This is a genomic window from Brevibacterium sp. UCMA 11752 (genome assembly GCF_021532235.1).
Classification (GTDB): domain Bacteria; phylum Actinomycetota; class Actinomycetes; order Actinomycetales; family Brevibacteriaceae; genus Brevibacterium; species Brevibacterium antiquum.
In genome coordinates, this window is sequence record NZ_JACBOS010000003.1 from 2,534,112 (window position 1) to 2,591,782 (window position 57,671).

Annotated in this window: 49 protein-coding genes (2 of these 49 cut by a window edge); 35 read left to right on the forward strand and 14 right to left on the reverse strand. The window is 62.8% G+C overall.

What is annotated here, in order from left to right; genetic code table 11:
* The 4 genes in view from HU144_RS11255 to murD are tightly spaced (at most 1 nt apart) and all read left to right on the forward strand, a layout consistent with a single transcriptional unit that may run on beyond the window.
* Positions 1–720: the end of a UDP-N-acetylmuramoyl-L-alanyl-D-glutamate--2,6-diaminopimelate ligase gene (locus tag HU144_RS11255; protein ID WP_235351415.1), read on the forward strand. The gene continues 843 nt to the left of window position 1, outside the view; only the last 720 of its 1,563 coding nucleotides appear in the window; the start codon falls outside the window, past its left edge; its stop codon occupies positions 718–720.
* Position 721: 1 nt separating this feature from the next.
* On the forward strand, positions 722–2,188 hold the full coding sequence (locus HU144_RS11260) for a UDP-N-acetylmuramoyl-tripeptide--D-alanyl-D-alanine ligase (protein WP_198396407.1): 1,467 nt from the start codon (positions 722–724) through the stop codon (positions 2,186–2,188).
* Positions 2,185–3,273, forward strand: a complete 1,089-nt coding sequence (gene mraY / locus HU144_RS11265) for a phospho-N-acetylmuramoyl-pentapeptide-transferase (protein WP_235351416.1) — start codon at positions 2,185–2,187, stop codon at positions 3,271–3,273. The genes HU144_RS11260 and mraY overlap by 4 nt, the downstream gene beginning before the upstream one ends.
* Positions 3,266–4,801, forward strand: coding sequence for a UDP-N-acetylmuramoyl-L-alanine--D-glutamate ligase (gene murD, locus HU144_RS11270; protein WP_235351417.1), 1,536 nt, complete (start codon positions 3,266–3,268; stop codon positions 4,799–4,801). The genes mraY and murD overlap by 8 nt, the downstream gene beginning before the upstream one ends.
* A 39-nt stretch (positions 4,802–4,840) precedes the next feature.
* On the opposite strand, the gene HU144_RS11275 is transcribed toward murD, so the two are convergent.
* On the reverse strand, positions 4,841–5,110 hold the full coding sequence (locus HU144_RS11275; protein WP_235351418.1) for a hypothetical protein: 270 nt from the start codon (positions 5,108–5,110) through the stop codon (positions 4,841–4,843).
* A gap of 94 nt (positions 5,111–5,204) precedes the next feature.
* On the opposite strand from HU144_RS11275, the gene ftsW reads away from it, so the two are divergent.
* The 14 genes from ftsW (at position 5,205) to nrdR (ending at position 21,088) form a co-directional block, all read left to right on the forward strand.
* A complete protein-coding gene (gene ftsW / locus HU144_RS11280; protein WP_235351419.1) occupies positions 5,205–6,431 on the forward strand; it encodes a putative lipid II flippase FtsW in 1,227 nt (408 codons plus the stop codon).
* Between the two features lies 1 nt (position 6,432).
* On the forward strand, positions 6,433–7,533 hold the full coding sequence (locus HU144_RS11285; RefSeq protein ID WP_235351420.1) for a UDP-N-acetylglucosamine--N-acetylmuramyl-(pentapeptide) pyrophosphoryl-undecaprenol N-acetylglucosamine transferase: 1,101 nt from the start codon (positions 6,433–6,435) through the stop codon (positions 7,531–7,533).
* Between the two features lie 2 nt (positions 7,534–7,535).
* A complete protein-coding gene (murC, locus tag HU144_RS11290) occupies positions 7,536–8,936 on the forward strand; it encodes a UDP-N-acetylmuramate--L-alanine ligase (protein WP_235351421.1) in 1,401 nt (466 codons plus the stop codon).
* A gap of 5 nt (positions 8,937–8,941) precedes the next feature.
* Positions 8,942–9,697, forward strand: coding sequence for a cell division protein FtsQ/DivIB (locus HU144_RS11295; RefSeq protein WP_235351422.1), 756 nt, complete (start codon positions 8,942–8,944; stop codon positions 9,695–9,697).
* Positions 9,698–9,887: 190 nt separating this feature from the next.
* Positions 9,888–11,060, forward strand: a complete 1,173-nt coding sequence (gene ftsZ, locus HU144_RS11300) for a cell division protein FtsZ (RefSeq protein WP_198396400.1) — start codon at positions 9,888–9,890, stop codon at positions 11,058–11,060.
* A gap of 1 nt (position 11,061) precedes the next feature.
* The gene (pgeF, locus tag HU144_RS11305; protein ID WP_235351423.1) at positions 11,062–11,820 is read left to right on the forward strand and encodes a peptidoglycan editing factor PgeF; all 759 of its coding nucleotides are present in this window, start codon (positions 11,062–11,064) and stop codon (positions 11,818–11,820) included.
* A 76-nt stretch (positions 11,821–11,896) separates the two neighbouring features.
* The gene (locus HU144_RS11310; protein WP_198396398.1) at positions 11,897–12,385 is read left to right on the forward strand and encodes a cell division protein SepF; all 489 of its coding nucleotides are present in this window, start codon (positions 11,897–11,899) and stop codon (positions 12,383–12,385) included.
* 102 nt (positions 12,386–12,487) lie between these two features.
* A complete protein-coding gene (locus tag HU144_RS11315) occupies positions 12,488–12,787 on the forward strand; it encodes a YggT family protein (protein WP_235344682.1) in 300 nt (99 codons plus the stop codon).
* Positions 12,788–13,050: 263 nt separating this feature from the next.
* Entirely contained in the window at positions 13,051–13,887 is an 837-nt protein-coding gene (locus tag HU144_RS11320) for a DivIVA domain-containing protein (RefSeq protein WP_235351424.1), read from the forward strand.
* A 132-nt stretch (positions 13,888–14,019) separates the two neighbouring features.
* Positions 14,020–14,565 carry a signal peptidase II gene (locus HU144_RS11325; protein WP_235351425.1) on the forward strand — a complete coding sequence of 182 codons (546 nt, stop codon included), beginning with the start codon at positions 14,020–14,022 and terminating at the stop codon, positions 14,563–14,565.
* Positions 14,558–15,481, forward strand: a complete 924-nt coding sequence (locus HU144_RS11330; protein ID WP_235351426.1) for an RluA family pseudouridine synthase — start codon at positions 14,558–14,560, stop codon at positions 15,479–15,481. The genes HU144_RS11325 and HU144_RS11330 overlap by 8 nt, the downstream gene beginning before the upstream one ends.
* A gap of 226 nt (positions 15,482–15,707) precedes the next feature.
* A complete protein-coding gene (gene dnaE / locus HU144_RS11335; RefSeq protein ID WP_235352690.1) occupies positions 15,708–19,217 on the forward strand; it encodes a DNA polymerase III subunit alpha in 3,510 nt (1,169 codons plus the stop codon).
* Positions 19,218–19,277: 60 nt separating this feature from the next.
* Entirely contained in the window at positions 19,278–20,588 is a 1,311-nt protein-coding gene (gene hisD, locus HU144_RS11340; protein ID WP_235351427.1) for a histidinol dehydrogenase, read from the forward strand.
* Positions 20,589–20,590: 2 nt separating this feature from the next.
* On the forward strand, positions 20,591–21,088 hold the full coding sequence (gene nrdR, locus HU144_RS11345; RefSeq protein ID WP_235351428.1) for a transcriptional regulator NrdR: 498 nt from the start codon (positions 20,591–20,593) through the stop codon (positions 21,086–21,088).
* Between the two features lie 275 nt (positions 21,089–21,363).
* On the opposite strand, the gene HU144_RS11350 is transcribed toward nrdR, so the two are convergent.
* Positions 21,364–23,574 (reverse strand): HelD family protein, encoded by a 2,211-nt coding sequence (locus HU144_RS11350; protein ID WP_235351429.1) that lies wholly within the window; start codon positions 23,572–23,574, stop codon positions 21,364–21,366.
* An 86-nt stretch (positions 23,575–23,660) separates the two neighbouring features.
* A complete protein-coding gene (locus HU144_RS11355) occupies positions 23,661–24,452 on the reverse strand; it encodes a spermidine synthase (protein ID WP_235351430.1) in 792 nt (263 codons plus the stop codon).
* Positions 24,453–24,616: 164 nt separating this feature from the next.
* Between HU144_RS11355 and HU144_RS11360 the strand changes: the two genes are divergently transcribed.
* Together HU144_RS11360 and HU144_RS11365 are read left to right on the forward strand one after the other, a co-directional pair.
* Complete coding sequence (locus HU144_RS11360) at positions 24,617–25,804, forward strand: DUF4192 family protein (protein WP_235351431.1); 1,188 nt, start codon at positions 24,617–24,619, stop codon at positions 25,802–25,804.
* 236 nt (positions 25,805–26,040) lie between these two features.
* Complete coding sequence (locus tag HU144_RS11365; protein ID WP_235351432.1) at positions 26,041–27,447, forward strand: RNA polymerase sigma factor; 1,407 nt, start codon at positions 26,041–26,043, stop codon at positions 27,445–27,447.
* Between the two features lie 147 nt (positions 27,448–27,594).
* On the opposite strand, the gene HU144_RS11370 is transcribed toward HU144_RS11365, so the two are convergent.
* A complete protein-coding gene (locus tag HU144_RS11370) occupies positions 27,595–28,293 on the reverse strand; it encodes an N-acetylmuramoyl-L-alanine amidase (RefSeq protein ID WP_235351433.1) in 699 nt (232 codons plus the stop codon).
* Positions 28,294–28,546: 253 nt separating this feature from the next.
* On the opposite strand from HU144_RS11370, the gene HU144_RS11375 reads away from it, so the two are divergent.
* On the forward strand, positions 28,547–30,658 hold the full coding sequence (locus HU144_RS11375) for a DNA gyrase/topoisomerase IV subunit B (protein WP_198396386.1): 2,112 nt from the start codon (positions 28,547–28,549) through the stop codon (positions 30,656–30,658).
* A gap of 19 nt (positions 30,659–30,677) precedes the next feature.
* On the opposite strand, the gene HU144_RS11380 is transcribed toward HU144_RS11375, so the two are convergent.
* The gene (locus tag HU144_RS11380) at positions 30,678–31,571 is read right to left on the reverse strand and encodes a M56 family metallopeptidase (protein ID WP_235351434.1); all 894 of its coding nucleotides are present in this window, start codon (positions 31,569–31,571) and stop codon (positions 30,678–30,680) included.
* Positions 31,572–31,589: 18 nt separating this feature from the next.
* Complete coding sequence (locus tag HU144_RS11385) at positions 31,590–31,952, reverse strand: BlaI/MecI/CopY family transcriptional regulator (RefSeq protein WP_198396384.1); 363 nt, start codon at positions 31,950–31,952, stop codon at positions 31,590–31,592.
* A gap of 298 nt (positions 31,953–32,250) precedes the next feature.
* Here HU144_RS11385 and HU144_RS11390 point away from each other — a divergent pair, with 298 nt between their 5' ends.
* From HU144_RS11390 to cydC, 3 genes are read left to right on the forward strand one after another with little or no spacing between them, the layout of a single operon-like run.
* Complete coding sequence (locus HU144_RS11390; protein ID WP_442862671.1) at positions 32,251–33,816, forward strand: cytochrome ubiquinol oxidase subunit I; 1,566 nt, start codon at positions 32,251–32,253, stop codon at positions 33,814–33,816.
* 12 nt (positions 33,817–33,828) lie between these two features.
* On the forward strand, positions 33,829–34,851 hold the full coding sequence (gene cydB, locus HU144_RS11395; protein ID WP_235351436.1) for a cytochrome d ubiquinol oxidase subunit II: 1,023 nt from the start codon (positions 33,829–33,831) through the stop codon (positions 34,849–34,851).
* A complete protein-coding gene (gene cydC / locus HU144_RS11400; RefSeq protein WP_235351437.1) occupies positions 34,848–38,315 on the forward strand; it encodes a thiol reductant ABC exporter subunit CydC in 3,468 nt (1,155 codons plus the stop codon). Before cydB ends, cydC begins: the two co-directional genes overlap by 4 nt.
* Here cydC and sepH read toward each other — a convergent pair.
* Positions 38,290–39,378, reverse strand: coding sequence for a septation protein SepH (sepH, locus tag HU144_RS11405; RefSeq protein ID WP_235351438.1), 1,089 nt, complete (start codon positions 39,376–39,378; stop codon positions 38,290–38,292). The genes cydC and sepH overlap by 26 nt on opposite strands.
* A 246-nt stretch (positions 39,379–39,624) precedes the next feature.
* On the opposite strand from sepH, the gene HU144_RS11410 reads away from it, so the two are divergent.
* A complete protein-coding gene (locus HU144_RS11410) occupies positions 39,625–40,737 on the forward strand; it encodes a ferrochelatase (RefSeq protein ID WP_235351439.1) in 1,113 nt (370 codons plus the stop codon).
* Positions 40,738–40,849: 112 nt separating this feature from the next.
* Here the strand turns inward: HU144_RS11410 and HU144_RS11415 are convergent, their stop codons facing one another.
* On the reverse strand, positions 40,850–41,077 hold the full coding sequence (locus HU144_RS11415) for a hypothetical protein (protein WP_198396379.1): 228 nt from the start codon (positions 41,075–41,077) through the stop codon (positions 40,850–40,852).
* A 287-nt stretch (positions 41,078–41,364) separates the two neighbouring features.
* On the opposite strand from HU144_RS11415, the gene HU144_RS11420 reads away from it, so the two are divergent.
* On the forward strand, positions 41,365–41,664 hold the full coding sequence (locus HU144_RS11420; protein ID WP_092107696.1) for a DUF4193 domain-containing protein: 300 nt from the start codon (positions 41,365–41,367) through the stop codon (positions 41,662–41,664).
* A gap of 157 nt (positions 41,665–41,821) precedes the next feature.
* Here the strand turns inward: HU144_RS11420 and HU144_RS11425 are convergent, their stop codons facing one another.
* On the reverse strand, positions 41,822–42,277 hold the full coding sequence (locus HU144_RS11425; RefSeq protein WP_235351440.1) for a DUF3093 domain-containing protein: 456 nt from the start codon (positions 42,275–42,277) through the stop codon (positions 41,822–41,824).
* 64 nt (positions 42,278–42,341) lie between these two features.
* On the opposite strand from HU144_RS11425, the gene dut reads away from it, so the two are divergent.
* The 3 genes from dut to HU144_RS11440 are packed head-to-tail and all read left to right on the forward strand — an operon-like array spanning position 42,342 to position 44,074.
* A complete protein-coding gene (gene dut / locus HU144_RS11430; RefSeq protein WP_198396377.1) occupies positions 42,342–42,815 on the forward strand; it encodes a dUTP diphosphatase in 474 nt (157 codons plus the stop codon).
* A 6-nt stretch (positions 42,816–42,821) separates the two neighbouring features.
* The gene (locus HU144_RS11435) at positions 42,822–43,694 is read left to right on the forward strand and encodes a DUF3710 domain-containing protein (protein ID WP_235351441.1); all 873 of its coding nucleotides are present in this window, start codon (positions 42,822–42,824) and stop codon (positions 43,692–43,694) included.
* 5 nt (positions 43,695–43,699) lie between these two features.
* Complete coding sequence (locus HU144_RS11440) at positions 43,700–44,074, forward strand: OB-fold nucleic acid binding domain-containing protein (protein WP_235351442.1); 375 nt, start codon at positions 43,700–43,702, stop codon at positions 44,072–44,074.
* 42 nt (positions 44,075–44,116) lie between these two features.
* On the opposite strand, the gene HU144_RS11445 is transcribed toward HU144_RS11440, so the two are convergent.
* Together HU144_RS11445 and HU144_RS11450 are read right to left on the reverse strand one after the other, a co-directional pair.
* Positions 44,117–44,782, reverse strand: a complete 666-nt coding sequence (locus HU144_RS11445; protein ID WP_198396374.1) for a potassium channel family protein — start codon at positions 44,780–44,782, stop codon at positions 44,117–44,119.
* Positions 44,779–45,450: a potassium channel family protein gene (locus HU144_RS11450; protein ID WP_235351443.1), complete on the reverse strand. Its 672-nt coding sequence runs from the start codon at positions 45,448–45,450 to the stop codon at positions 44,779–44,781. Before HU144_RS11450 ends, HU144_RS11445 begins: the two co-directional genes overlap by 4 nt.
* A gap of 136 nt (positions 45,451–45,586) precedes the next feature.
* Here HU144_RS11450 and HU144_RS11455 point away from each other — a divergent pair, with 136 nt between their 5' ends.
* A complete protein-coding gene (locus HU144_RS11455; protein ID WP_235352691.1) occupies positions 45,587–47,497 on the forward strand; it encodes an APC family permease in 1,911 nt (636 codons plus the stop codon).
* Between the two features lie 6 nt (positions 47,498–47,503).
* Positions 47,504–48,817 carry a class I SAM-dependent RNA methyltransferase gene (locus HU144_RS11460; protein ID WP_235351444.1) on the forward strand — a complete coding sequence of 438 codons (1,314 nt, stop codon included), beginning with the start codon at positions 47,504–47,506 and terminating at the stop codon, positions 48,815–48,817.
* A gap of 73 nt (positions 48,818–48,890) precedes the next feature.
* On the opposite strand, the gene HU144_RS11465 is transcribed toward HU144_RS11460, so the two are convergent.
* Complete coding sequence (locus HU144_RS11465) at positions 48,891–49,082, reverse strand: hypothetical protein (protein WP_235351445.1); 192 nt, start codon at positions 49,080–49,082, stop codon at positions 48,891–48,893.
* A 275-nt stretch (positions 49,083–49,357) separates the two neighbouring features.
* On the opposite strand from HU144_RS11465, the gene acnA reads away from it, so the two are divergent.
* Positions 49,358–52,042 (forward strand): aconitate hydratase AcnA, encoded by a 2,685-nt coding sequence (acnA, locus tag HU144_RS11470; protein ID WP_235349568.1) that lies wholly within the window; start codon positions 49,358–49,360, stop codon positions 52,040–52,042.
* A 259-nt stretch (positions 52,043–52,301) separates the two neighbouring features.
* Positions 52,302–54,242: a 1-deoxy-D-xylulose-5-phosphate synthase gene (gene dxs / locus HU144_RS11475; RefSeq protein ID WP_235351446.1), complete on the forward strand. Its 1,941-nt coding sequence runs from the start codon at positions 52,302–52,304 to the stop codon at positions 54,240–54,242.
* A gap of 29 nt (positions 54,243–54,271) precedes the next feature.
* On the opposite strand, the gene HU144_RS11480 is transcribed toward dxs, so the two are convergent.
* The gene (locus tag HU144_RS11480; RefSeq protein ID WP_235351447.1) at positions 54,272–55,447 is read right to left on the reverse strand and encodes an HRDC domain-containing protein; all 1,176 of its coding nucleotides are present in this window, start codon (positions 55,445–55,447) and stop codon (positions 54,272–54,274) included.
* A complete protein-coding gene (locus HU144_RS11485; RefSeq protein ID WP_235344714.1) occupies positions 55,444–56,058 on the reverse strand; it encodes a DUF3000 domain-containing protein in 615 nt (204 codons plus the stop codon). Before HU144_RS11485 ends, HU144_RS11480 begins: the two co-directional genes overlap by 4 nt.
* Positions 56,059–56,208: 150 nt before the next feature.
* On the opposite strand from HU144_RS11485, the gene hemE reads away from it, so the two are divergent.
* Positions 56,209–57,255, forward strand: a complete 1,047-nt coding sequence (hemE, locus tag HU144_RS11490) for a uroporphyrinogen decarboxylase (RefSeq protein WP_235351448.1) — start codon at positions 56,209–56,211, stop codon at positions 57,253–57,255.
* Between the two features lie 4 nt (positions 57,256–57,259).
* A protein-coding gene (hemG, locus tag HU144_RS11495) for a protoporphyrinogen oxidase (RefSeq protein ID WP_235351449.1) crosses the window boundary here: on the forward strand, positions 57,260–57,671 show its start. 983 nt of this gene lie beyond the right edge of the window; 412 of the gene's 1,395 nt are visible here — the first part of the coding sequence; the start codon lies at positions 57,260–57,262; its stop codon lies beyond the right edge, outside the window.

The window sequence follows — 57,671 nt, forward strand, 5'->3', positions numbered from 1 at the left end:
GTCCTCCACCTCGACGGACCCGATGATGAGGTCATCGCACTGCGATCCCCGCTGCCGGGAGATTTCAACGTCACGAACACTGCACTGGCCGCAGCCATGCTCCTGGAAGCCGGAATTCCGGCCACCGACCTCAACGAAATCGGCCGAACCTTCGTCGCATCGGTCCCCGGACGGATGGAGATCATCGACGTCAGCGGACCACGAGCCGAGGGCCAGTCTCATCCGGAACTCCTCCCACGCGCGATCGTCGACTACTCGCACACCCCCGACGCGATCGAGAAGGCGCTGGAGTCACTCCACGCCGACAGCGACGAACTGGTGATCATCTTCGGCGCCGGCGGTGACCGGGACAGAGGGAAGCGATTCGGAATGGGCCAGGCAGCCGCTCGGGGAGCCGATGTGATCGTTCTCACCGACGATAATCCGCGCACCGAGGATCCGGCAACGATCCGGGCCGCTATCAAAGATGGCATCGATGCTGAGATCTCAACCGGAGGTGCACGTGTGAAGAAAGTCATTGAAGTGGCAGAAAGAGGGGCCGCCATCGACCAGGCGATTGCTGCTGCTGGAACCTCCACAACCGTGCTCATCGCAGGGAAGGGGCACGAAACCGGGCAGTCCGCAGGCGGGGTGGTGACCGACTTCGACGACCGGTTGAGGACACGCTCGGCGCTGCGCGCGCGACTTGGCGGCGTACAAACAGGTAAAGTTCACAGTTGATATGAAGCGACTGAGTGCAGCCGAAATAGCAACCGCCGTCTCCGGCGAGTTGTACGGCGTAGACCCCGAGACCAAATTGTCCGCCGGAGTGGTAACCGATTCGAGAGAAGTCGGACCCGGCGATATCTACGTTGCCCGCCGAGGTGAATCCTTCGACGGCATCGAATTCGCAGCAGCAGCCGTGGAGGCCGGCGCAGCGCTGATCATCGGCGAATCCGTTCCCACGCTTGACGATGCGACCCTGCCGACGGTCCTCGTCTCCGATGCCACTGAGGCACTGGGCCAGTTGGCCAAGGCCAACATCGAGGCACTGCGCGAGGTCGGTGAGATCACGGTCATCGCGATCACCGGATCGGTCGGCAAAACCACAGTGAAGGATCTCGCTGCCGATCTGCTCGCCGGCGAGGCCGAGACGGTGTGGCCGCCGAACTCCTACAACAACGAGGTAGGCGTGCCCCTGACGGCACTGCAGGCGGGGGAGACCACGCGCTTCCTGGTCCTTGAGATGGGCGCCCGTTCGATCGGCAATCTCGCCTACCTCACCAGCCTTGTCCGCCCCGACATCGCTGTCGAGCTCGCGGTCGGCACCGCCCATTCGGGTGTGTTCGGCTCGATCGAGAACACCGCCCGTGCGAAGGCTGAACTCGTCGAGTCCCTCACTGCCGGATCCGTTGCCATCCTCAACGCCGACGACTCACGAGTGGCCGGAATGCGAGAGGTCCTCTCGCCAGAGGTCGACACCTTGTGGTTCTCACAACGGGAATCGCTGCCAGAGTGGGTTGCCGGTGAGGACTCCGTCGTCCGTGGCACAGGCGTCACGACAGACGCCTCCGGACACGCAACCTTCTCGCTGAACCTGCCAGGGGAGGAGCCGCAGGACGTTCGTCTGGCTCTGATCGGTGAACATCACGTGGGCAATGCCCTTGCCTCGGCAGCCATCGCCCACGCCTGTGGGGTTGGCGTGAAGTCCATCGTGACCACGCTTTCAACCTCCTCGGCCGCGAGCCGCTGGCGCATGGAGCTCATCGACTCACCCTCGGGCGTGACCGTGCTCAACGACGCCTACAACGCGAACCCGGAGTCAATGCGCGCCTCCTTGAAGACGCTGGCGTCGATGGGCCGCGGCGACGAGGACAGCCGACCACGTCGGACGTTCGCCGTCCTCGGCGAGATGCTGGAGCTCGGCGACGAATCCATTTCCGCACACTCCGATATCGGCGAGCTCGTCGTGCGACTCAACATCACCCGCACCATCGTCGTCGGTGACGGAGCGAAGCCCATCTTCAACGCTGCGAACCTCGAAGGTTCATGGGGCAACGAAGCGGCTTGGGTCGCGACAGCTGCCGAAGCGAAGGACCTGCTGAGTGCGGAATTGGCTCCCGGGGACATCGTCCTGTTCAAATCCTCCAGAGATGCCGGTCTGCGCTATCTCGGAGATGAAATCGCCGGTGTATCGGGGGCCCAATGATCGCCGTACTGCTCGCCGCCTGCCTGGCACTGATCCTGGCACTGGTCGGCACGCCGCTGTTCATCCGTGTTCTGGTCAAACGAGGCTACGGCCAGTTCGTCCGTGATGACGGACCGACCTCACACGCCACGAAACGCGGCACACCGACCATGGGCGGCGTCGTCATCATCGGTGCCGCCATCCTGGCCTACCTGCTCGGACACCTGTTCACCGGATCCGTGCCCACCGCTTCCGGACTCCTCGTCCTCTGGCTGGCCGCAGGACTCGGAGTGGTCGGCTTCCTCGACGACTTCATCAAGATCAAGAAGCAGCGCTCCCTGGGCCTGCGACCGGTGCCCAAGCTCCTCGGCCAGGCTTTCGTCGGAATCTCCTTCGCTGTGCTGGCCCTGCAGTTCCCGAACTCATTCGGTGAAACCCCGGCGTCGACGAAGGTGTCGTTCATCCGCGACACCAACCTCGACCTGGCATTCGGATCCGCAGTGCTCGGACTCATCCTGTTCGTCATCTGGGCCAACCTCATCGTCACCGCGGTATCGAATGCGGTGAACTTGACCGACGGCCTCGACGGACTGGCCGCCGGCGCTTCGGTCGTCGTCTTCGCCGCTTATGTCGTCATCGGCACATGGCAGTCGACGCAGAACTGCAATCTGATGACGGATGCCACGAACGCCTGCTACTACATGCGCGATCCACGTGACCTCGCTATGGTCGCCGGGGCCATGGCAGCTGCGTGTTTCGGCTTCCTGTGGTTCAACACCTCACCTGCGAAGATCTTCATGGGGGATACCGGCTCCCTGGCCATCGGCGGCGCAATCGCCGGTCTCGCGATCATGTCGCGGACCGAGCTTCTGCTCGTCGTCCTCGGCGGACTCTTCGTCATCATCACACTCTCCGTGATCATTCAGGTCGTGTCGTTCAAGACCACCGGAAAACGCGTCTTCCGAATGGCTCCGCTCCAACATCACTTCGAACTCAAGGGATGGGCAGAGGTCACGATCGTGGTCCGGTTCTGGATCATCGCCGCACTCTTCGTCATCGCCGGAATCTGTCTCTTCTACGCCGAATGGGTGTCTCGCATTGGCTGAGAATCCCCTCACCGATTATCCGAACGCCGAGGCGATCCCGGCCGCACTCGTGGGGCCGAGCTCGTCCTTGGACGGGTTGCGGATCCTCGTCACCGGTCTCGGTGTGACAGGGTTTCCCGCAGCTGTCCATCTCGGCGAACGCGGTGCCGATGTGATCGTCGTCGACGGCGATGATCAGTCAGACGTCAGCGAGAAGGCTCAGATCCTCGAGGTCTTCGACGTCGATATCCGGCGCGGAGAAGACCACGTCACGAACCTGCCCGCGGAACCGCTCGATCTGGTCGTGACTTCGCCCGGGTGGCGTCCCGACCACCCCTTGCTCCTGTCCGCCGCCGAGGCGGGTGTGCCCGTGATCGGCGAAGTCGAGTTGGCCTGGCGGATCCGTGGCACCAACGACGCCAAATGGCTGGCGATCACCGGCACCAACGGCAAAACGACGACCACGACCATGCTCGAATCCATGCTCCTGGCCGGTGGTCGCAAGGCCAAGGCCTGCGGCAACATCGGTGCACCGCTCCTTGAAGCCGTGCTCGAGCCCGGACTCGAGGTGCTGGCGATCGAACTCTCGAGCTTCCAGCTCCACTGGCAGTATTCGCTGAGTGCCGACGCCGCCGCCGTGCTCAACATCGCCCCCGATCATCTGGACTGGCACGGCAGCGCCGATGCCTATGAGGCCGATAAGGCCAAGATCTATCACCAGGCCAAGACCGCGTGCATCTACAACGTCGCCGACGAGGTGACACTGCACATGGTCGAAGAAGCCGACGTCGTCGACGGTGCCAAAGCCATCGGCTTCACGACGGCCATCCCACGACCGGGGGAGCTGGGCGTCGTCGAAGATATGCTGGTCGATCGCGCCTTCATTCCGCAGCGATACTCCTCGGCCGCTGAACTCGCCTCCTTGGACGATGTCGCCGCCGCGACCGGAGTTCCCGGCCGTGCGCCGGCAGACCACCAGGTGTCGAACGCACTCGCGGCCGCAGCCCTGGCACGGAGCATCGGGGTACCGGGTCAGGCGATCTCGGAGGGACTGAAGAACCACTCGCTCGGAGCCCACCGGATGGTCACCGTGGCGGAGAGCAACCAGATCACCTGGGTCGACGATTCGAAGGCGACGAACACCCACGCAGCCAATGCTTCGCTCGGCAGCTTCGACTCGATCGTCTGGATCGCCGGAGGGCTGCCCAAAGGGGCGGACTTCACCTCACTTTTCGCCGATCACGGCCACAGACTCCGAGCACTCGTGCTCATCGGAGCCGAAGAAGCAGCCTTCCGTGAGGCCATCGCGGCGACAGTTCCAGATCTCGACGTAATCAGAATCGAACCTGCTCTCGCCGTGGACTCGGGCGTACCCCGACGCCGGGGCGAAGCCGTGGTCGCTGCAGCAGTGGAAGCAGCCGCAGACATCGCCCGCGCAGGCGACACCGTACTGCTGGCTCCCGCGGCAGCCAGCATGGACCAATTCCTCAACTACAACACTCGGGGTGAACTCTTCACCCAGGCTGTCCACGCTCACCTGGGGAGCTGACATGGGACGGCAGACAACCGCGAGATCTCAGTCACGCCGTCACCGATCGACCAGGTCGGCCGAGCCGGCCCAGCACGCCCAGCCGGCCGTTGGCCCCGCGGGGAACACGAAGGCCGCAGCGAAGAAGACTGCAGCGAAGCCGAGCGCGAAGTCGAGCGCGAAGTCGCCGAACGCGCCGAAGACCGCGACTGTGAAGAACACCGCGACCGCGAAAGCGTCGTCTTCGAAGACCACAGCTGGCACGAAGCGGGCAGGGCCGAAGAAGACCACTGCTGCAAAGAAGGCCACGCCGAAGAAGACCGTCGGCACGAGTTCTGCTCGCAACGGCAAACAGACGATGAGCGTACGCAGCACCCAGACGACTCACCCTCGGAATCATCCTCGGGCAGGAGCTGCTCGGGCAATGCTGTCTTCGGTGCGCCGTGAATTCGACCGAGTCTCTGCCTATCCGCTGACGACCTATTACCTGATTCTGGTTTCGGTCCTCGCACTCACGTCCCTCGGACTCGTCATGGTCCTCTCAGCGTCCTCGATCACCTCTTATGACGGCGGAGAAGGATCATCCTTCGCCTACTTCAATAAGCAGGCTGGGTTCGTCGCGTTGGGCATCGTCCTCATGGTCGTGACCTCGTTCTTTCCGCTGCACACTTGGCGGAAAGTGTCATGGTGGGCGCTGCTGCTCGGCGTTGTCATGCAGGCATCCGTATTCCTCCCCGGTGTCGGCAAGTCAACGAAGGGCAACGCGAACTGGATCCAGTTCGGCGGGTTCCAGCTCCAACCCTCAGAGTTCCTCAAGATTGCCCTGGCCGTGTGGCTGGGAGCCGTCCTGGCCAGCAAGTACGGAAAGATGACAACCTTCGGCCACGCCATGATCCCCGTCGTCCCGGGCATCATCATCGCTGTCGGCCTCGTCGTCGGCGGCAATGACCTCGGCACGGGGCTGGTGCTCATGGCCATGTCCCTGGTGTGTCTGTTCATCGGCTTCTTCCCCTGGAAGTACTTCCTCCTGCTCTTCGGCGCTCTGGCTGCTGTCGCCGCGTTCTTCGTCTTCAGTTCTCAGAACCGACTCCAACGCATCACCGCGGCACTCACCGGTCACGCAGACCAGACTGCATCCGATGTCACCGGCCAGGCTTGGCAGTCCAACCACGGTCTGTTCTCGTTGGCCTCCGGAGGTTGGCTGGGAGTGGGCCTCGGTGCCAGCCGAGAGAAATGGTCCTGGCTGCCCGAAGCCCACAACGACTTCATCTTCGCCATCATCGGCGAGGAGCTCGGCCTGCTCGGGTCGCTGGCCGTGATACTGATGTTCGTCGCCTTGGCCTGCGGGATGATGAGGGTGATCCTGCGCTCGAAATCCCGATTCGTCCAGATCGCCACGGCCGGACTCTTCGCCTGGCTGATCGGCCAGGCCGCAATCAACATCGCTGTCGTCACCGGACTCCTGCCGGTCATCGGACTGCCCCTGCCCTTCGTGTCCTATGGCGGATCCTCCATCGTCGCCTCTCTGCTGGCGGTCGGGGTGATTCTGTCCTTTGCCAGAACCGAGGACGGAGCTCCCGCCGCGATCAGAGTGCACAAGGACCGTGTGAGGTCCTCCTTCGCCGTACTGGCCAGAAAGAGAAAGAAGTGAGATGACGAGCATTCTCCTCGCCGGTGGAGGTACCACCGGCCATATTTCGCCCATGTTGGCGATCGGCCACGAGCTGCGTGAGAACCACCCCGATTGGGGCGTCTTCGCCCTCGGCACCGCCGACGGCCTCGAAGCCGACATCGTTCCGAAGGCCGGCTTCGAACTCCTCACGATCGACAAGGTCCCGATGCCGCGCTCGATCAGCCCTGCCGCATTGAAATTCCCGAAACGCTTCGCCGCCAACATCTCCCACGTCAAGGCGATCATCGCCGAACGAGATGTGAAGGCCGTCGTGGGAGTCGGCGGATACGTCTGCCCACCCGCGTTCATCGCCGCCAAACAGGCGAAGATCCCTCTGCTCGTCCACGAGGCGAATGCGAAGCCCGGAATGGCGAACCGGCTTGGCGCCGCCCTGACGAAACAGGGCATGGTCGGAGTCACCTTCCCCGATACGAAGCTGCGCAATTCCGAGCTCGTGGGCATGCCGATGCCGACCGAGATCTCGACGCTCGACCGCAGCGACTCAGTCCAGCGACAGGCGTGGCGAGAAGATCTCGGTCTCAACGACGACAAGCCCGTCCTCGTGGTCACCGGTGGGTCCTCCGGAGCGCAGCGCATCAACGATGCCTTCCTCGCAGCGGCCCCGATGTGCCAGGAGAACGGGGTGCAGGTCCTGCACATCACCGGTGCCGGCAAGGATGACGCTCTGCGGGAAGCAGCAGCCCAGCTGCCCGACTACCATGTCGTCGACTACGTCGATGGAATGCACAGAGCCTACGCGGTCGCGGACCTGCTTGTGGCACGTTCGGGCGCAGCGACCGTGTCGGAGGCCACCGTGGTCGGAGTTCCCGCGCTCTACGTCCCACTTGCCATCGGCAACGGAGAACAGCGCCTCAACGCCGCCGGCAGCGTCAGGGCCGGCGCGTCACTGCTCGTCGACAATGCGGACTTCACCCCGTCAACCGTGACCGAACAGATCCTGCCCCTGGTGACCGACCAGGCTCGCTTGGACGCCATGAGCAAAGCAGCCCTTGAGCTGCACTATCCGACCAATGCCGCCAGCACCATGGCCACCATCGTCACTCGCGCTCTGAGAGGTTGAACATGAGCACAGCTGAAATCGTCCCGGCCACAGAGCTGGGTGCCGTCCACTTCATCGGAATCGGCGGTTCGGGCATGTCCGGGATCGCACGGATCATGGTCATGAACGGCGTCACCGTCTCTGGCTCCGATGCGAAGGAATCAGCGGTCGTCGACGTGCTGCGGACACTGGGCGCCAGAGTCGAGATCGGACACTCGGCGGACAACCTCGGCGAGGCAGACACCCTCGTCATCTCCTCAGCCATCCGCAAAGACAATCCCGAGCTCGTCGCCGCCGAAGGCAGGGGCCTGCGGATCCTCCATCGCTCAGGTGCACTGGCATCGCTGATGGCCGACAAGCGAGCCGTGGCGGTGGCCGGGACCCATGGCAAGACCACCACGACGTCCATGACGACCGTGGCGCTGCAGGCCTGCGGGCTCGATCCCTCGTTCGTCATCGGGGGAGTGCTGTCCACGACAGGCACCAACGCCCATCTGGGCACCGGAGACGTCTTCGTCGCAGAAGCGGACGAATCGGACGGCTCGTTCCTGCTCTACGAACCCACGATCGGCATCCTCACCAACGTCGAAGCTGACCACCTGGACTACTACGGGACCCCGGAGAAGGTACGGGAGGCGTTCGTCGAATTCTGTGCCGGAATCGGTGCCGACGGCGGCACCGTCATCGCCTGCGCCGATGACCCGGGTTCGCTCGATGTCGCCGAGGAGGCACGGGCGCAGGGGACTTCCGTCATCCTCTACGGCACCTCCGAAGCCGCAGATATCCGCCTCCGCGAACTCCGATCGGGTCTGGTCTCCGAATTCGTTCTCGACGTCCCGGGACAGGCAGAGCCATTGCCGGTCGCGCTGCGGCAGCCGGGTACCCACAACGCACTCAACGCGACGGCGGCTATCGCCGTCGCCCACAGCCTCGGCGCAGATGTGGCCAAGGCGGCCAGCGGACTCGGAAACTACGGCGGCACCCGGCGACGTTTCGAAGAACGCGGAATCGCGGCCGGTGTGCGCGTCATCGACGACTACGCTCACCATCCGACCGAGCTGCGAGCGGTGCTCAGCGCAGCTCGGGGTGTCGTCACCGAAGAGGGCAGGGTATGGGCGATCTTCCAGCCACATCTCTACTCGCGCACGATGGAATTCCGAGCCGAATTCGGCGAAGCCCTCGGGCTCGCCGACGAGGTCGTCGTACTCGACGTCTTCCCAGCAAGGGAGGACCCGGTTCCAGGTGTCACCGGTGCGCTGATCGCCGATCGCGTCCCACACGAGAACGTGACCTTCGTCGAATCATTCAGCGAAGCGGTGCCGTATGTCGCAGCGCGTGTGCGCCCCGGCGACCTTGTGCTCACACTCGGTGCCGGGGATGTGACGATCCTCGGCCCTGAGCTGCTCACCGCTCTGGAGGCCTGAACACCGTGGCGCCCCTTCCCGAACCGCGCACCGGTGACAACTCGACTGCGGACCTCACCGGGATCATCCGGGCACGTCGGAACCAGGTCTGGCGCCAGCGTCTCGTGCTCATCGGGGCAGCCGCGGCGGTCCTCGTCATCGCCGCCGTGCTCTGGCTCTCGCCGCTCTTGGCCCTCGACAAGGTCAGCGTCAAAGGCAGCGAGCTGGTCGACCACGAACAGGTCTCGAAATCAGTGCTCGACACCGAGGGCGGCACACCGCTGCCCCGGGTACGCCCCGGCGCAGTGGAGAAGAACATCCTCAAGGAGTTTCCCCGGGCAAAGGAAGCCTCGGTGCACTATTCGGGACCACGGAGCCTGAGCATCGAAATCACCGACAGGGACCCGGTTCTGGCGATCACAACGACCAGCGGATTCAAGCTCTTCGACGATGAAGCCGTCAATCTGGGCACCGTCAAGAAGGCTCCCAAGGGCGTGACCGTTCTCGAAGAGTCCGGCGGCGCACCAGACCAGAAGACCGTGGCTGCCGTGATCCGCTTCATGGCAGAACTCCGACCACAGGTGCGCTCCGACCTGGCCTCGATCCACGCCAAGGACGAGAACAACATCGCAGGGGTCATCGACACTGGAAAGGCGAAGGCGAAAGTTGTCTTCGGTGACAGCACAAACGCAAGCCTGAAGATGCGCACCGCCCTGCAGCTGGCGGCCGATGGTCGCACCGATATCGACGTCTCAGTTCCCTCTGTGCCCGTCACCAACTGAAAACCCGCGAAACCAGGACAGTTGACCGGCATTGCCGCCGACACACCGGGTCTGAAGTTTGGCCGATGTCCGACACTCCGGCGAGAATGGTTGCAGTGGTGTTGCCCCGGACAATAGCCTCAGGGCAAAGAAGACTTTTCGAATTTGCACGCAGATGATGCGTGGACGATGCGCCGAAAGAGGAACCGACTTGGCTGAATTCCCACAATCCGGAGCGGATATCAAAGTTGCCGGTACCGGCGGCGGCGGTGTCAACGCTGTTCAGAGGATGATCGACGTCGGACTGCGCGGCGTGGAGTTCATCGCGATCAACACCGATGCCCAGGCGCTTGTGCTCTCGGACGCCGACGTGAAGCTCGAGATCGGACGCGACCAGACGCGCGGACTCGGCGCCGGTGCTGATCCGGAGATCGGCCGTAAGGCCGCAGACTCCAGCGAAGAAGCCATCCGCGACGCACTCGAGGGTGCCGACATGGTCTTCGTCACCGCTGGTGAAGGCGGCGGAACAGGCACAGGTGCGGCTCCGGTCGTCGCCCGTGTCGCACGTTCGCTGGGCGCACTGACGATCGGCGTCGTCACCCGCCCATTCACCTTCGAGGGACGCCGTCGTTCCGCGCAGGCCGAGGCCGGCATCGCCGCGCTTCGCGAAGAGGTCGACACCCTCATCGTCATCCCCAACGACCGACTGCTCTCCATCTCGGACCGCAGCGTCTCCGTCGTCGACGCATTCCGCTCGGCTGACGAGGTGCTGCGCTCGGGTGTCCAGGGCATCACCGACCTCATCTCCGTTCCCGGCCTGATCAACCTCGACTTCGCCGACGTGAAGTCCGTGATGCAGGACGCCGGCACGGCGCTCATGGGCATCGGAGCAGCCACCGGGGATGACCGTGCCGTTCAGGCGGCCGAGTCGGCCATCGCCTCACCTCTGCTCGAAGCCAGCATCGACGGTGCCCACGGCGTGCTGTTCTGCATCCAGGGCGGCGCCGACCTCGGCCTGTTCGAAGTCAACGAAGCAGCTCGACTGGTGCAGGAAGCCGCGCACCCCGAAGCCAACATCATCTTCGGTGCAGTCATCGATGACAATATCGGCGACGAATGCCGCGTCACCGTGATCGCCGCCGGTTTCGACAACACGGTCGCAGGCCAGGACTCAGCCCCGGCCGAGGCTGCTGCTCCTGCCTCGATTCCGATGGCGGCGAACCCCGCAGAAGTCGAACCCGCGCCAGCCGAACAGGCTGAGCCGGCAGCGGACGTCGAGCCTGAACCTCGCAGCGACGAGCACCAGATTCCGACTTCCCTGCCTAATGAGCGCAGCACCTCGAGCCTCGACAACGACCTCGATATCCCGGATTTCCTGAAGTAAGATGCTGCACTCGAGATTCGTCGTTCCCGGAAGGCTGAACGCACATGTGGCGTTCACCGACCGGCACGGCGGCTACTCGAGGGGCGACCTGTCATCGTTCAACCTCGCCCGACACGTCGGGGATGATGATGAGCTCGTCGCCGCCAACCGGGCCGCTCTGGCTCAGGTGCTCGGGCTGAGCGGCGAGCGGCTCAGCTTCGTGTCCCAGGTCCATGGAACCGATGTGCGCAACATCGATTCGCCGGAACAGCTGCGTGAGGATCCTGCGACAGCCGACGCTCAGGTCACGACCCGCGCCGGTATCGGACTGGCCATCATGGTCGCAGACTGCACACCGATCATGCTCGCGGACACCGAGGCTGGTGTCATCGGTGCGATTCATGCAGGCCGGCCCGGAATGGCAGCAGGCGTCGTGCCGGAGACGATCACCCACATGCAGAATCTGGGCGCCACGGACATCCATGCGATCATCGGACCATCAGTGTGCCCACGCTGCTACGAAGTTCCTGCCGCACTGCGGGACGAGGTCGCCGCAGTGGAACCCGTGGCCGCCTCCGTGTCTGTGACGGGAACCCCGGCGATCGATGTGGCGGGGGCGGTGGCTGAACAGCTGCGCCGTGCAGGCGTGAGCATCGACCATTTCTCACGGACCTGCACACGGGAATCCGAGGATCTGTTCTCCTACCGGAGGCAGCACAGCACCGGCCGATTCGCAGGCGTGGTCTGGCTCCAGGAAGAAAACCCCACGACACACCCATGAGACTCACCCGCCAGGCTGGTCTGTTGAGATAGTTTGGCGGCAGGCGAGGAAGTGCCTAAGGCCGAGGAGTGGAAAAATGTCAGCAATCAAGAAGACGCTGGAATACCTGGGTTTCGTCGAAGAAGAGGACGAGCCCATCGAACGTCGGGACCGTGAGGTCATCGACACCTACGAAGAGCCCGTCGAAGACTACGTCGAGGACGAGGAACGGCCCCCTGCCCAAGTGACGCCGATCCATCCGACACCGATACGTCCAGTTGACTCTCCCGCGCCAGGAATCTCCATGAATCGCATCAAGACCATCCATCCCCGCAGCTATAACGACGCTATGGTGATCGGTGCCGCGTTCCGTGAGGGCACACCGGTGATCATGAACCTGTCCGAGATGGACGAGAACAATTCGAAGCGCCTCGTTGACTTCTCAGCCGGACTGATCTTCGGTCTGCACGGTTCCATCGAGCGCGTGACGAACAAGGTGTTTCTTCTCACCCCTGAGGACATCGAGGTCAGCGGAGAGAACGAGTCGGATCCGGATACTCAGGCGAGCTTCTTCAACCAGAGTTGAGCAGTTCGACGTCGGGTTGACGACGTTCTTATCTCATCCTCAGCTCCGACGTATAGGCTGTGGAGCGACAGCTAAGCATCAAAGAAAGGCACGAGGAAACACGTGGCCATCATCTTCTACATCCTCGGCACGGCACTCAGTCTTTACGTCTATGTTCTCCTGGCACGAGTGGTCCTCGACCTCGTTCAGGTGTTCTCGCGCGAGTGGAAGCCCGCCGGCTTCTTCCTTGTGCTGGCGGAGATCGTGTACACATTGACCGATCCGCCGCTGCGTCTGCTGCGCAAGGTGATTCCACCCTTGCGGTTGGGACAGATCTCACTGGATCTGGGCTTCATCGTGCTGCTGATCGGAATTCAGATTCTGGCATCAGTGCTGTTCAACTTCTCGAGGGTGACCGTCTGAAACCACCTGCTCGGACGGCGCACGGCGAGGTGTTACGACTTCGTTACGCGAATGATGCACACGTCACTGTGAGGATCGTGAGATGGTGCCCGGTTCGCTGAACAGTTCCGAGTGTTGCTAGGCTCGATTATTACAACTTCGTCATATGAAAATTGCGACACGGCTTTTCTGCAGGACAAAACTGCAGGTGTTACGCTAATGTGACGTTGAAGCCGTCTGAATGGCGGCAGCGTAATGAATGTAGATCGACCAAAGGTGACCTCATGGCGCTCACGCCTGAAGACGTAGTAAACAAGCGGTTCCAGCATGTGAAGTTCCGCGACGGGTACGACCAGGATGAAGTCGACGATTTCCTCGATGAGGTTGTCGTAGAGATCCGCCGTCTCTACCAGGAGAACGACGAACTTCGCCAGAAGCTCTCCACTGCCGAACAGCGCGTCAAGGAACTCGACGCCGGCGGGGCATCTGCTGCTGCACCTGCTCAGGACATCGATGCCACTCAGGCTATGCCTGCTGCGGTGCCAGCTCCCTCTTCCCCGAACAACACCGATGCGCCGAAGCAGGGCCAGACTCCTGCAGCACCTGCTGTTCCGGAGAAGACCGAGCAGTCTTCGGCACCTGCAGTCAAGGAAGCATCGCCCGCTTCGCAGACCCCTCCTGCGAACCAATCAGCTCCAGCCGTCAACGGCGCTGCACCTGCTGCGGCAGGCACTGCCGCCGGGCTGGGCCTCGGATCGAGCTTGGGCAGCGGAGATGGCGACGCTCACGGACTCATCGCTCTTGCTCAGCGCGTCCACGACGAGCACGTGGCAGAGGGCGAACGCCGTCGCGACGAGCTCATCAGGAGTGCAGAGACCGAAGCCAAGGACATCGTCGGCAAGGCCGAGACCAAGCGTGATGAGACCCTGTCGAATCTGGAAACTCAGAAGTCGACTCTCGAGCGTTCGATCGACCAGCTGTCGAACTTCGAGCGTCAGTACCGGACGCGTCTGAAGAGCTACCTCAACGATCAGCTGCGCGACCTCGAGAACTCAACCAGTCTGGCACCGGAGACCCTGGACGGGAACTCCTTCGGTTCGTCGTCGAATCACAAACTCTGATTCGTCACAGCAGACACGCAAGGTCCGGGAACTCCTTGGAGATCCCGGGCCTTGTTCGTGCCCTCATGAGTTGGACCGAAGCTTCGGAGCTGCCGCCTTCGTGCCCTCAGTCAGTGAGTTAGAATGAGCCAAATGAACGACGATGCCACTGAGACGAGACCCCGGCGGCGCAGAATGCTCGGGACGTTGTTCGGCATAGCCGTGATTGTCCTCGTGGTGGATCAGTTCACCAAGTTCCTCGCAGTCACATTACTTGAAGGTCAGGAGCCGATCTCGGTCATCGGCACGCTGGCGGGCTTCAACTTCTACCGGAATCCCGGGGCGGCGCTGGGACTCGGCTCCGGAGTGACCTGGATCTTCCCCCTGATCGCGATCATCGTGTTCGCAGGCATCATCATGCTGTCGAGGAAGTTGGGCTCGGTGGCGTGGGCCATCGGACTGGGACTGCTGCTGGGCGGACTGTTCGGCAACCTTGTGGATCGTCTGTTCCGTGAGCCCGGCTTCCTCCACGGAGCCGTCGTCGATTTCATCGACCTATCGTTTTTCATCTGCAATGTCGCCGACATTGCGATATCCGCCGCGGCAGTCACCCTTGTGGTGGCAAGCCTCACAGGCATTGAACTGGACGGATCGGACTCGAAGCACCCGAGCACGGTCGGAGAGGACACACATGGCTGAACGCTCGATCCTGGTACCCGAGGGCCTAGAGGGCCAGCGGGTGGACTCGGCGCTGTCGAAGCTGCTGGGGCTCTCCCGCACAGCAGCCGCCGACATCTGCGCAGAAGGGGGCGTGCAGCTGTCCGGACAGATCGTGGCAAAATCAGACCGCGTCGAAGCCGGTGCACGCCTGGACATCATGATGCCCGAGCCTCCACAGCCGTTGGAGGTCGTGCCAGATCCGGTCCCTGGGATGAAGATCGTCCATGACGAGGATTCCTTCGTCGTCGTCGACAAACCCGTTGGCGTCGCGGCACACCCGGCGCTGGGGTGGAAGGGGCGCACCGTCGTCGGCGGGCTCGCTGCCGCCGGTTTCAGGATTGCCACTTCGGGTGCGCCTGAGCGGCAGGGGATCGTGCAGCGTCTCGACGTGGGCACCTCGGGCCTGATGGTCATCGCGAAGAGCGAGTACGCCTACAGCGTGCTCAAACGCGCGTTCAAGGAACGTACCGTGGAGAAGACCTATCACGCGGTCGTCCAGGGACTGCCGGATCCGGTGCTCGGCACGATCGACGCTCCCATCGCTCGCAATCCGCGACATGACGGCCTCTATGCCGTCCACAGCGGAGGAAAGAACGCGATCACCCACTATGAGGTCCTCGAAGCGCACCGTCGGGCCTCCCTGGTGGAGGTTCATCTCGAAACCGGACGCACCCACCAGATCCGAGTTCATTTCTCCGCCCTCAAACGTCCCTGCGTCGGTGATCTTCCCTACGGAGCCGATCCGGGCCTGGCCAAGGATCTGCGCCTGGAACGTCAGTGGCTGCACGCCGTCAAACTCGGATTCCATCACCCGGAATCGAACGAATGGGTCGAATTCGAGAGCGGATACCCCGACGACCTGCAGTATGCGATCGATCGCATCCGCACACCCTGAACGCTAGCCGGATGAGCGCACCGAACACCGCATCATCTCCTCGCTGAGCGATTCTGCTTCGGCCGCCGAGGTGGTGGCGCAGGCCTCGTCGGGCGAGTCACCGGTGGACTGATCTGTCAGTCTCGGATGGTCTAAGCTGGTGGTCGCAACACAGGTCATATCAGAGGGAAGGCTGCCAGTGCCGAAAGACGATTTCGTCCATCTTCACGTTCACACCGAATACTCGATGTTGGACGGAGCAGCCCGACTCACGGACCTGATGGCCGCGACGAAGGCCTCGGGAATGTCGGCCATCGCGACCACGGACCATGGTTACCTGTTCGGAGCCTTCGACTTCTGGTCACAGGCGACCGCCGCCGACATCAAACCCATCATCGGAGTCGAAGCCTATGTCACCCCGGGAACTGACCGGCGTGACAAGACGAGGGTGAAATGGCGCACGGACGAGTCGCAGAAACGCGATGACCTCTCAGGCGGCGGCGCCTACACCCACATGACGCTGCTCTCACGCAACAACACCGGCATGCGCAATCTGTTCAAAGCCTCGTCCTATGCATCCCTCGATTCCGTGTTCAGCAAATGGCCGCGCATCGACCAGGACCTGTTGGAGACCTATTCTGACGGACTGATCGCGACGACAGGCTGTCCCTCGGGGGAGATCCAGGTTCGTCTGCGCCTGGGACAGTACGAAGAGGCGAGGGCCGCGGCCGGCAAATACCGAGAGATGTTCGGCAAAGACAACTACTACGTCGAACTCATGGATCACGGGCTCTCCATCGAGAAGCGAGTGACCAAGGACCTGATCCGTCTGTCGAAGGAGATGGACATCCCGTTGGTCGCGACCAACGACCTGCACTACACACATGAGTCCGATGCGAAGGCGCACGAGGCGCTGCTGGCCATCCAATCGGGGTCGAAGCTCATCGAGCCGACGTATGACCAGGGCGGTTCGCGTTTCGCCTTCTCCGGATCCGGCTACTATCTGAAGTCTGCTGCGGAGATGCGGGCACTGTTCTCCGAGTTCCCCGAAGCCTGCGACAACACGCTCGAGATCGCCGAGAAGTGCGAAGTCTCGTTCGACACATCTGCGAACTACATGCCGAAGTTCCCGTGCCCGCCCGGAGAGGACGAAACCTCGTGGCTGGTCAAAGAGGTCCAGACGGGCCTCGAATATCGGTACCCGGGAGGAATTCCCGACGATGTTCGCAAACAGGCCGACTACGAACTCGACGTCATCATCTCGATGGGCTTCCCCGGCTACTTCCTCGTCGTCGCCGACTTCATCAACTGGTCAAAGGACAACGGCATCCGGGTCGGCCCAGGACGTGGCTCGGGCGCGGGCTCCATGGTCGCCTACGCGATGCGCATCACCGATCTCGATCCGCTCAAGCACGGACTGTTCTTCGAGCGCTTCCTCAACCCGGACCGTGTCTCCATGCCCGACTTCGACGTCGACTTCGATGATCGTCGCCGCGGCGAGGTCATCGACTATGTGACCAGAAAATACGGTGACGAACGCGTCGCGATGATCGTCACCTACGGCACCATCAAGACGAAGATGGCGCTCAAGGACTCCGCACGAGTCCTCGGCAAACCGTTCTCGATGGGGGAGCGCCTGACCAAGGTGCTGCCACCGGCCGAGATGGCCAAAGACATTCCGCTGGCCGATATCGAGAACACCGAATCCAAGCGCTACAACGAGGCCGGGGAATTCAGAGCATTCGTCGACTCGGACTCGGATGCTCGTGAGACCTTCGAAACCGCGAAAGGCATCGAGGGACTGAAACGGCAGTGGGGCGTCCACGCAGCCGGAGTGATCATGTCCTCCGATCCGATCATCGACGTCATTCCGATCATGCGCCGGTTCCAGGACGGTCAGGTCATCACCCAGTTCGACTACCCCACCTCTGAGGGCCTCGGACTGATCAAGATGGACTTCCTGGGGCTGCGAAACCTCACGATCATCTCCGACGCTGTGGAGAACATCAAGGCGAACCGTGATCACGATCTCGATCTGGAGCACCTGGATCTCGACGACCGCGGGGCCTACGATCTTCTCTCCCGTGGCGACACCCTCGGTGTGTTCCAGCTCGACGGCGGCGGACTGCGCGCCCTGCTGCGGCTGATGAAGCCGGACAACTTCGAAGACATCTCCGCAACGATTGCGCTCTACCGGCCGGGCCCGATGGGTGCCGACTCCCACACGAACTTCGCGCTGCGTAAGAACGGGCTGCAGGAAGTCACACCGATCCACCCGGAACTCGAAGAGCCGCTCGAGGACATCCTCGGCACCACCTACGGTCTCATCATCTACCAGGAGCAGGTGATGGCGATCGCGCAGAAGGTCGCCGGATACTCGCTGGGTCAAGCAGACATCCTGCGTCGTGCGATGGGCAAGAAGAAGAAGTCCGAGCTGGACAAACAGCAGGTGGGCTTCTTCGGAGGGATGAAGGAACGCGGCTACTCCGAGGCGGCAGCTCAGGCGCTGTGGGACATCCTGCTGCCCTTCTCCGACTATGCGTTCAACAAAGCCCACTCTGCCGCCTATGGTCTCGTGTCCTACTGGACCGCGTTCCTCAAAGCCCACTACACGGCGGAGTACATGGCCGCTCTGCTCACCTCGGTGGGCGACAACAAAGACAAGCTGGCCATCTACCTCAACGAGTGCCGGCGGTTGGGCATCACCGTGCTGCCTCCGGACGTCAACGATTCGGCCTTGCACTTCACCCCAGTCGGTCAGGACATCCGCTTCGGCATGGGCGCAGTACGCAACGTCGGCGCCAATGTCGTCGACGGCATCGTCGAGGCACGTGAGGAGAAGGGGGCATTCACCTCTTTCACCGATTTCCTCGACAAAGTGCCCAGCCACGTGTGCAACAAGCGCACGATCGAATCCCTCATCAAGGCCGGCGGCTTCGACTCACTGGGACAGACCCGGCGCTCCCTCGTCGAAGTCCACGAAGAGGCAGTGGATTCGGTCATCGGCGTCAAACGTCAGGAGGCCAACGGACAGTTCGACCTGTTCGCCGGCCTCGGCGGGGACGATGACGAACCGAGCTTCTCCGTGGCGATACCCGATCGCCCCGAATGGGAGAAGAAGGAGAAGCTGGCCTTCGAACGCGACATGATCGGCCTCTATGTCTCCGACCACCCCCTCAACGGTCTTGAGGGTGTCCTCGCCGCCGAATCGGAGGCCTCCATCGCCGATGTGGTGGATCCGGAGACCCACCGCCACGACGGTTCCCAGGTGAAGATCTGCGGCATGATCACCCAGGTTGCGCGCAAGGTCTCGAAGAACTCGGGCAAACCGTATGCGATCGTGACCGTGGAGGACCTCGAGGCAGAGGTCGAGGTGATGTTCTTCGGCGACACCTACGAACCCGTGGCGAGCCTGCTGGCCACCGACCTCGTCATCAGCCTGACCGGACGCATCCGACTCTCCGATGATCGACCGACCTCGATGATGGCGATGTCGATGACGATCCCTGATGTCACCGATCCGAAGGACCGGCCGCTCAATCTGATGCTGCCGATGGAGAAGGCCACGGAGGAGATGGCATCCAAGCTGCTCCGGGTCCTCGAATCTCACAAGGGACAGACCGATGTGCACCTGGTGCTCTCGCAGCCGGGCAGACAGACCGTGATGCGGCTCGACCGCGCCATCCGCGTCGACCCGAACCCCAGCCTCTACGGTGACCTCAAGGCACTGTTGGGATCTCGTTGCCTGACCGCCTGAGGCAATGCGTGAGCGCCTGGAGCGGAGGCAGGGGCAATCGGCGAAGGGACGGGGACTAGAATGGGGCGAGTGAACATTCTGGACTTCCGCGGTGAGAGACTGAGCAAGAGATTCCTCAAGCAGAGGCTGCCCCGTGCCGCCGATACACATGCCGATATCGAACGAAGAGTGGCCGATCTGCTGAGCCAGGTGCAGACGGGCGGCACTCGTGCCGTGAAGGAATTCACCGCGAGATTCGACTCCGTCGAACTCGAGACTCTGCGTGTGCCCGCCTCCGAGCTGAAGCGCGCCGAAGACGAACTGGACACTTCCGTCAAAGCTGCCCTGGTCGAATCGATCTCTCGGGCCAGGAAGGTCGCTGACGACCAGCGCCCCACCGATGTCCGCACAGAACTGGCCTCCGGGGCCCACGTCACCACACGGCACCTGCCGATCGAACGGGTCGGCCTCTATGTGCCCGGCGGTCTGGCCGTCTATCCATCCACCGTCGTGATGAACGTCGTGCCGGCTCAGGCAGCAGGGTCCGCCTCACTGGCCATCGCCAGCCCACCCCAGAGCAACGGACTGCCTCACCCCACAGTGCTCGCCACAGCCCACATCCTCGGCGTCGATGAGGTCTGGGCCATGGGCGGTGCCCAGGCCATCGGCGCACTTGCCTACGGGCTTGACGATGAGGAGCAGCTGGAACCCGTCGATCTCATCACCGGCCCGGGCAACGCCTACGTCGCCGCCGCGAAATCACTCATGCGAACCCACGTGGGCATCGACGCGGTCGCCGGTCCCACCGAGATCATCATCCTCGCCGATGCGAGCGCAGATCCGGCGTTCGTCGCCGCCGACCTCATCAGCCAGGCCGAACACGACGAACTGGCTGCCTCCGTCCTCGTCACCGACTCGACCGAACTGGTTGAACGGGTGCAGGCCCAACTCTCCGCCCAGGTGCCTGCCGCGACCCACAAGGAGCGGATCGGCATCGCCCTGGCGGGAAAGCAGTCCGCCATCGTCCTCGTCGATGATCTGGACGCAGGAATCGATGTCGTCAACGGATACGCCGGAGAGCACGTCGAGGTCCACACCGCCGACGCTCATTCTGTTGCCGCTCGGATCACCAACGGGGGAGCGGTGTTCGTCGGGGACTGGGCACCGGTGTCGCTGGGAGACTACTGCGCAGGATCGAATCACGTCCTGCCCACGATGGGAACGGCAGCACACGGATCCGGGCTGGGCGTGCACTCATTCATCAAGGTCAGCCAGGTCATCGACTATGACCGTTCGGCACTGGCCGAGGTTGCCGACCACATCGAGGTGCTGGCGGACAGCGAGCAGCTCCCCGCTCACGGTCGAGCCGTCAGCATCAGGTTCGAGGAGTAGATATGCGTTGTCCGTTCTGTCGTGAATCAGATTCTCGAGTCGTCGATTCGCGGACCAGCGAAGATGGCGCCGCGATCCGTCGCAGGCGTCAGTGCCGTCATTGCGGGCGCCGCTTCACAACCATGGAAGCGACCAGTCTGTCGGTGATCAAGCGCTCCGGAGTGACAGAGGAGTTCTCCCGTCAGAAGATCATGTCTGGTGTGCGCAAAGCCTGTCAGGGGCGACCGGTCAACGATGACGATCTGGCGAAGCTGGCACAGAAGGTCGAAGAGGACATCCGTTCCAAGGGGATAGCTGAGATCGACGCCGACGAGGTGGGACTGAGCATCCTCGAGCCGCTGCGTGAGCTCGACCAGGTCGCGTACCTGCGGTTCGCCAGCGTCTACCAGGGCTTCGACTCCCTGGAGGACTTTGAGACGGCGATTGACTCCCTGCGCGCGGATGCGGCTCTGAAATCGGGCGAAGCCAGGCAGGCGACGCCCGAAGATTTCCAGGACTGAAAAAACCACCCCATAAATCTGTGAGCGGAGTAGCCCAGCGCACCGATTCTTGTGTAACATTGACAGTGCGCGCTTCTGGCGCGCGGCCGCTTGCGGTTCGGAGGGGAAGCCGAACCGTTAAGCGGCCCTTTACTTTCTCCCTGAGGATGGAAACAGCCTGGTCGCAGGCCGAATATCTGCGCAGAGAGAAACAGAGGGCGCATCGGAGATGACTCCGATGCGCCCTCTGTCTGCGTCCAGCCGGTGCCGGTCGACGCGAGAGATGCCGCGCTGACTCAGTCGGCCATGAGCTCGCTCAGTTCGGTCGCTGCCGCAGCCAGGATCCGCAGCCGGTCCGTGGTTCGAGTCAGCGATACATAGAGCGCGCCGACCCCGTCCTCGTGACCGTCAGGGGCGATCAGCCCCGGTTCGACGATGACGACCGAATCGAATTCGAGTCCCTTCGCCTGCTGCGCCGTGATGACTGCGATCTGATGGTCGAGGCTGGTGACCGAACGGCCGATGTCGAAGCCGGCGAGCACCTCGGCGGCGGAATCGATGAGATCGACAGGCGCGATCACGGCGATCTTCCCGCCTTCCACGGATTCGACCTCTTCCGTGATGGTGGGCACGAGGGCATTGACCGCGTCCTGCGCCGAAGCGAACGACCGCATCTGCGGGTCGGGGCCGCCCTGTCGGACGGATTCGACGAGTTCGAGCTGCGGGAAATGACGGTGCAGGTAGCGGTTGGCCAGGTCCATCACCGACTGAGGCGTCCGGTAGGACACAGTCAGCACCTGCAGTGCGTAACGGTCCCCGACGAACTCGGACAGGATGGAATTCCACGTCCGGGTGTTGTCCACGTGCGAGGACTGTGCCAGGTCGCCCACGACAGTCGCGGACTTCGACGGAACTCGCCGGAAGAGCACACGCCACTGCATGGGCGAAAGCTCCTGGGCCTCATCGACGACGAGGTGGCCGTAAGTCCATTCGCGATCGTCGAGCGCCCGCTCTGCCAGGGTGACAGTCGGCCCCTCTTCCTCCCACCTGGCGGCCAGCGTCTCGGCATCGATGAGGGCAGAGGTGTCCGTCATGTCGAGGACCGCCTCGGCGTACTCACGAGCGGACTCATCGCGGGCAGCAGTCTGCTGCGGACTGCTGCCGAGCAGTTCCGCGAGTTCGTCGAGGAGAGGAACGTCTTCAACGGTGAGCTCGGCGTTGGGCGGGCGAATCAGCGTCTGCTGATCGTCGGGGGAGAGCAGGTTCCTGGCAGCGGCCTGCAGCTTGTGCGGTTTGGACAGCAGGGCACGCAGTGCCGCAGCAGGACTGATCGGGAACCAGGCGAGGTTGAGAGCTCGGCGCACATCCACGCTCGAGCGCAGCTCGTCCATCAGCTCCGGCAGTCTCTCACCTGCACCGTCGAGGCCCATCTCCCTGGCCAGATCTTCTGCGAGTGTCTTGAGCAGACCTGAGACGAAGCCGTTGCGGGCGGCATTGTGAGCATCCCCGCTGCGACGGGCTCGATCGCGAGCTCCGCGCACGTCGCGGCGGCGCAGCCAGATGGTGTGCGAGCCGACGCGCAGCTCTTCGTCCTGCTCGGGTATCCGCTCGTAGTTCGCGATGTGGTTCTTCAGCACCGCAGCCATCTCGGAGCGGCCCTTGATCACTGCCACATCCGTGTCATCGGTCAGATCGGTCTCGAGACCTGGATAGAGCTGGCCCGGTGTCAGCAGAAGCGCACCGGTCTCGCCGAGGCTGGGCAGGACCTTTTCGATGTACTTGAGGAACACAGCGGAGGGGCCGACGAGCAGCACGCCCGACTTGGCGATCCGCTCCCGGTGCCGATAGAGGAGGAAGGCCGCGCGGTGGAGTGCCACCGCCGTCTTTCCGGTTCCCGGCCCACCCTGAACCACGAGCACACCCTGGAGCGGTTGGCGGATGATGGCATCTTGCTCGGCCTGAATGGTCGCGACGATATCGCCCATTCGACCGGTCCGGTGATTGGTCAGTGCCGCAATCAGCGCACCCTCGCCCTGCAGATTCGATCGGTCTGCATCGTCGAGAGCCTCGATGTCGAGCACATCGTCCTCGAGGTCTGTGACCGTGCGGTTCTTCGTCACCAGGTGGCGGCGCCGGACGACTCCCGCCGGGTTGGCAGCAGTCGACTGGTAGAAGCGCTCCGAAGCCGGTGCGCGCCAGTCGATGAGGATCTGCTGACGGTTGGCGTCGGTGAGCCCGATCCGTCCGATGTAGCTGGGCTCGGCGTCTGATCTGAAATCGAGACGACCGAAGCACAGCCCGTCTTCGGCGCTGTTGAGCCGGATCAGCTGGTCCTCATACAGGGTGGCGAACGCATCCCGTTCGCTCCGGTGCTGATGATTGCCGCCGACTTCGGAGATCCTCACCGTACCCAGCCGGGCAGTTGCCTCATCTCGTAATTCGTCGAGTCGTGCATAGAGCTCGTCAAGCTTGACCTGCTCGACGCGTATTTCTGAAGTCTCGGTCATCTCACCTTCCCAATCGGCATTCCATTATGCCGAACTTTTCTCACCGGGAGTAGTTGGAAGCAATGATTCATGCCAGGTGTGTTCCGTCACAGCCCCAGTCTCGACTTCAGCCCCTGCCCCGTCAGGAAGGTCGCCATTGTCGCCGCAGTGCGCAGACTCCTATCGAGTTCGTGCACCTGCAGCGGGGATTTTGAGGCGATGACAACGACGTTCCCACGTCTGCGTCCCTTGAGGATTCCGGGCTCGGCGGCGGCAGCGACATGGTCGAACACAGAATCCAGCAGCTCCAGTTCTGCTCTGAGGACGCGGTGATCGCCAGCATCGGGGACGTTGGCGATATAGACACCCGAGTCTTTGAGGATGCGCGCACAGGTGGTGAAGAACTCCGAGGTCTGCAGCGCAGGTGGCACCGAGTCATGGTCGAAGGCGTCACGGATGAGCACGTCAAGGGTGTCGGGACGGAATTTCTCGGCTTCGACCGCGCCGTCTCCGGCACGCAGAGCCAGACCAGGTGCGCGCGGCAGATCGAACCAGGTGCGTGAGTAGTCGAGGAGCAGGGGGTCGATGTCGATCGCCGTCTGCTTCGAACCGGGCCGTTGGGCATGGAGGGCCCGGGCAAGTGCACATCCGGCTGCCCCGATGTGGACTGCTCGCAGCGGGCCGGCCGCGAACTGGATATCGATGATCCGAGACATCCAATCCAGATACTCGAAGTCCAGCCGAGTCGGCTCGCTCAGAGTGATCGACGAAGAAGGCACCCCGTTGACATGGAGGACATAGCTGTCGACCTCCCCGTCGACCTTCTCCAGGCGTGCGGTGCCGGTCGAGATTTCGACGACTTGTGAGCCGGGTGCTGTGTATATCCGTCGTTTCGCCACCCCTCACTTGTATGCCAGTTGAGCCGCGGTGGCAATTCTGTGCGACTTCTCGTGGGGATATCGGCCCACACTCATGTGCGTTTGGGCTGTGGACACTTCAAAGGTTTCCACATGCGCTCAGCTCACTCTGGCCAATTCGGCAGGGCAGGAGCTGAAGTGTTGTCATGGAGACCACAGCGAAGACAGCAGAAGACATCATCGGAATCGTGCCCCACACTCTCGGCTACATTCCACGGGAGAGCCTCGTGGCCGTCATTGTGGGCTCCGACGAACACGGCGCCCAGACATGTGCGACGACGCTTCGCGTCGACTTCGACCTGGAGACTGCGGCCCATCTCGTGGCCGAAGGCGGGCAATGGTACAGCGATCTCATCGCTGGAGCGTGCACGGCGACGGGGGTGTTCCTCGTCCTCTACGACTCGGAATACCAAAGCGGATTGCCAGAGGCGGCTCTGGCAGGAGTCAGGGGGCACAGTGACGAGTACCCGCGCGTCCACCGAGACCTCATCCGGGCGGCGATCGATGAGATCGCGCTGTCGCTGGGGGACCGAGGCATCGATACTCTGAGCGCGTGGTGGGTCAGTGAGGAGCGATTCGGCCGCATCGACGACGATGCGCAGCTGAGCACGCTGCTCGAAGCTGCCTCGGCCTCGGCCTGTGCAACGGAACTCGTCGCGGCGGGTTCCTCTCCTGCGGCGTCCCCACAGGAACTCGTGGTCAGGGCCGTATCTACAGCAGAATTCACTGCCAGTCGCAACGGCCACCGCGACATCTGGCTGAGCATTGCCGAGGGCTTCGACGTCCTGTCCCTCCTCTATCCTCGCCTCGCTCGTCTGAGCGAGGTCGAAGACAGCACCGACCCGACTGCCCTCGCAGACCTGATGACTCTCCAGACGACCATGGCCATTGACGCGATCCTCAGCGAAAAATGGTCCCGGGACGCACTCGAAATGATCCTCAGCTTCGATCATCCGAACTTCGCGCCCGCCGACATCGAGAAGTGCGGCCCCGGACAGCTGCACCTTCGCGCGCAGAGATACGCTAGGTCCCCGCAGGCCGCACAGGACATGGTGGGGCTGTCCCCACATGCACCTCGCCCCCGTGATGTTCAGTTGGGCATTGAGTTCCTCAAGGCCTACATACCCCTGGGGCATCCCGACGTTCGGGCCACCGCCTATGCTGTGATCGCATGGTTCGAATGGTCGTTGGGAGGCTCGACCATGGCAGAGCACTACGCCCAGGCAGGGCTCGAACTCGACGCTGACCATGCGATGGCCACCCTGATCCTGAACGCAGTGGAACAGGGGTACCTTCCACGGTGGCTGATGTCAGCACGCCGAGGCCCCGGATGAGCCCGACGATGCGGTGGCGACTCTTGGTGAAGAGCTTGGCACAGGGACCCGAACCACCGCCGGGGGCTCAATTCGCAAAGCCGGGAATATCGTGCGAAAATTGGGTGTTGACCCTGTCATAGCATCATGGGCGAACTATGTGTTCCCCACAGGCCCGATACCTGGGCCTCTTGACATGGGTCTTAGTAATGTCCTGGTGCATTCGAGAAGTTTCAACGCTCGCGAAAGGTGAACACGTGCCGAGAGTCGACAAGGAATCCACGACGGTGACGGAAAAGTCGGAGGGAACGGCCGCCAAGACCTCCACCGCTGGATCCAAGACCACTGCGGCGTCGAAGGGAGCCACGAAGACGACGAAGACATCGGCTTCAGCGACCGCAGCGGAAACCGGGACCAAGCAGACCACCGCGGCCCGAAAGACGACGACCGCCAAGGCCGCTGCGACGAAATCGACAGCAGCTAAGGTGGCGAAGACCGCCGCCGCTAAGAAGACGGTGACGAAGCCCACCAAGGCCGCAGGGGCGAAGAAGAAATCCGACGACGTGCTCGAGACGGGCGAGGCCGTCGAGCCAGCAACCGATACTCTCGGCACTGAGCAGAGCCCAGCTGAGGCGACCGAGACGAAGAACTCCGAAGAGAAGGAGAAGAACGCCGCTGTCACAGAAGCTGGCGGCTTCATCGTCTCCGACGCCGACGAAGAAGATGCACCTGCACAGCAGGTCGTCTCTGCGGGAGCCACTGCGGACCCGGTCAAGGACTACCTCAAGCAGATCGGCAAGGTCGCACTGCTCAACGCGGCTGAAGAGGTCGATCTGGCCAAGCGCATCGAAGCCGGAATGTACGCCGAGCACCTGCTCGATGCCGGTGGCATCACCGAACCGCGTGAGTCCATGGACTACAAGTGGATCATCCACGATGGTCGCATTGCGAAGAACCACCTCCTCGAGGCCAACCTGCGTCTCGTCGTCTCATTGGCCAAGCGCTACACCGGTCGTGGAATGCTCTTCCTCGACCTGATTCAGGAGGGCAACCTGGGCCTCATCCGTGCAGTCGAGAAGTTCGACTACACGAAGGGGTTCAAGTTCTCTACCTACGCCACGTGGTGGATCCGTCAGGCCATCACCCGTGCCATGGCCGATCAGGCTCGCACCATTCGCATTCCCGTGCATATGGTCGAGGTCATCAACAAGCTTGCTCGTGTCCAGCGTCAGATGCTGCAGGACCTCGGACGCGAACCGAGCCCGGAAGAGCTCGCCAAGGAACTCGACATGACGCCAGAGCGCGTCGTCGAGGTTCAGAAGTACGGCCGCGAGCCCATCTCTCTGCACACACCGCTGGGCGAAGACGGCGACTCGGAGTTCGGTGACCTCATCGAGGACTCCGAAGCGGTCGTGCCGTCAGACTCGGTCAGCTTCACCCTGCTGCAGGAACAGCTGCACTCGGTTCTCGACACCTTGTCCGAACGCGAAGCCGGTGTCGTGTCGATGCGCTTCGGCCTCAACGACGGCCAGCCGAAGACACTGGATGAGATCGGCAAGGTCTACGGAGTGACGCGTGAGCGTATCCGCCAGATAGAGTCGAAGACCATGGCGAAGCTGCGGCACCCCTCGCGTTCCCAGGTTCTGCGGGACTACCTCGACTGAGACAGCTGTCTCCTGCCGTGGCTGCGGCCTCACGGCATAAGCCCGGTGACCACGATCGCCTGCGGACGCGAATACTCGCGACCGCAGGCGATCTGTCTGTTGCAGGACCTGCCCAGCCGGTGTCGTTCAGGTTCGGTCGTTGCCCGTTCAGTACCAGTCGACGATGCCCTGCATCAGAGCCTCGGCATACTTCTGCTGACCGGACTTCGATTCCATGGTCTTGGCTTCGTCGGGATTGCGCATCTCACCGCATTCGACGATCACAGCAGGAACCGAGGCGTTATTGAGTCCTGCCAGGTCGGGTCGCCGACTGATGGCGTTCTTCCCGTATGCGCTGTTGGGGGTGAACGGATCAGCCATTGCCTTGCTCATGGCATCGGCGAGGCGGTTCGAGTCGTCTTCGACGGCTTCGGAGCTGCCCGGTTTCGCGACGATGACGTGAAAGCCCTTGGTCGTCGCCGATTCGCTTCCGTTGGCGTGGATGCTGACCATGAGGTCGGCGTCATCGGCGAACGTGCCGCGCTCATCGACGCAGGGTCCCACGCCCTTGTTGTCGTCGCGACTCATGACCACTTCGGCCCCCGCGTCTTCGAGTTCACGCTCCAGCTTCTGGGCAACGCCCCAGTTGAAATCGGTCTCGGGATAATCGGTATCCGTGGCGGTTCCGGTGGTGTTGCAGGCTTTGGTCCCGCCTCGTCCATCCGGAACCGGACGGGAGATCTTGCTCGGGTGGGAGGCGTTGCCTCCGTTGTGGCCAGGGTCGATGGCGATTGTGCGACCGCTGAGGTCGACAGCAGGGTTCGTTGTCGGGGTATCCTGCGCGGCGGGGCTCGTCGAACTCGACATTGCCTCGGGCTCGGCGGGGGTGGACGCAGCGGGCTGCGGGGGAGGGCTCGCATTGCACCCAGTGAGGCCCGGCAAAGTGAGAACCGCGCACAAGAGGGGGACCAGGGCACTGCGACGAGGAGACATAGTGCCATTGTTCCAGGAAAGATGCCGTCAACAGGCGGTTTCGGCGGAATCGACGCGAGACACGGCGCGCAATGGCAGAGACAGAGCCCGTTGAGGGATTAGAATTTAATCGAACGAGAGGAAACGTGTGGAAGAGGAAAGTTACGGCGCCAGGCATCTGTCAGTGTTGTCGGGTCTCGAAGCGGTTCGCAAGCGTCCGGGCATGTACATCGGAACCACTGATTCCCGTGGGCTGATGCACTGCCTGTGGGAGATCATCGACAATGCCGTCGACGAAGCTTTGGGCGGCTTCGGCAAGTCCATCCTCATCGAACTCGAACCGGACGGCTCAGTGGCGGTTACGGACAGCGGCCGAGGCATCCCCGTGGACATCGAACCCAAGACGGGACTGACCGGCGTCGAGGTGGTTCTCACCAAGCTCCATGCCGGAGGCAAGTTCGGAGGCAGCTCCTATGCCGCGTCCGGCGGTCTGCACGGTGTCGGCGCCTCCGTCGTCAACGCACTCTCTGCTCGACTCGATGTCGAAGTCACACGTGGATCGAAGGTTCACAAGATGTCCTTCCACCGAGGTGTGCCGGGGCGCTTCGACGATTCCTCCGGACAGCCCGGTCCTGACAACCCCTTCGAGGAGTTCCAGGAACCGACCGGACTCGATGTCGTCCGCAAAGCGAAGAAGGGAGTCACGGGTACCCGAGTCCAGTACTGGGCTGACCCGCAGATCTTCCTGTCCAAGGCCCAATTCGACTACCAGCACCTCGTTGAGCGTGCACGCCAGACGGCGTTCCTCGTCCCCGGGCTCGAACTGCGGATCGAAGACCGCCGTGGAGTCGCCCGCGACGAGACCGGCGAAGTCATCGCCGAACGCCTCGAGGTCTTCCGCTTCGACGGCGGCATCACCGAATTCGTCGACCATCTGTCGATCGACCCTCCGATGACGGACACCTGGCGTCTGCAGGACACCGGAAAATTCAGCGAGACCGTCCCAGTGCTCGACTCCTCGGGTCACCTGGTCTCGAAAGAGGTCGAGCGCGAAGTCGGCGTCGATATCGCCCTGAGGTGGGGGACCGGCTACGACACGAAGGTCAAGTCCTTCGTCAACGTCGTATCCACTCCGCACGGCGGAACCCACCTGGCAGGTTTCGAACAGGCCAGCCTCAAAGCCATGCGCAAGGCTGTCGAAGCCAACGCCCGCAAGCTCAAGCTGGGCAAGGACAAGCTCGAGAAAGACGACGTGCTGGCCGGCCTGACCGCGGTGGTCACGGTGCAGTTGGCTGAGCCGCAGTTCGAGGGGCAGACCAAGGAAGTTCTGGGTACGGCCGCTGTCAGGCAGATCGTGGCGAAGACGGTCGAAAAGCAGTTGGGCGACATCCTGTCCTCAACCAAGCGCGCAGAGAAGCAGCAGGCCGCAGTCCTCATGGAGAAGGTCGTCGCGGAGCTCAAATCACGCATCTCGGCCCGCACCCACAAAGAGAACCAGCGGCGCAAAACCGCGCTCGAGGCATCCTCCCTGCCAGCCAAACTCTACGACTGCCGTGACAACGGAGTGGAGAACACAGAGCTGTTCATCGTCGAGGGCGACTCCGCGATGGGAACCGCGAAAGCCGCTCGCAACTCCGACCACCAGGCACTGTTCCCCATCCGCGGCAAGATCCTCAACGTACAGAAGGCATCGTTGTCGGACATGTTGGCCAACGTCGAATGTGCTGCACTGATCCAGGTCATCGGGGCCGGATCCGGCCGCAGCTTCGACATTGATGCGGCCCGCTACGGACGTGTCATCATCATGACCGACGCCGACGTCGACGGCGCTCACATCCGGACCCTGCTGCTGACCCTGTTCTTCCGCTATATGAAGCCACTGGTCGAACAGGGACGAGTGTTCGCGGCCGTGCCGCCCCTGCACCGTGTGGAGGTGGTCACGAAGCGCGGCACGCCCAACGACGTCGTCTACACCTACAGCGAGGCCGAACTCCATGCTCTGCTGAAGAAGCTGGAGAAGTCCAAGAAGACATACAAAGAACCCATCCAGCGCTACAAGGGACTGGGCGAGATGGACGCCGACCAGTTGGCGGAGACGACGATGGATCCGAGCATGCGCACACTGCGCCGTGTGACCATGGCCGACGCCGAGGCAGCAGAGAACACCTTCGAACTTCTGATGGGTTCCTCTGTCGGGCCGCGAAAAGAGTTCATCGTCTCGGGAGCCGCAGTTCTCGACGCTGAACGCATCGACAGCTGAGCCGGGGCGAGGCGAGGGGTCAGAATCCGGAAGCGACGGGGGCGAAGAGCAGCAGGCTCGGGACCAGCAGCAGACCTAGTGCCACTAGCGTCGACGTCACACGCACCGGTACCCGTGCAGGATCAAGAGGCCGGGACAGACGGTCGATGCGCTGAGCCGAGAGATCGCTGCGATGCTCTGGGCTGATGCCCGCCGCTTCCCGCACTGCCTTCGCCAGAATCGCCGGGTCGACGTGCTCGCGAGCCTGGTCATCGGCCATGAGCTCAATCAGACCATTGACTGAGTTGAGGCCGATCGCGGTAGCCGAGAAGAACGGCAGAGCACGGTGCCACGCGGCGAAGGGAATCACCAGCACGTCGTGGCGGAAGTCCAGATGGGCTCTCTCATGTGCGATGACGGCTGTGCGCTCGTCCTCGCCGAGGACTTCGAGCAGTCCGGTTGACAGCACCGCAGTTCCTTTGCGCGGCCCCTGGGGCAGGCAGTAGGCGACGGCTTCGTCGGTCGTGATGATGCGCGTATCAGGGTAGGTCGCGGATGGTTCGCTGAGGAGATGAAGAATCTCATCATGGCGAATGCGAGTTCTGCGCGCGGAGTAGAACGTCAGGGCAAGACACCCCAGCAGTCGGGCGATGAGTGCCACTGCGATGATGAGGAAGATCCAGGCGAAGACGGTGAGGTGAGCGTGCGACTGTCCTCTGGCGAGCTGCCAGAGTCCCTCAGGCAGACTGTTCGAGGCCGGAGCAACGGCAAAAGCCAGGGCTGTGCCGATAAGTGAGAGGCCACCGGAGAGACCGACGGCCTGCCACAGAATGACCTGCGAGATGGGGTCTCCCCGAAAACGGGAGAGCGCGGCCGGAACCGGCCACGCTAAGAGGAATGCAAGTACCGCGAGGACGGATCCCACGACGCTCATGCTCGGGAACGACCTGCGTCAGGAGTTGGTCGAGTGATTGCGTCCCAGCATGTTACGCAGAGCCTTGGTGTCAGCCTCCGAGACGGTGCCGAGGAATCGGGCAAGAACGGCCTGGCGATCCGGGGCCTGTGACAGGACTTCGGTCATCAGTTCTGCAACATGGTCTTCCCGCGTCGAAACCGCGAGGTAGCGATGCGGACGGATGCTGCGGTCGCGAGTGACGAACCCCTTCTTCTCCAGCCGGGTGAGGACTGTGTGGACGGTGGTCAGCGCCAGATCGCGTGCTGCCAAAACGTCGCGGAGTTCGGCCGCGCTCAACCCGTCATCATGTACCCAGATGGCGTCCATGACGCTGCGTTCGAGTTCGCCCAGTGTTCCCACGGTGTCCTTGTCCTTCGAGGTGATGGTTCGTGTTGCCAGCTCAGTCTAACTCTACAAGCTGTCGAATTCCATGTGAGATCGACCGTAATTCGCTTCGTCGCCGCTGCTGGTGCGCTCATCGGTCGAATCGGGGTCGTGTGCACACCTCGGCGGAGTAGGGTGAGCGCAAACGGGCAATGACGCGCGTTCTGGGACGGCAGATCTTGGATTGCGGAATATTGCCGCAATACCTTCTACGCGTTGTAGAATTCTACGTGTTGTAGAAATTTAGTCTTCCACGAACGGAGTACCCATGGACCTGGATCCGGTTCTCATCGGGCGCTGGCAATTCGGCATCACCACCGTCTATCACTTCTGGATGGTCCCACTCACTCTCGGCCTCGGCATGCTGGTCGCGATTCTGCAGACCATGTACCACCGCACGGGCAATGAGATGTACCTGCGCAGCACCAAGTTCTTCGGGAAGCTCTTCCTCATCAACTTCATCATGGGTGTGGCGACCGGCCTGGTCCAAGAGTTCCAGTTCGGTATGGCGTGGAGTGAGTATTCCCGTTTCGTCGGGGACGTCTTCGGTGCGCCGCTGGCGCTGGAGGCGCTGCTCGCGTTCTTCCTGGAGTCGACGTTCCTCGGACTCTGGATCTTCGGTTGGGGCAGACTCCCTCGTGCTGTCCATTTGGGCAGCCTCTGGTGCGCGGTCATCGGGTCATGGATCTCCGCCTACTTCATCATCGTCGCGAACTCGTGGATGCAGCATCCGGTCGGCGTCGAGATGGTCGACGGAAGACCGGTGATGACCGATGTCTGGGCGGTGCTGACGAACAACACGGCGATCGCCGCCTATACGCACGCGCTGTGCGGGGCAGTGGCTGTCGGTGGCAGCTTCCTGCTCGGAATCTCCTGGTATCACCTGTACCGCCGGCGCAAGGACGGCATTGACTCCATCGGGCCCGATGGAAAGGTCGTCGTCGGCTCCGCGCCCGATGTGCCCGGACGGGATGCCATCGACCACCAGGTCTGGATCCGTTCTCTGCGGATCGGCGCGGTCGTCGGCATCATCGCCTTCGCCGGTGTGGCGATCACCGGCGACATCCAGTCGAAGCTCATGTTCGATCAGCAGCCCATGAAGATGGCCTCGGCCGAGGCCGCCTGCCACGATGGAACAGAATTCTCGGTGCTCACGATCGGAGACCCCTCCTCGAACGACTGTGATGGCGTTGAGAACGTGTTCGAGATCCCCGGTCTGTTGTCCTTCCTCGCCAACGGAGACTTCAACACCCCGGTCCACGGTGTGACGACTCTGCTTCCTGACTATCAGGAGAAGTACGGCACCCATCTGCCCGAGAATGAACTCTACGGCCAGCACTCCGGTGAGAAGATCGACTACCAGCCCATCATGATCGTCACCTACTGGGGCTTTCGACTCATGATCGGCTTCGGCATGATCGCAGCTGGAGTCAGCGCTCTGGCGCTGTGGCTGACGCGCAAGGGCACCGTCCCCGCCTCGGCCTGGCTGATGCGCGGGGCGCTCCTGTCCATCACAGCTCCCTTCATCGCGAACTCCGCCGGCTGGATCTTCACGGAGATGGGACGTCAGCCGTTCGTGGTCGCGCCGAATCCCGCACGACAGGACGCTGTGTACATGTTCACCCAGGCAGCGCTGTCGCCCGAGCTCACGCCGGCGATGCTGCTGTTCTCCTTGATCAGCCTCAGCCTCGTCTACGGCATTCTCATGGTCGTCGAACTGCGGCTGCTCATCGTCTACATCAGGGGAGGGGTCGCCTCGGCGATGCCAGAGGTCGCCAAGACCAACCACACCCCGCGGATCACGAACGACGAAGACGACGTTCTGTCGTTCGCGTACTGAGGAGAAGACACGATGGAAATTCTCGCAACGATCTGGTTCGTCCTCATCATCGTCCTGTGGACGGGGTACCTGTTCCTCGACGGCTTCGACCTCGGCGTCGGCATGCTGATGCCGGTGCTGAGCCGTACCGAACGGCAGAAGCGGGTGCTGCTCAACACGATCGGGCCGACATGGGATGGCAACGAAGTGTGGCTGATCACCGCGGCCGGGGCCACGTTCGCAGCCTTCCCACATTGGTATGCCTCCCTGTTCAGCGCCCTCTACATACCGCTGACGCTGTGCCTGCTGGCATTGATCTTCCGCGCCGTGGCCATCGAATATCGCGGCAAGGGACACAGCCAGGCATGGAAGTCATTCTGGACCTGGGCGATGGCCGTGGGATCGGCTGGAATCGCGTTCTTCATCGGTGCCATGCTCGCCATCACCTCCAGCGGGCTGCCGCTCAATGACAACGGTGACATCGTCGGCGGGGCATTCGCCTGGATGGGGTGGCCCGCAGTCTTCGGCGGTGTGGGCGGAGTCGGCTTCGCCCTCGTCCACGGCCTCATCTTCCTGGGTCTGAAGACGCAGGGCGAGATCCGAGACAAGGCTCAGCGGTGGGCGCGGAGGATGCTGCTGCCGTGCTCGATCGGCTTCCTCATCTGGTTCGGTCTCTCGATCACCCAGCGCCCATGGCTCATTGCTGTGGTCATCGCAGCGGTGATCGCGCTGGGAGCGGCATACTTCGCTGTGCGGTCCGGGGCGGAGAAGGCGGCCTTCGCTCTGCACGGGCTCTACCTCGTGTTCGGGCTCTTCGCTGTGTTCGCCGGGGCCTATCCCAACGTGCTGCCCTCAACACTGGACTCGGCGAAGTCGCTGACAATCGCCTCGGCGTCGTCATCGGACTACACACTCACTGTGATGCTGGTCGTGACCGTGATCTGCCTGCCGATCATCATCGGCTACCAGATCTTCAGCTATCGCATGTTCCTGGGCCGTATCGCCGAGACCCATATCCCCGAAGCGCACCGTGTGCCGGTGGCGATCAGGTCATGAAGTCCCCACTGCGGATTCTGCTCGACCTGCCGGGCGGTCAGCGCGGATTCTGCCTCTCCCTGTTCAGCGCCCTGGCTCGGGCCGTGGGCATCGTGCTCATCGCCGAGGCTCTGGTGCGATCGATCATCGGGTCAGGCCCCGTCGCAGTCTGGGCGGTGCTGGGGCTCCTGGGAGCGGCTCTGCGGGGCGCAAGCCTCTGGACGGATCATAGTCTGGGGACGTCTCTGGCTGCTGCGAACAAGCAGCGGCTGAGGTTCTCGATCCTGCGATCACTCCTCTCCGGGCGCGGGCAGCCGCGAATGAACACGGCAGTCACCGTCACACGCGGCATCGACGATCTCGACGACTACTTCACGACCGTAGTGCCGGCGCTGAGCGCGGCAGCTGTGGTGCCGCTGACGCTGCTGATACGGATCGTCTTCACCGATGTCCTCTCAGCCGTCATCATCGCGTTGTGCCTGCCGTTGGTGCCTGTCTTCATGATCCTCATCGGTCGATTCACTGAGGTTTCGACAGCCGCCAGCACCACAGCACTCGAACGTCTCTCCGACCACCTCGCCGAGCTGGCAGAAGGGCTGCCCGTGCTCATCGGGCTCGGGCGATCCAGGGACCACGCGCGCACCCTGCGCACTTTGGGGGAGAAGTACCAGAGCGCGAACCTCGCCACGTTGCGTATCGCGTTCCTCTCGAGCCTCGCCCTCGAACTCATCGCCACGATCTCCGTGGCTCTGGTCGCCGTCGTCATCGGGCTGCGCCTCGTCTCTGGAACCATGGACCTGAGCTCCGGCCTCTTCGTCCTGCTCCTGGCGCCCGAGTGCTTCACTCCGCTGCGCGAACTCGGCGCCGGCTACCACGCCAGCGAGAACGGCCGCGAGGCACAGGATCGTGCCCACGCGCTGATCGCAAGCACCGACAGCGCGATGCCGGAAGGACTCGATGGCGACGATATGTCTGGTGGAAGTGCGGCAGATTTCACTGCGGGCGGTGTCGGTGCGGCCAGTGACGTAGGCACCGGCGCCCGGCACCGTGTCATCTACCCGAACGGTACGACGATCGAGTGGAACGGTGACTTCCCGACCACTCCCGGCATCACTGCGGTTCGAGGAGCCTCGGGCGCAGGAAAGTCGACGATTCTGGCAGCCCTGGCCGATCATCTGCCGGCACAGGCCAGAACCACGATGAGACCGCGCCGAGTCGCCTTCGTCCCACAGGCTCCACGCATCTTCGGTGCGACGATCGGCGCCGAGCTCGAAGTCTACGGTCTCCCACCCTCGCAACAGGCGACTGCACTGCGCGGAGCCCGTCTGCCTGAGGACCCGACTCTGTCGACATCCGCTCTGAGCCCTGGCCAACTTCGTCGACTCGCGTTCGTCCGGGTGCTCCACCTGGTTGACGGCGACGCGGAGACCCTCGTCCTCGACGAGCCGACTGCTCACCTCGATGATGACAACGCGCAGATCATCATCGATATGATCGCCGAGGCGGCAGCTCGTGTGCGAGTCATCCTGGCCAGCCATGACGACCGGGTCGTCGCACTCGCCGAAGACGAGATCACTCCCAGGAAACCCAGCCCGGGCACGTCCGCAGCAACGTCAGCACAGACGCGCGCACAGGAAACTGATCCGGCGGTACGCATCGCCTCAACGAGGCTCACCGAGCCTGCGATGCCCGCCGACCCTAAGATGCCCGCCGTTCCTGTGATGTCCGCCGACCCCGCAGCGGCTGGCAGAACACAGAGCGCGGAACCAGCGGAAACAGTGGGCGAGGACTACGGCTCGGCGCAAGAGGGTCGAAGAGCGACTCTTCGTCGGCGGTGGTCGCTCCTGCGGTCGAGCATGCCTCTCTTCACCCCGAACATGATCATTGCTCTGCTCGCGTCCTGCGCCTCCAGCCTGGCGGCCATCGCGCTGACTGCAGTCTCCGCCTGGCTCATCGTCGAGGCGTCCTACCAGCCACCCATCATGATTCTCATGGTCGCCATCGTCGGCGTGCGGTTCTTCGGGCTGAGCCGATCAGTGCTGCTCTATCTCAGTCGGCTCAAACTGCACTCGGCGATCTTCGCTTCCTTGGGCAGACTGCGCTCTCGACTGTGGGAGCACTTCGAAGCAGTCGGCATGGGGGATCGGAAGCTGCTGACCTCTGATGCCGCGCTGCGCACCATGGTCTCCGATGCTGATGATGTTCGGGACCTGATTCCGCGGACTCTGTTCCCGCCTGTCGCCTCGTCGTTGGTCTTTCTCGCCGTGCTCATCGCGGCCTGGGCACTCGACCCGGCGACGCTGCCGGTGTTCCTAGCGCTCGGAGCTCTCAACCTGGTCGTGGTGCCAGCAGCAGTGATCTGGAGCGAAAGCGGCCTCGCTGGTCGAGTCCGAATGCTCCGCAGTCGGATACTCTCCGTCCTGGCTCGGGCACTGAATGCCAAAACGGATCTGCGCACGAATCGAGCAGACGCCACTGTGCTGACAGTCCTCGCTTGCGAAGAGCAGGAGCTGCAGCGTGTCCAGCGTCGCTCCTCACACCGCTTCGGCATGGCGCAGCTCTGGCTGCAGCTGAGTACGGTGGGCGCTGCTGTGCTCATCGCGATGTCATCGTCGGCACCAACCGAGATCCGGGCAGTCGTCGTTCTCATTGCCCTGGGCTCTGCAGATGTCTTCTCACAGTCACTGCTCGCATACCGTGCACTGCCGACCCTCGGCGCTGTCCTCGACCGCATCCCCGCTCTGTCACCTGCCCAGTCCAGTCCCTCGACCTACAATCACAGAGGCCGGGCCTGCGATGCGAACGCGTTCACTGTCCTCGAGCTCGAGGACATGAGCGTCGGGTGGGATGACGGTCCAGTCGTCGACGATGTGGATCTGCGAGCTCAGAAGGGCAGGTGGACCGTCCTGCACGGCGACAGCGGAACCGGAAAGACGACGACGCTGAGTGTGCTGCTGCGTTTCCTCGACCCGTGGTCAGGTTCCTATCGAGCCGAAGACGATGCAGGACACGAGACGGACGTGCTTAGTCTGGCGCCAGGGGACCTCGCCGGCCGAATCGCGTGGTGCCCGCAGGAGGCGCATGTGTTCCGGTCGACTGTGAGGGGCAATCTGGCGATCGCGCGCAGAGACACACCCAGCAGCGAGGAGATGTTCGCGGCTCTGACCAGCGCGGGCTTGGGCGAATGGGCTGATCCGGCCGGACTCGACCTCTGGGTCGGCGATCACGGAGCGCAGATCTCCGGGGGCCAGCGTCAGCGCCTGGCCGTGGCCAGGACGCTTCTGAGCGGAGCCGAAGTGCTCGTACTCGACGAGCCGACAGCACATCTGGATGAAGAGATGGCTCACCGGCTGGTGAGTGATCTGCGGGAGAGTCTGGACTCACACGCCGTTGTGATGGTCACTCACGACCGCAGCCTGATCGCAGAGGGCGATCGACTGGTTGAGCTGGGAAGCGAGCTCAGTCGCGCTTCGAGCCGAACATGATCTCGTCCCAGCTGGGGATCGATGCGCGACTGTTCTTCTTCGACTTCGCCTTCGACTCTGTGTCCTTGAACTGATTAGAATCTTCGCTGACACCCGGCTCATTGAGCAGGGACAGCTGATTGTCGTCATCGAATCTGCCGACCTCCTGGGTCGGCTCCTGAGGTTCATCCGGGTCGACGGCCGTGGGATCGGCAGCTGCCGGGTCCTCGAATGCGAAGACCTCGTCATCGGTGGCGTCTGTGGGCCGTCCCGGCGCGGTGTGCGCACCTTGAGGATGCGTTTCCGGGTCCTCGGTGACTGCGCGAAGTCTGCCACGTGGCTCGTCCTCGTCTTCGTGACGACGACGCTTGCGCAGATTCTCCAAGATCCGACCGGTCTCCGCCTGGTGGTCCCGGGCGGCCGGAGTCGAATCGTTCGGAGCTGGGGGAGCGGTCGGGGTTTCGATCTCCTCGGTGATCTTCTGACGTTCGGCACCGGTTCCGTAGTTCGGAATCGGTCCTGTGTCCGTGGGTCCCGAATCGGCGAGCCATTTCGCTTCGTCATCGATGGGGGTCAGCGACCGGCGGTAGTAGCTCCATCCGGCCGTGCGGGTCCGATCCGCGGCGGTGAAGCTGAGCTGGATGTACCAGTTGCCGTCCTGCTGCTTCCACGCATCCCAGTCCATCGTCTCGATGTCGACGTCGCGCATCGCCAGACGGGTCTGACACAGCTCCACCAGGGGAGTCGGGTCGCCGTTGGGGTCATGATCGGAATAGATCGGATGCTGACTGGCCGTATACGCGGTGTGTGCACGTTCGGCAAGAGCAGGGCGCTCATAGGTGCGGACCTGTTCGATATCGGCACCCGTGGAAGCAATGACTTCCTCTGCGCTCATCCCGCCCCGGATCATCGCCTGGATGTCGCGAGGGCGCACAGGAGTCTCGGGTTTGACTGTGGTGCGGTCCTTGCGGACCGCGGCGTACAGAGCTTCGTCGAGAGCCAATCGATACTGCAGCCCGTTTTCGTCGTTCAGCAGCAGATGAGTGCCGTCGGCGTCGACTCCGTTCAAGATCAGTTCACGCATGCCTTAAGCTCCTTTATCGCGTCTCCCTGCATCGTGTCACGTCCGGGGCCGCGCATGGGGCAGATTTGCGCGCGAGTCGCGAAATGGCCGCTCTCATAGGTCAGCGGCCGGTCGGTGCCGTTCGATCAGCGGCCGGCCGGTTCGGTGGGCGCCTGGACCGGACAGCGGCAGTCCGGTCTGAACGGTGAGTGGAACTGACTCACTGTGCGGACAGCGGGCGCGGAAACTCTACAGGCTGTAAAATCGATGACTGTGAACAACACTGAACCCATTGACACTCTCGTCCTCATGTCATTCGGGGGACCGGAGGCTCCAGAAGAAGTCGTCCCGTTCCTCAAAAACGTCACCGCCGGTCGCGGAATACCGGAGGAGCGACTCGAAGAAGTCGGTGAGCACTATTACGGTTTCGGTGGAAAGTCGCCGATCAATGATCAGAACAAAGCACTGCTGCAGGCTCTGCGCGAGGAGCTCGAGCGTCGAGGCATCGGCACCCCTCTCATCTGGGGCAACCGCAATTGGGAACCGTACCTGACCGACGAGGTGCGCGCCGAGGCGCAGGCTGGGCGAACTCGATTCCTGTCCATCGACACCTCGGCGTACTCGTCGTATTCCTCATGCCGTCAATACCGTGAGGACTTCGCCAAGACGATCGAGGAGCTGTCGGCAGAGGGTACGACCGTTACGATCGATAAGATCCGGCAGTTCTACAACCACCCCGGCTATGCAGAGGCGTGCGCAATCCTTCTGAGGGAGGGCATTGCCGACTTCACGAAGCAGGTCGGTGCCCTTGATGCGTCGAAGCATCGGATTCTCTTCGTCACACATTCGATTCCCAACGTCATGCAGGACGCTTCGGCCGTGGCGACCAGCGGCTATCGCGCACAGCACGAAGAGCTCATGGCCCACCTCGTGGATGGGCTGCCTGCGGCCGAGGTCCTTCCGGCGGAGTTGGTGTACTGCTCCCGCTCGGGCTCCCCCGAGGTTCCATGGCTCGAACCTGATGTCAACGATCGAATGACGGAACTCGCCGCAGACGGTGTCACCGGAGTCATTCTCGTACCGATCGGGTTCATCTCCGATCACATGGAGGTCGCCTTCGACCTCGACACCGAAGCGAAGGAGACGGCGGCCGAACTCGGCTTCGCCTTCACCCGTGCAGCGACAGTCGGGACGCACCCACTGTTCGTTTCGGGGCTCGTCGATCTGGTCGAGGAGAGAATTGCACAGCTGCGCGGCGAACAGGCGGCTGCGCCGACCATCACCGGCTCCACTGCGCTGGTCCCCGGCAGCGGTGCGTGCAGCATCGAATGCTGCCTCGGACGCATCGAACGGGCGACCGTGCCCAACTGGCCAGCCTGAGCTCAAGCGTCCCGAGCACTCTTCAGGAACCCGAGCGCTCCTCAGACAACAGAAATCCCTCCTCTGCCAGTTGCGCAGGGGAGGGATTCTCGGTGTCGGTCTTCTCCGGGAGTCAGGACTCTTCAGGTGCGGGAATGACCGGAATCGCTCCGGTCTCTGCTGTGATGACCGCCGCGATCGGACCGGTGTCCACATCGTTGCGATCGGCGAGTTCCAAGAGATTCTGCAGGTCGTCGATCAGGGTCTCGACGAGGTAGTCGTCCCCCGCAGACCGGGCTTCATGAATGCGATGACGGACATCGTCGATCCTGGTATCGAGTTGATTTGCGAATTCACTCATCGTGTATCCGTCCTTCCTCGGGCCGTCCCCCATACATGGGGCGAACCCAGTTTCATTCACCGAAAAAAATGCTATCGGCGCTATTCGACTTATGTATTCTCGCAGAGCTTTTCGAGAGTCGTATGTGCGAACCGTCACGAACCGACTCGGCAGTGACGAGAATCACTGTGAACATGGACGATCTGATCTTGCCAACTGCAACCATACAGTGCACAATGCTGGGGACACGTTTGGCGAGAAGGGTTGAAAACCCTCTTCAGCACACCCGACAGAGAGCGATGAGCCATATGGCAACAGATTACGACGCACCTCGTAAGCAAGACGATGAAATCAAAAGCGATTCGATTGAACAGCTGAAGGCTTCACGCTCGCAGGCGCAGGCAAGCAAGATTGACGAAGATGAGACAGCAGTTGCCGAAGGGTTCGAACTGCCCGGCGCGGACCTGTCGAACGAAGAGCTCTCCGTTCGAGTGCTGCCCAAGCAGAATGACGAGTTCACCTGCATGGAATGCTTCCTGGTTCGCCATCGCTCGCAGCTGGCGAGTGAAGAGGGTGGAGTCCCGATCTGCACGGACTGTGCTGGCTGAAGCACCTGCCGAACGATACAAGAACGCGCCCTTGTCGGGGCGCGTTTCTGTGTCTCGGCCCGTTTCGGTCCGGGCGCGTCAGCTCGCTCCTCCGTCGAGGCAACTGCTCACCACGTGAGTCTGAGGGACCGTGTGAGTCTGCGAGCTGGTGCGAGTGTCAGGGCTTGAGAGCCACAGCGAGCTCCATCGGACGTTTGCTCGAAACCAGCCAGTAGGGAGTCGGGTCGCTCTCATCGTGAATGTCGATGCGCACAGCACATTTGGCCCAAGGACGCAGCATGAGAAATGCCCGAGCGTCGAGACCCGTTCCCCGGGCCGTCCGTGCGTCTTCGGCGTCGTAGCCGGTGGCATCGGTGACGTATCGGCGATCGATATGCGCATCACCGACGAAGAGCTGTCGTTCGGTGACGATGATTGAGATCCCGAGCGAACGCAGCCACCACGCCAAGAGGACGAAGCTGATCACCGGAAGGATGATGGTGCCGGCCGTCCACACAGGGAGGACCATGAGTGCGGTCGAAGCCGCGGCGATCACGATGAGAATCCACATGCCGATGGAGGGACCGAGTTTCTCCCTGTAGACCACGCGTGTTTCGGGTTGAGTCGTTGCCATAGGGCCATTCTCCCATAACGGACTTTTTGGAAGCGCTCAGGCTTCGGCGTTAGAGTGCATCTTTGTGGCAGAAATCCTGAAGATTGACCTCAAACTGCTTGATGCAGGTATGACTCCTCCCTCCTACGCGCACGCGACCGATGCGGGTGCCGACCTGTGCTCGGCGATCGACTACGTCCTCGAACCGTTTGAACGGAAGGTCGTGCCCACCGGGATCGCAATTGCGCTGCCGGTCGGCTGCGCAGGATTCGTCCATCCGCGATCGGGACTCTCGAGCAGACACGGAGTCACCGTCATCAATGCTCCGGGCACGATCGACGCCGGCTATCGGGGTGAGATCAAGGTGCCGCTGATCAACCTCGATGCGCGGACTCCTCTGCGCATCTCGCGCGGAGACCGCATCGCCCAGCTCGTCATCCAGGAAATCAAACAAGCAGACTTCACTCTGGTGGAATCGCTGGACGACAGCGATCGCGGGGCAGGGGGCTTCGGCTCCACAGGTGGAGTGCAATCAGGTCTGACCGAGAAAGAGGTGTGAACGACCATGGGACTGTTCTCCCGATTCTCCAAGAAATCCTCCGCTGAGAAGATCGACGACAACGTCGATGAGGAACATGACGTCGACGACGTTGTGACGAATGACACCGCTGCCGAAGACTCAACCGAAGCCGATTCGGACGAGACCGACTCGAGCGTGTCCGAAGGCTCGACTGCAGACGAAGACTCAGATGGCCCGACAGACGACGAAGACGTCGACGAACTTGACGAGGAGGCCCTGCTCGAGAAGTCCGCCCCCTTCGACCGTTCCGAGAAGGGCCCATTCGACGCCGCAGAGGATTTCCCTGAGCTCAACCGGCTCGATCTGGGCGCTCTCAAGGTGCCGGTCGTCGACGGCATGCAGGTGCGCCTGGACACCGACGACGACTCCCAGCGAGTGCTGGCAGTGACACTCATCCATGAAGGCGGGGGAATCCAGCTGCAGGCCTTCGCGACCCCACGCTCGGAAGGGCTGTGGAATACCGTTCGCAGACAGTTGGCGACCGGCGTGACCTCACAGGGCGGCGAAGCCTCGGAGCTGCACACCTCGCTGGGCAAGGAGCTTGCTGTCGAGGTTCCTGCCAAGACCGAGGACGGTCGCCCAGGCAAGCGTGCCATGCGCTTCGCGGGAGTCGACGGTCCACGCTGGTTCGTCCGAGCAGTGTTCTCCGGCAAGGCCGTCACCGACGAAGAGATCCGGTCCGAACTCAGCGCACTCTTCCGCGGCGTCGTCGTCGACAGAGGACATGAGGCGATGGCTCCGCGTGAGCTCATCGTGCTCACCGCGCCACAGGTCGACGGAGATTCTGAGACCAAGGACGAGGACAAGGACGAGCTCAACCCGTTCGAACGCGGTCCGGAAATCACCGAGGTCCGCTGAGTTCCATGCTGGATCTCATCACACGCCTTGTGCGTGACTTCGGGTCCAGGGACGCCGAGGCGCGGGCGGATCTGAGACTGGTGTCCCAGATTCCCGGCGTCATCAGCGTGCAGGATCTGACCCCTCGGAAGATGTCGAGGATCGCTGGTGTCGTCAGCGCAGTGACACAGTCATGCAGCGGCGACAGCCCCCGTCTGCACATCACGGTTGCCGATGGGACCGGGGAGGTCCATGCACAGTTCCTTGGCCGCCGCGAGATCAGCGGAATCAGGCCGGGAGCACTGATCGTCCTCGAAGGACGCTTCTGTGCTCATGACGGAGCGCTGAAGGCCCACAATCCGGTCTACGAGCTGATTCAGACCCGCGACGACCACGCGTGAACTGAGCCGACCTCGGGTGTCCCGCGACGACCAGGAGTGAGCTCATCGAGCGGGAGCCTGCAGCAGTTCGAGCAGCGCGCCTTCCTGATCCGGTGAGGAGAGGAAGAACAGCTCATCTCCGGCCTCGATCACGTCATCGGCGCTGGGCGCGAACGCCCGCGAGTTGCGGATGATCGCGACGAGCACCGTGTCCAGCGGGAAGGCGATTTCGCCGATCCGTGAGGCGACGAGCGCGGACGACTCATGAACGGTGAACTCCATCAGACCAGCCTGACCGCGTTCGAAGCTCATCAGATGCACCAGGCCGCCGACCTCGACGGCCTCCTCGACAAGTGCGGTCATCAGTCGTGGAGTCGACACCGCCACGTCGACTCCCCAGTTCTCGTCGAAGAGCCACTCGTTCTTCGGGTTGTTGACCCGCGAAACGGTGCGCGGCACACCGAACTCCGTCTTCGCCAGCAGAGACAGAACGAGATTGGTCTTGTCGTCACCGGTCGCGGCCACGACGACATCGGCCTCCTCGAGCTTGGCCTCACCCAATCCCGCCAGCTCGCACGCATCCGAAAGCAGCCATTCGGCCCCCGGTATGCGCTCATGGCCCAGAGCCTCCTTGCTCTGATCGATGAGCATGACCGTGTGCTTCTTGTCGAGGAGTTCCCGAGCCACTGAACGACCGACGGATCCGGCCCCTGCGATGACGACTCTCATTCTTCCTCCATTGCTCGCACCGGCTGGTCCAGGATCTTCTCGATCTCGCCGAGGCGGTCCACCGGGCACATCAGATGGACCAGATCCCCGTCCTGGAGGAGCAGATCCTCGTGAGCGAGGATGCCCTCGGACAGGCGGGTGACGTAGGCGACTCGTGCCTTGGTCCTGGTCTCGATCTCCTTGATCGGCCTGGCCACCCAGCCGGGATCGAGATGGACTTCGGCGAGCACGAGCCTGCCTGAAGGCTCGCGGAATTCGGTGATGGATCCCTGCGGAACGAGTTTGCGCATCACCTGGTCGGCCGTCCACCTCACTGTGGGAACGGTCGGAATGCCCAGTCGTTCGAACACCTGGGCGCGGTTGGGATCGTAGATTCTGGCCGCGACGTTGACCACGCCGAAGGTCTCCCGGGCGACACGCGCGGCAAGGATATTGGAATTGTCTCCGCTGGAGACGGCGGCGAAGGCGTAGGCGTCCGACGTCTTCGCCTGGGAGAGGGTCTCACGATCGAACCCGATGCCGGTGATGGTGGAACCGCTGAATTCCCTGCCGAGCTTGAGGAACGCATCGGGGTTGCGATCGACTACAGCCACCGAGTGCCCGTTGGTATCGAGGGCTTTTGCCAAGGACGCTCCGACTCGGCCGCAGCCCATAATCACGAAGTGCATGGGTAATCCTCTCCGCATTGATCTACCATTAGTGCCCGTGGCCAGCAGTTTTTCTGATGCCGTCAAAAGACTACTCGTTGGACGGCCCTTCCGCAGTGAGGACAGGCGTGCGCCTGCGCTGAAGAAGCGCATCGCAATGCCCGTCTTCGCCTCCGACATGCTCTCGTCCGTGGCCTATGCCCCCGACGAGATCCTACTGGCGCTGTCCCTGACATCTCTTGTCGCTCTGACTGTGGCGCCCTGGATCGGTGTAGCCGTCGGCGCGGTGATCTTGGTGATCGTCGCCTGCTATCGCATCAACGTCAAGGCCTACCCCTCGGGCGGCGGCGACTACGAGGTCGCGTCGAAGAACCTCGGGCCCCGTGCCGGTCTGGTCGTCGCCGCGGCCCTGCTGGTTGACTATGTGCTGACCCTGGCCGTGTCGATGACGGTCTTCGCCGCCTACATCACCACGGCCTTCCCAGTTCTGGCCCCATACCGTGTCCCCGTGGCGATCATCGGGATTCTGCTCATCACCCTGGCCGGACTGCGTGGTTCACGCGCCACCCCTGTGCTGCTTGCCGTCCCGACCTACCTGTTCCTCGGCGCTGTATTCCTCACCATGTGCGTGGGCCTGCTGCGGGTCGGCGCCGGCGACCTCCCGCAGGCGGAGACGGCCGATTACACCGTTGCCCACACGGGGATCAACGACGAGGCCACCCTCGGACTGGCGACGGTCCTCATCGTCCTGCGCGCCTTCTCCTCGGGCTCGGTGGCATTGGCCGGTGTGCAGACGGTGGCCACAGCGGTGCCCGCATTCAAGAAGCCGCGCGGCAAGAATGCCGGCAACACCCTGCTGCTCTCTGGCCTGCTGGCGGCCCTGATGCTCACCGGCCTGACCTATCTGGCGTCGGTGACCGGGGTCAAATACGTCGACGATCCGCATCTCTACCTGATGCGACCCGACGGCAGTGCGGTCAGCGCCGAATACGAACAGGAACCGGTGCTCGCGCAGCTGGCCCATGCCATCTTCGACAATGCACCCGTGATGTTCTACCTCGTTGTGCTCGTCGCAGCGCTCGTGCTCATCGTCGCCGCGAACACCGCGGTCGAAGGATTCCCCGGCCTCGCCTCCCGGCTGGCACGCGACGGATTCCTGCCCAGGCAGCTGGCGACGAAGGGCGATCGGCTGACGTTCTCGAACGGCATCCTGCTCTTGGCCTTCGCCGCTATCCTGCTCGTCATCGCAACTCAGGCCTCGGCGACGACGCTGATTCAGCTCTATCTCGTCGGTGTCTTCGCCAGCTTCGTCGTCGGTCAAGCGGGCATGGTCCTGCATTGGAACAAGCGCCTGCGACTGGTCATCGACTCGAAGGCGCGGGTGCGAATGCACCTCAACCGACTCGTCAACGGGGCCGGGTGCATCATCGCCTCAGGTGTGCTGCTCGTCGTCATCGTCTCCAAATTCCTCGCCGGGGCCTGGCTGGCGGTCGCGGCGATGGCCGGACTGTTCCTGATCATGGGCGCAATCCATCGTCACTACTCTCGTGTTGCCCGGGAACTGGCCCCGGAGACGGACGGGGGCTCGCGCACGATCCCGTCGAACACCCACGCGATCGTCGTCATCAATGAGATCAACAAACCGACGCTGCGAGCCCTGTCGTATGCGCGGGTGACACGGTCGAGTCAGCTCGAGGCCATCACCGTCGCCGTCGACGAGGAATCGGCTGGCGCGCTGCAGCGGCAGTGGAACGAAATGGCGCTGCCCGTGCCGCTGACGGTCCTCGACTCGCCCTATCGGGAGCTCCTCCGGCCGCTGCTGGCGCATGTGCTCGCGATCCGCCGCCGATCACCGCGTGACCTTGTCATCGTCTACATTCCCCAGTTCATCGTCGGGCGCTGGTGGGAGCACATCCTGCACAACCAAGTAGCCTTGAAGCTGCGCACTCGTCTGCTGCTGGTCCCCAACGTCGTCGTGGTCTCCGTGCCCTGGCGGCTGCGTTCCTTCTCCCGGCAGTACGAGGGCGATGGACCCGAAAACGACAATCCACTGTACAGACAGGCCTGAACACCGATGAGCGCACCTTCAGCCGAAGAGATCCCGGCCATGGATCTGACCCTGCACATCGAGAGCCCGGCCGCCGGCGGCAGCACCATTGCACGCCACGAGGGGCAGGTCGTCTTCGTCACCGGAGCCATTCCGGGGGAGACGGTGCGTGCTCGCACCGAGGCCGGATCTGCCGCGAAGTTCCTCCGGGCCGACGTCACCGAGGTGCTCGAGGCGTCCGAACATCGTGTTCGAGACCGTCGCGAGCAGTTCCTCGCCGAGGACGCGCAGAGTCCGAGACTGTTCGGTGGGATGGAGTTCGCCCATGTCGACCTCGCCCACAGCCGCGAGCTCAAGGCTCAAATCCTGCGCGACCAGCTTTCGCGCATCGGGCATATCGACCGCAGCGTCGATGTCGTGGCAGCACCGGGGGAGACGACCGGCCTGAACTGGCGGACCCGGGTCCAGCTGGCCGTCGACGGCAACGGCCGCCTGGGCATGCTGGCCCCGCGTTCCCACGATGTCGTGCCCCTGGTCTCGGCTCCGTTGGCGACATCTGCCATCGCCGAGGTTGGCCTGACTTCCCTGCGACTGCCGGGTGCCGATCGACTCGAGTTCGCCTGGTCAGGTGATCGCGGAGCCGCGATCGTACGCGGTGACTGTGATCCCTCGGCACTGACCGAGCTGGCACAGGCGCTGCCTGCCCAGTGGTCAGTCCTCGCCGATACGCGAAACGGAAGCGGCCGGAAGAGGATCAGCACCAAGGGCGGCCACACGAAACTCTCCGTGGTCAGGGGAGAGGACCAACTGATCGAGAAGGTCGCCGGACGTGACTACCGGGTCGCGGCTGATGGGTTCTGGCAGGTCCACGAACAGGCTCCCCAGCTGCTGAGCGCCCAGGTGAATGCGGCGCTGAGTGAGACGACGCAGATGATCACGGATCTGTTCTGCGGAGTGGGGCTGTTGGGAATCAGCGCCGCCGATGCCACCGGTGCCCGGCTCTACGGGGTCGAGGGCGCGAAGTCGGCGATCGAGAACGCGAAGGTGAACGCACAGGGCCTCAACGCCGCCTTCGACGCGTCCCGGGCCGATCGAGTCACGATTCCGAACTCGGACGTCATCGTTCTCGATCCTCCGCGTTCCGGAGCGGGAAAGGCAGTCACCCGAGCTCTGCTCGAGTCGAGCGCGAAGACGATCGTCTATGTCTCCTGCGACGCAGCCACGCTGGCTCGGGATCTGGCGGTCCTGGTCGACGGGGGATTTGCACTCGAGAGCCTGCGCGGCTTCGATCTGTTCCCACTCACTGCCCACCTGGAAACGGTCACCGTCCTCAGACGATGACCGCATCGGGACTTCAGGCCCACCTCGGCGAGGGAGAAGGCTCAGCCGTCGTCCACCTCGGCGGATGAGTATCTCAGGCTCGCGCCCTCTGGGGGAGGAGGACGAGGACGATGAGCGCGATGAAGGTGGTGAGGAAGCCCCATAGGCCCCACCATCCTGATGAGCGGCCCTTCTCATCGGCCAGGGTTCGACAGATGACGGCGAAGATGATGCCGACGAGGAGTGCCCCGAATCCGAATCCGGCTCCGAGAGTGAACGGGTCCATGAATGCTCCTAGTTCGCAGCTGCTGATGTGACTCCAGATTAGTGTTTCGCAGCACCGCTTCGCGCGGGAGTTGTCCGGACTGTGACTTGGGGAAAACCCGATTCTCAGTTCACCGACAGGCCATGCTCCGAAGGTGGTCAAGGGCGAGCAAATGAGATAGAATTTATCTTGACGTCAAGATACTTTTGGAAACATTTGTGTCGCGTAAATCGGTGCGCGGCTCACGGGCTGGCCCGGTTTCTTGGATGAGTGTCGGATGAAACAGGAGAATCACGATGAGCAACGTCGATACGTTCAAATCGAAGAGCACCCTGACCGTAGGCGAAACGGATTACGAGATCTATCGCCTGGATCAGGTCCCAGGATCAGAGAAGCTTCCATTCAGCCTCAAAGTGCTGTTGGAGAATCTGCTGCGCACTGAAGACGGTGCGAATATCACTTCGGAGCATATCGAAGCCCTCGGCAGCTGGGATCCCAGTGCTGAGCCGGCTACGGAAATTCAGTTCACCCCCGCCCGTGTGGTCATGCAGGACTTCACCGGCGTGCCCTGCATCGTCGACCTCGCGACAATGCGCGAGAAGGTCGTCGAGCTCGGTGGAAAGCCGGAACAGGTCAACCCGCTGGCTCCGGCCGAGCTGGTCATCGACCACTCGGTTCAGATCGACAACTTCGGCACCGCCGAAGCGATCGAGCTCAACATGGACATGGAGTACAAGCGCAACGGTGAGCGCTACCAGTTCCTGCGCTGGGGCCAGACGGCCTTCGACGACTTCAAGGTCGTTCCTCCAGGCATGGGCATCGTCCACCAGGTCAACATCGAGCACCTCGCACGCGTCGTCATGCCGCGTGAGGTCGACGGTGTGCTCCGCGCCTACCCGGACACCCTGGTCGGCACCGACTCCCACACCACCATGGTCAACGGGCTCGGTGTGCTCGGCTGGGGCGTCGGCGGAATCGAAGCAGAGGCAGCAATGCTCGGCCAGCCCGTCTCGATGCTCATCCCTCGCGTCGTCGGCTTCAAGCTGACCGGCGAAATCCCCTCCGGTGTGACCGCAACGGACGTCGTGCTCACGATCACCGATATGCTGCGTCAGCACGGAGCAGTCGGAAAGTTCGTCGAGTTCTACGGCGAGGGCGTCTCCGCGGTGCCTCTGGCCAACCGCGCGACGATCGGCAACATGAGCCCCGAGTTCGGTTCGACCGCTGCGATCTTCCCGATCGACGAAGTCACCATCGACTACCTGAAGCTCACCGGTCGTTCGGCCGAACAGATCCAGCTGGTTGAGGACTATGCCAAGGCCCAGGGCCTGTGGCACGACCCCAGCAAGGAAGTTGAGTACTCGGAGTACATCGAGCTCGATCTCTCCTCCGTCGTGCCTTCGATCTCAGGACCGAAGCGCCCGCAGGACCGCATCGAACTCTCCGACGCGAAGAACCAGTTCGCCAAGGACATCCACAACTACGCGAAGCCCGGCGAAGAGAACAAGTCGGCTCCCGTCACCACCGGCGACGGATCCAGCTTCGAACTGGCCAACGGTGCTGTGGCGATCGCGTCGATCACTTCGTGCACCAACACCTCGAACCCATCGGTGATGCTGGCTGCAGGCCTCCTGGCCCGCAATGCTCGCAAACGCGGACTCAACTCCAAGCCCTGGGTCAAGACCTCCATCGCTCCGGGTTCGAAGGTCGTCACCGAGTATTACAAGAAGGCCAACCTCATCGAGGACCTCGAGGCACTCAACTTCTTCGTCGTCGGCTACGGCTGCACCACCTGCATCGGCAACTCCGGACCGCTCGATTCCGATATCTCGGAGAGCATCCAGGACAACGACCTGGCGGTCAGTGCAGTTCTCTCCGGCAACCGTAACTTCGAGGGCCGCATCAGCCCCGATGTGAAGATGAACTACCTTGCCTCGCCTCCACTGGTCATCGCCTATGCTCTGGCCGGAACCATGGACTTCGACTTCGAGAACCAGCCCCTGGGTCAAGACTCGGAAGGCGTGGACGTCTACCTCAAGGATCTGTGGCCCTCACCGGAAGAGGTCGAATCGGTCATCGCTTCGTCGATCTCGACAGATATGTTCGACGAGGAATACGGCCGGATCTTCGAAGGTGACGACCGCTGGAAGGCTCTGCAGACGCCAGAAGGTGCGATCTTCGAGTGGGACGATGAGTCGACCTACGTGCGCAAACCCACCTTCTTCGACGGAATGGGTCTGGAAGCAGAACCCGTTTCCGACATCAAGGGCGCACGCGTGCTGGCGAAGCTCGGCGACTCAGTCACCACCGACCACATCTCGCCTGCAGGTTCCTTCAAGGCCGATACCCCGGCCGGCAAGTACCTCATCGAGCACGGTGTCGAGCGCAAGGACTTCAACTCCTTCGGTTCGCGTCGCGGCAATCACGAGGTGATGATCCGCGGCACGTTCGCGAACATCCGTCTCCAGAACCAGCTCCTTGACGGAGTCCAGGGTGGCTTCACCCGCGACTTCACGCAGGAGGGCGGTCCGCAGACCTCGATCTTCGACGCATCCGTGAACTACGCGAAGACCGACACCCCTCTTGTCATCCTCGGTGGCAAGGAATACGGTTCGGGTTCCTCACGTGACTGGGCTGCCAAGGGCACGAAGCTGCTCGGCGTCGAAGCCGTCATCACCGAGAGCTTCGAGCGCATCCACCGCTCGAACCTCATCGGCATGGGCGTTGTGCCGCTGCAGTTCCCCGTCGGCGAGTCAGCTGACTCGCTGGGCCTTGATGGCACGGAGACCTTCTCGATCTCCGGCATCACCGAGCTCAACGAGGGCAAGACCCCCAAGACCGTCAAGGTGACGGCCGCGAAGGAAGACGGAACCACCGTCGACTTCGATGCAGTGGTCCGCATCGACACCCCGGGTGAAGCCGATTACTACCGTAACGGCGGCATCCTGCAGTACGTGCTGCGCCAGCTCGCGACTGCTTGATCTCAGGCTGCTGCCTCTTCGGCGGCACCGTTGATTGACGAAGGCCGGTGGGTTCAACCCGCCGGCCTTCGTCGTCGTTTGGACGTGAGAACCCGCGGGATCGGACAGCTGTGAAGGGACGCCCAGGGGAGTGTAACCAGACACAATCAGTGCCTGCAGAACCGGCGGGTGGACCAACTCTGCGTCGTGAGGCGTTAAGATGATTCGAGCGGAAATTGCAGTATCAGACCAACTATTTTGCATTCAGGAGCGAGGCCGAATGACATTCCTCGAGTCGATGAACTCGCCATCTCAGCTGCGTGAGCTCGACGATGCCGAATGCGAAGTTCTGGCGAAGGAGATCAGGGACTACCTGGTCACGGCCGTCGCCGGCACAGGTGGACACCTCGGCCCCAACCTCGGCGTGGTCGAACTCACTGTTGGTCTCCATCGCGTGTTCGAATCTCCTCACGACACGATCCTCTTCGACGTCGGTCACCAGACCTACGTTCACAAACTCCTCACCGGACGCATGGAGGACTTCTCGAGTCTGCGCCAGCGTGATGGGCTCTCCGGATACCCCAGCCGGGCCGAGAGCGAACATGACGTTATCGAGAACTCCCACGCTTCGGCATCTTTGTCCTGGGCCGACGGAATCGCCAAAGCGCATCAGCTCAAGGGCGAAAGCGATCGCCACGTCGTCGCTGTCATCGGCGACGGAGCACTCACCGGCGGTATGGCCTGGGAAGCTCTGAACACCATTGCGGCCGACAAATCGACACCACCGCGCAAGCTCATCATCGTCGTCAACGACAACGGCCGCTCCTACGCGCCGACGGTCGGCGGGTTCGCTGAGCACCTCGACGAACTGCGCACCACCTCGGGATACGAAAAGCTGTTGTCCTGGGGAAAGTCGACGCTGAGGCAGTCGGGCGTACCCGGACGCGCCGCCTACAGTGCCATCCACGGGGTCAAACGAGGTCTCAAGGACATGGTCAGCGCGGAGCAGGCAGGAATGTTCGACGAACTCGGCATCAAGTACCTCGGACCGGTCGACGGACACGACCTGCCGATGGTCGAGAAGGCCCTCCAACGGGCCAAGCAATACGACGGCGGACCCGTCATCGTGCACATGATCACCCAGAAGGGCCAGGGCTACGATCCGGCTCTCAACGACGACGCTGATCAGTTCCACTCCGTCGGCGTCATCGATCCGCTCACCGGCAAGTCGACACCGTCGAAGCAGACCTCATGGACGTCCGTCTTCGGCCAAGAGGTGCTCCGGATCGCACAGACGCGCGAGGACATCGTCGCCGTCACAGCGGCGATGCTCCTGCCGGTCGGCCTCGCAAAGTTCGCCGAGGCATACCCGGAGCGGGTCTTCGACGTCGGCATCGCCGAACAGCACGCGGTGGCATCCGCCGCGGGACTCTCCTATGGCGGGCTGCACCCCGTCGTGTGCATCTATGCGACGTTCCTCAACCGCGCCTTCGACCAGCTGCTCATGGACGTGGCCCTGCACGGCCAGGGGGTCACCTTCGTCCTCGACCGTGCCGGAATCACCGGACCGGACGGCGCCAGTCACCACGGAATCTGGGACATGGCGATGCTGCGTATCGTGCCCGGTCTCAAACTGGCAGCCCCTCGTGACGCCGCGCGTCTGACAGAGGAGCTGGCCGAAGCCGTCGCCATCGAGGACGCACCGACCGTGATCCGCTTCCCTCGTGGAAGCGTAGGCACAGATATTCCTGCGCTGCGTCGCCTCGATGACGGCGTCGACGTTCTGCGAGAGGTCCCAGCAGGTTCCTCCAAAGACGTGCTCATCGTCTCCGTCGGTCCGTTCGCCGGGCGCGCTCAGGAAGTGGCCGAAGAACTGGCCGACCACGGAATCGCCTCAACGATCGTCGACCCGCGTTGGGTTCTGCCTGTGCCAGGCGGAGTCATCGACATGGCCGTTGAGCACAGCCTGGTTGCTGTCATCGAGGACGGTGTCAAGGTCGGCGGAATCGGTTCGCAGATCCGCAGCGATCTGCGGGCGGCTGACTCGCGGGTCGGCGTCCTCGAACTAGGCGCCCCTGATGAGTTCCTGCCGCAGGGCACCCGCGACGAGATCCTCGAATATGCAGGACTCGACGTGGCCACAATGGTCTCCGAGATCGTTCACATTCTGCCGTCAGAGGTCAGGAACCGGGCCCAGCAAGGATCACGCAGAGCCGTCTGACCAGCAGGGCCATCTGACTGGCAAGAACCTCAGGCTGCAGGCAAGGACTCGATGGCATCTCTGAGCATCGGAGCACTCAATTCGACCTGCCATGGCCTGGCCCCGCGTTCGACGAGGAACTCCTCGACGTCGACGCCCGATTGTGCGCCGAGAGCCTTGACGATGGCGGGCTGCAAGAGCACGTCGTGAGGAATTTCGTGCTCTTCGGCCAGTTCTGCCACCGCAGCTTTGAGAGCAGAGACCCGATCCTTGATATCTGTGTGGCTGAACGGCGTCCGCGACTGAGCTGCGGTGACTTCTCGTCGCCCCGGCAGTTCGTCCACCGTCAGACGGGTCGCTTTGCGGTAGGCCCGGTAGAGTCGGCCGGAGTCGGCACGGGAGAGTTTGGGCCACTGTGCCATGATGTCGTCGCTCGAATGCACCCGAGACTGAGCGAGGGCGACCAGGTCCCGATCACGCAGAATACGCGAGGGAGCGGTATCGGTCTCGGCCGCCATCTCATCGCGAGCAGTCCACAGCTCCCGTACCTTGGCGATGTCCTTGCGTGACTTGAGTTTGGTCAATCCGTGCGTCCGGCGCCAGGGCTCAGCGTAGTGTTTGGGCTCGAAATCAAGGAGGTGTTCGAACTCCTGCGAAGCGAACTCCCACTTGTCGGCATCGATGAGCGCTTCGCGGAGGATGTCGCGGATGGGCAGCAGAACCTCGACGTCGAGGGCGGCGTAGTTGAGCCACTCCGTCGGAAGCGGTCGCTTCGACCAGTCGGCAGCAGAATGCTCTTTGGCCAAGCGAACACCGAGAGTCCTCTCCGCCACGGCTGCCAGACCGAACTTGTCCCATCCGAGCATGCGGGCAGCGAGTTCAGTGTCGAAGAGCGCCTCCGGCCGCATGCCGCGCTCCTGCAGGCAGGGCAGATCCTGAGTCACTGAGTGAATGACCCATTCATCTGCGCCGAAAGCTGAGTTGAGCGGGCTGAGGTCGGCAAGCACTTCCGAATCGAGCAGGAAGGTTCCTGCATTCGCGCGTCGCAGCTGAACCAGGAATGCGCGCTGGCCGTATCTGATGCCCGACGCGCGTTCGGCATCGATGGCGATGGGGCCGGATCCGTGTGCGAGCTCGTCACAGGCCGCGGAGAATTCAGCCTCGGAGTCGACGAGCGGCGGAACGCCATGAGCGGGTGTGGCCAAGAGCGGTAGTTCGGTTGTCATCGACGTCGCCCGGGCAGGGCTGAAACTCCTTCAGGAAGCGGTGGCAGTCCGGCAACTGTGCACAGCAGATCGATCCAGGCTTCGAAGTGATCGCCGATCAGTTCCGGCTCCGCGATCACGGGGGTCCATGAAGCGCGCAGCTCCAAGTCTATCGTGGACGACCGGTCGGCAAGAGTGCCGAAGCTCTCAGAGAGGACACGGGTCGTCGTGCCCCCGGCGGCGACGACCTCGCAGTCATTTGCTTCGAGGGCCTCTTCGAGCCAAGTCCAGGCCACAGGACCGAGCATCGTCTCATTGCCGAGTTCGTGCTCGAGCTCGGCGCGGATGTAGGACACGACACGGAACTGGCCCTCCCACTCCTCAGGGGAGCTGGGATCATAGAGGACGACGATGCGGCCCGTAGCCAATTCGTCGATCGCTTCACCACTGGCGCGAAGAAAGGTCTCATCGGCACTGACCTCGGCACCCAGAGCGTAGGAATACGGCGCCAAGCGAGCCGGCGCCGGTATTTCAGAGATCGAGACATTGTTCGTGTTCCGCGCTTCGCGCAGAACCGAGGTCACGGCGGAGAACTCCGACGGAATGCGATTGAGAGGTGAGGTGTTGACCACACTTGCCACGATAGATCAGGCCACGGTAGAGGTGAACCGTCCACGCCGTGATGGGACTAGAAGTTTTCACCCGCACCTGCGATCAAGACACAGTGTCTTGAAACCGGAATCCGGTGGGCACGGATCCGTCCGGGATGGGAGGATAGGGGCATGACTTCAACCTTGTTGCCCGCCCTGCGCGGAGAGCAGATTGCGCACACTCCGGTCTGGTTCATGAGGCAGGCCGGCCGATCACTTCCCGAATATCGCGAGCTGCGAGCAGGTACCGCGATGCTCGATGCCTGCCGCACCCCGGACCTCGTCTCAGAGATCACCCTGCAGCCGGTGCGCAGGCACGGTGTCGACGCCGCCATCTTCTTCTCCGACATCGTGGTCCCGCTGCAGGCGGCCGGCGTCGACGTGGAGATCGTCCCCGGCACAGGGCCTGTGATCGCAAGCCCGATCCGCAGTCGCTCCGATGTCGAAGCACTGGCAGAGCTTGAACCCGACCAGATCCCAGACATCGCGGAATCCATCGGCCGGATCGTCGAAGAACTGGCAGGGCAGACTCCACTCATCGGCTTCGCCGGTGCCCCCTTCACACTGGCCAGCTACCTCATCGAGGGCGGACCGAGCAAGAACCATGAGAAGACCAAATCCCTCATGGCCGCAGACCCCGAGACCTTCTCCCTTCTGCTGAGCAAGCTCGCTCGGATCTCCTCGACATTCCTCGATGTGCAGCTGGGCGCCGGAGCCTCCGCGTTCCAGCTCTTCGACTCCTGGGCCGGATACCTGTCCCGACGTGACTACGAAGCACACGTCCTCGAACACTCCAGCGCGGTCTTCGAATCGCTGCGCCACCACGAGGTGCCGAGCATCCACTTCGGTGTTCAGACAGGTGAACTCCTGAGCTCCATGTCACGAGCAGGCTCCACAGCAGTCGGCGTCGACTTCCGCGTCGACCTGACCGATGCCTCGACACGCGTGCAGCCGGGCCAACCATTGCAGGGCAACCTCGATCCGGCGCTGCTCTTCGCCCCCTGGGAAGCATTGGCCCCGCGCATCGAGGAGATCGTCAGGCAGGGACTCGAGCATGAGGCAGGATTCGTCTTCAACCTCGGCCACGGAGTCCTCCCCGACACCGACCCGGAAGTGCCAGGACGGATCGTGGCCGAAGTCCACCGCGTCTCCGCAGAGATCCTGTCCGCACGGGGCTGAGGCCATGAGTCACATCACGATCGTCGGAGGAGGCATCTCCGGGCTCGTCACCGCCTATCGTCTGGCGCCCGACCATCAGATCACCCTCATCGAGGCCGACGCGCGCCTCGGCGGGTGTCTGCACTCGACGACTTTGGCCGGGGCAGTGCCGGTGGGCCTCGACGCCGGGGCCGAAGCCAGCCTGTACCGGCGTCCGGAGACGAAGGACCTCGCCGCTGAACTCGGATTGGACGTCGAATTCCCGTCGACGTCGCACAGCTCCCGCGTCCTGTCGAAGGGACGCCTCCACCCGATTCCCAAACGCACCGTCATGGGAGTGCCTGGCAACGGCTCCGAGGTCAGTGACCTCCTCGGCGCAGACGTCAGTGACCGAGTCGCTCACGAGGTCATCACGGGCCCGATCGAGGGTTCGGACG

Coding starts and splice junctions, on each gene's coding strand:
- pgeF (WP_235351423.1), top strand. CDS start 11,062: ATGCTGCACTCGAGATTCGTCGTTCCCGGAAGGCTGAACGCACATGTG.
- HU144_RS11420 (WP_092107696.1), top strand. CDS start 41,365: ATGGCAACAGATTACGACGCACCTCGTAAGCAAGACGATGAAATCAAA.
- HU144_RS11450 (WP_235351443.1), bottom strand. CDS start 45,450: ATGCACTTCGTGATTATGGGCTGCGGCCGAGTCGGAGCGTCCTTGGCA.
- HU144_RS11260 (WP_198396407.1), top strand. CDS start 722: ATGAAGCGACTGAGTGCAGCCGAAATAGCAACCGCCGTCTCCGGCGAG.
- ftsW (WP_235351419.1), top strand. CDS start 5,205: ATGCTGTCTTCGGTGCGCCGTGAATTCGACCGAGTCTCTGCCTATCCG.
- dxs (WP_235351446.1), top strand. CDS start 52,302: ATGACATTCCTCGAGTCGATGAACTCGCCATCTCAGCTGCGTGAGCTC.
- HU144_RS11285 (WP_235351420.1), top strand. CDS start 6,433: ATGACGAGCATTCTCCTCGCCGGTGGAGGTACCACCGGCCATATTTCG.
- HU144_RS11410 (WP_235351439.1), top strand. CDS start 39,625: ATGACTGTGAACAACACTGAACCCATTGACACTCTCGTCCTCATGTCA.
- HU144_RS11350 (WP_235351429.1), bottom strand. CDS start 23,574: ATGACCGAGACTTCAGAAATACGCGTCGAGCAGGTCAAGCTTGACGAG.
- HU144_RS11320 (WP_235351424.1), top strand. CDS start 13,051: ATGGCGCTCACGCCTGAAGACGTAGTAAACAAGCGGTTCCAGCATGTG.
- HU144_RS11360 (WP_235351431.1), top strand. CDS start 24,617: ATGGAGACCACAGCGAAGACAGCAGAAGACATCATCGGAATCGTGCCC.
- cydC (WP_235351437.1), top strand. CDS start 34,848: ATGAAGTCCCCACTGCGGATTCTGCTCGACCTGCCGGGCGGTCAGCGC.
- HU144_RS11415 (WP_198396379.1), bottom strand. CDS start 41,077: ATGAGTGAATTCGCAAATCAACTCGATACCAGGATCGACGATGTCCGT.
- HU144_RS11480 (WP_235351447.1), bottom strand. CDS start 55,447: ATGACAACCGAACTACCGCTCTTGGCCACACCCGCTCATGGCGTTCCG.
- HU144_RS11380 (WP_235351434.1), bottom strand. CDS start 31,571: ATGAGCGTCGTGGGATCCGTCCTCGCGGTACTTGCATTCCTCTTAGCG.
- HU144_RS11435 (WP_235351441.1), top strand. CDS start 42,822: ATGGGACTGTTCTCCCGATTCTCCAAGAAATCCTCCGCTGAGAAGATC.
- murC (WP_235351421.1), top strand. CDS start 7,536: ATGAGCACAGCTGAAATCGTCCCGGCCACAGAGCTGGGTGCCGTCCAC.
- HU144_RS11465 (WP_235351445.1), bottom strand. CDS start 49,082: ATGGACCCGTTCACTCTCGGAGCCGGATTCGGATTCGGGGCACTCCTC.
- HU144_RS11325 (WP_235351425.1), top strand. CDS start 14,020: ATGAACGACGATGCCACTGAGACGAGACCCCGGCGGCGCAGAATGCTC.
- mraY (WP_235351416.1), top strand. CDS start 2,185: ATGATCGCCGTACTGCTCGCCGCCTGCCTGGCACTGATCCTGGCACTG.
- dnaE (WP_235352690.1), top strand. CDS start 15,708: ATGTTGGACGGAGCAGCCCGACTCACGGACCTGATGGCCGCGACGAAG.
- HU144_RS11440 (WP_235351442.1), top strand. CDS start 43,700: ATGCTGGATCTCATCACACGCCTTGTGCGTGACTTCGGGTCCAGGGAC.
- nrdR (WP_235351428.1), top strand. CDS start 20,591: ATGCGTTGTCCGTTCTGTCGTGAATCAGATTCTCGAGTCGTCGATTCG.
- cydB (WP_235351436.1), top strand. CDS start 33,829: ATGGAAATTCTCGCAACGATCTGGTTCGTCCTCATCATCGTCCTGTGG.
- HU144_RS11445 (WP_198396374.1), bottom strand. CDS start 44,782: ATGAGAGTCGTCATCGCAGGGGCCGGATCCGTCGGTCGTTCAGTGGCT.
- hemE (WP_235351448.1), top strand. CDS start 56,209: ATGACTTCAACCTTGTTGCCCGCCCTGCGCGGAGAGCAGATTGCGCAC.
- HU144_RS11455 (WP_235352691.1), top strand. CDS start 45,587: ATGCCCGTCTTCGCCTCCGACATGCTCTCGTCCGTGGCCTATGCCCCC.
- HU144_RS11310 (WP_198396398.1), top strand. CDS start 11,897: ATGTCAGCAATCAAGAAGACGCTGGAATACCTGGGTTTCGTCGAAGAA.
- hisD (WP_235351427.1), top strand. CDS start 19,278: ATGGGGCGAGTGAACATTCTGGACTTCCGCGGTGAGAGACTGAGCAAG.
- acnA (WP_235349568.1), top strand. CDS start 49,358: ATGAGCAACGTCGATACGTTCAAATCGAAGAGCACCCTGACCGTAGGC.
- HU144_RS11330 (WP_235351426.1), top strand. CDS start 14,558: ATGGCTGAACGCTCGATCCTGGTACCCGAGGGCCTAGAGGGCCAGCGG.
- HU144_RS11425 (WP_235351440.1), bottom strand. CDS start 42,277: ATGGCAACGACTCAACCCGAAACACGCGTGGTCTACAGGGAGAAACTC.
- HU144_RS11460 (WP_235351444.1), top strand. CDS start 47,504: ATGAGCGCACCTTCAGCCGAAGAGATCCCGGCCATGGATCTGACCCTG.
- sepH (WP_235351438.1), bottom strand. CDS start 39,378: ATGCGTGAACTGATCTTGAACGGAGTCGACGCCGACGGCACTCATCTG.
- HU144_RS11370 (WP_235351433.1), bottom strand. CDS start 28,293: ATGTCGAGTTCGACGAGCCCCGCCGCGCAGGATACCCCGACAACGAAC.